Raw genomic sequence first — 57,671 nt, 5'->3', positions numbered from 1 at the left:
AGGGCCGTCGACGCCGACGGCCTCTTTCACGCGCGACGCGGGCGGAGGCCGGTCCGCTGAGCGCGTGACCGGTCTCCGCCACCGCGGCGTCCTGCCCGCGACGTCAGCCGGACAGGCCCAGCCCTGCCGCCAGCGTCGGCCAGGAGGCGGTGAACTCCTTCTGCCAGGACGACCAGGCGTGCGAGCCGCCGCTGTAGTAGTGGACCTGCGCCGGTACGCCCAGCTCGGCGAGGTGGTCGGTGAACCGGTGGGCCTGGTTCCACAGGGTGCCCTCCAGGATCGCGCCCTGCAGATTGCCGAAGTCGCTGCTCGGCACCCCGGAGCCCTGCGAGATGTACAGCCGGGTCCCCGCCAGCCGCGCCGCCTGTGCGTAGGGGTTGTGCTCGTTCCAGATGTTCCGGTTGAGCACGTAACTGCCCCACAGCGTGAGCGGCAGCTCCAACTCCCGGGCGACGATCGCGTTCACCACCGTCGGCATCCCGATCGACGTCGTGTCGAGCACCCCGCTGTACGAGGCGGCGGCCCCGAACGTACCGGGGTGCCGGGCGGCGAACGCCAGCGCTCCGTAGCCGCCGGTCGAGACGCCCGCGACGGCCCGGGTGGAGCCGGCACGGTAGTTCGCCCGCAGGAGCTGCATCACCTCCTCGACCTGGAACGTCTCGTAGTCCCTGGAAGAACCGATGCCGTAGTTCCACCAGCTGGTCGGGATGCCCGTGGACCCCGACGACGGCATCACGGTGATGACGTCCTTGTCGGCGAGGAAACCCTCGACGTCCGTCTCCCGCGTCCAGGACGTGTAGTCGTCGTGCGCTCCCTGGAGCAAGTACAGGACAGGCCAGGTCCGTTCGGGCTGTGCGGCGAAAGCGGCGGGGAGGATGACGCGGACGGGGAGCTGGGCGCCGACCGCCGGTGAGTCGACGGTGAGGTCGACGGTCCGCGCGTCGAGCCACTTCTCCGCGACGATCCTGGCGCCGTCGGCGGCTGTGGCGGTCGCGCTCACGCCGGGCGTGGCGCTCAGGGCGGCGGGCGCGCCGACGAGGCCGCCCGTGGTGAGGAGGGCGGCGGTGGTGAACGCGGCGAGGCCCGCTCGCGAAGTTCTGAAGAGACGGGCCGGGGCGGCGGGACGTGATGACGGTGGTGTCGGTCGGGGCATGGGGCGACTCCTCATCTCGTGATGTCGTGTGTGCTGCGTGGGGTGGCGTCGTACGGCTCCGCCCGAGCGGTGTCGGGGCGGCCGGCTACTCCTGTACACGGGGCGCCCCGTACGCCGTGACGCGTATGGGGCGCCCCGGGGTCATGCGCCGCGCAGGTCCCGCGTGAGCAGCTCCGCGAGCGTGTCGACCACGGGCGGGTCGAGCAGGGCCAGGTGATGACCCGGCAGCGGGGTGACCGTCAGGTCGCCGCAGTGGGCGTTCCAGCCCAGCGACTCGTCGGTGCGCTCGTAGCGGGGATCGCGCACGGTGTGCGGGGCCGGTTCGCTCGCCCGGTACAGGAAGGTCCGGCCGCCGTACGCGCCCGGCACATGGCGTTCACCGCTGCACAGGTCGAGGTACGAGGTGCGCTGGTGTTCCAGGACGGCGGGCGGCAGGTCCACGGTCTGCTCCAGGACCTTGAGGACGAGATCGACCTGTCCGGTGTCGTCAAGGCCGGCGAGTTCCTCGTAGGGGAGCGGCATGGCCGAGCCGTAGGTGCGTTCCACGTGGGCGGCGAAGCCCGCGAACCGGCGTCGGGCCGCCTCGCGCGGGGTGAGGCCGCCGGGCAGGGGCAGCGGCAGCACCGAGTCGATGAGGACGAGCGCGGACACCTGGCCGCGCTCCGACAGCAGCCGGGCCGTCTCCTGGGCGACCACACCGCCGTACGACCAACCGCCCACCAGCCAGGGCCCGTCGGGTTCCACCTCGATGATCCGGCGTGTGAACTCCCGCGCGCGGGCGGTCACGTCGGGGAGTTCCGGCAGCCGGTCGAGACCGTGGACGCGCCGCTGCCCCGCCAGTCGCCGTGCGAGCCGCCCGTACACCTCCGACGATCCGCCCGCCGCGTGCGCGAGGAAGAGCGGTGTGCCGGGCCCCTCGCCGTCGAAGACGCGGAGCCTGCCCGGGACGCCCCTGTCGCCGTCCCGCGGGACCGGCAGGGCGGGCGGGGCAGCGTCGGGCGGCGTGTCCGGAAGGAGCGCGGCGACGCCCCGGAGCGTGCCCTGCCGCAGGAGTACGCCCGCTTCGACCACAGTGGCGAACTCCTGCTCGACGGCGGTCCTGATCCGTACCGCGGTCAGCGAGTCGAGGCCCAGGTCGGTCAGGGCCGTGTCCGGGTCCAGGCGCTCCGGGCTGTAGCCCATCACCCCGGCCACGCAGGCGCGGAGCCGGTCCAGTACGCCGGTACCGGAGGGCTGGACGGCCGCCGCCGTGGTCTCGGCCGGGGCCGGCTCCTCTCCGGCCCAGAAACGCCGGTGACGCCAGCGGGGCGACGGGACGTCGACGACGCGGCCGCCCGGCGGCGGTCCACCGGCTGTCCGCACCCCGTGGACGAGGAGCGACGCCCGGGAGATGTGGAAGGTGAGAGCGTCGTCCGTGTCGCGGCGCAGCGTCTCCAGTACGAGTGCGTCGCCCGCCTCCGCGTGCCGCAGTGTCTCCAGGAGCGGGTGCAACTGGGTTGGATGCGGCGCCACTTCGACGAAAACCCGGTGGCCGTCCTGCGCGGCCGCGGCCACCGCCTGGGCGAACCGCACCGGCCTGCGGAGATTGGCCGCCCAGTAGGCCGTGCCGTGCTCCGCCGGCGCTCGGGGGTCGTCCAGCACCGTCGAGTAGTGCGGGCAGCGGGGCGGAGCGTGCTCCACGGCTCCCACCTCGTCCGCGAACCGGTCGAGCAGCGGATCGACGGCGGGGGAGTGCCCGGCGGCCGTGACCCGCATCGACCGTGCGAAGCCCCCCTCCTCACCGATACGGGCGACGAGCCTGTTCACGTCGTCCGCGCTGCCTGTCACCACGCTCTGGGCGGGGGAGGAGTGCACGGCCACCTGGAGACTGGGGAACTCACGGGCCAGTTCGGCGACGGTGTCGCCCGAGCGGTCCACCACCGCCATCGCGCCGCCCGCGAGCGAAGCCAGCAACCGCGAGCGGACCGCGACGATCCGGGCGCCGGCCGCCGCGTCCAGGGCCCCGGACACGACCGCCGCGGCGATCTCGCCCAGGGAGTGCCCGATCACCGCGGCGGGCTCGAAGCCGTACGAGCGCCACAGCTCGGCGAGCGCCACCTGGAGCCCGTACAGGACGGGCATGACGACCGCGGGGGACGAGAGATCGGCGTCGGGCTCCAGGCCCGCGAGGAGCGAGATCCCTGCCTGGTCCAGCAGGAGCGGCTCCATCCTCTCGACGGCGGCGGCGAACCGCGGTTCGGCGTCGAGGAGCGCGCGGCCCATGCCGGGCCACTGCGAGCCGTAGCCGGAGAACACCCACACCGGGCCGGGCCCGCCGGCGTCCCGGTCGGCGGTGATCAGCCGCGGATGCGGATCCCCGGTGGCGAACCGGGCGAGTGCCGTGGCCAGGTACTTCGGGGAGTCGGCGAGGACCGCGGCCCGGCGCCGGCCGTGGCCGACGCGTCCCGCGAGTGTGCGGGCCACGTCGGCGGGGCGGGCACGGGCGCCCGAGGGACGGGCCAGCCACTGGGCCAACTCACCCGCGTACGAACGCAGCCGGTCGTCGGTGTGCGCGTCCCACAGGATGAGGGACGGCGACCGCCCGGACCGCGCAGGGCGCCGGCTCCGCGCCTTCTTCCGGTGCTCGGTGAGGACGACGTGGGCGTTGGTCCCGCCGAACCCGAACGCCGAGACGCCCGCGGTCGCCGTGCCCGAGTAGCGCGGCCAAGGCTCGGGCTCCGTCACCACGCGCAGGCCGAGCGCCTCCAGGTCGGCGTGCGGACCCGGCGCGGTGAAGTGCAGCTGCGGCGGGATCTCGCCGTGATGCAGCGCGAGTACGGTCTTGATGAACCCGGCGATGCCCGCCGCGGCCTCCAGATGCCCGAGGTTCGTCTTGGCCGAGCCGATGAGCAGCGGCCGGTCGGCGGCGCGCCCCCGGCCCGCACCGAGCGCCGCGCCCAGCGCGCCCGCCTCGATGGGGTCGCCCAGCGCGGTGCCCGTGCCGTGCGCCTCGACATAGTCGACCGTCGTGGGATCGGCGTGCGCCTCGGCCAGTACGGCGCGCTGCGCCTCGGAGTTGGGCGCGGTCAGGCCGTTGGAGCGGCCGTCGGAGTTCACCGCGGATCCTGTGACGACGGCGAGGATCCGGTCGCCGTCCCGCTCGGCGTCCGCGAGCCGCTTCAGGACGACGACGCCGCACCCCTCACCTCGTACGATGCCGTCGGCCGCTCGGTCGAACGCCTTGCACCGGCCGTCCGGGGCGAGCGCCCCGGCCCGTTGGAACCCGTAGGTGATGGACGGGGACAGCAGCAGGTTGACGCCCGCGGCCAGGACGGTGTCGCTCTCGCCCGTGGCGAGGCTGCGCACCCCGTGGTGCACCGCGACCAGCGACGAGGAACAGGCCGTGTCGAGCGCCATGCTGGGCCCGCGCAGATCCAGCATGTACGAGAGGCGGCCCGCCGCGACGCTCAGTGCCGCGCCCGGCGGGGTCCAGGCATCGACGGAACGCGGGTCGGCGGTCGTGAGATGGGCGTACTCGTTGCCGCTGATGCCGACGAAGACGCCGGTGCGGGTCCCGGCGAGCGCGGCGGCGGGGATCGCCGCGTGGTCCAGCGCCTCCCGCGCCACTTCGAGGAGCAGTCGCTGTTGCGGGTCCATCGCGGTGGCCTCGTGGGCGCCGATGCCGAAGAACTCGGCGTCGAACCCGGCCACGTCGTCGAGGAACGCGCCGTGCCGGCTGATGCCTTCGGGCAGGTCGGACTCGGCCGCGAAGCCGGCCCACCGATCCTCGGGCACGGTCCCCACGGCGTCCCGCCCCTCGCCCAGCAGCCGCCAGTAGTCCGCCGCCGATGTGACCCCGCCCGGCAGGCGGCAGCCGATCCCGACGACCGCGACCGGCACGGGCCCGGTGGGCGCTGCCGCCGACGGCGGTGGTGCCGGTGTCTCCTCCTCGCGGAGCACCCGTTCCACGAGGGCGCCGATGGTGGGTGTCTCCCAGAGCAGCGTGGCGGGCAGCCGTCTGTCCACCAGGTCGCCGAGGACGGCGGTGAGCGCGACGGCGTCGCGGGAGGTCAGACCGAGTTCGGCCAGCGGCCGGTCGTCGCGCACGTCGCCCTCGGCCAGGTCGTACCAGGACCGCAACCGCTCGACGACGACCGCCCGCACCTCCTGTGCGCCGGGGCTCACCGGTGGTCCGTCGGTTCGAAGTCACCCTCGATGAAGCGCTGTCGGCTCGCGGCGCGGGAGACCTTGCCGCTGGAGGTGCGCGGAACCGTGCCGGGCGCCACGAGCAGGAGCCGGGACAGGCGCAGACCGTGGCGCGCGGAGACGGCGGCGCGTGCCGCGCGCTCCGTGTCGGCGCGGGCGGCGGGATCGTCGGCGGCGCCCTCGAAGCCGCGGCGGAGCTCCGCGACCACCACGAGGTCGTCCTCGCCCGAGCCGTCCGCGCGCGGTACGCAGAACGCTGCCAGCCGGTCGCGACGCAGTATGCCGACGGCGGACTGCACGGTCTCCTCGACGTCCTGCGGGTAATGGTTGCGGCCGTCCACGATGATCAGGTCCTTGAGTCGGCCGGTGACGATCAGCCTCCCCTCGTGCAGCGCGCCGAGATCGCCGGTGCGCAGCCAGCCGGTCTCCTCGTCCGGGGCCCCGGGGGCGCGCACGTTGAAGACCTCGGCGGACAGGCCCGCCCGCTTCCAGTAGCCGAGGCCGATGTTGGGCCCGCGCACCTGGATCTCGCCGACCTCGCCCGCGGGAAGCGACCGGCCGGTGGCGCGGTCCGCGATGCGCAGCTCCTGGCCGGCGGGCTCGCCACAGGTGCTGAGGCGGACCGCTGTCGGATCGGCGGGGTGGCACGGCGTCACGCGGCCCGCGGTGAGCGCGCCCGCGTCGCAGGACACCGTGAGCGGGGCCGCGGTGTACGCGTCGTTGGTCACGAAGACGGTGGCCTCGGCCAGACCGTAGGACGGGCAGTGCGCCTCCCGCGCGAGCCCGGCTCTCCCGAAGGTCTCGTGGAAACGGTCCACGGTCGCGGGGCGCACCGGCTCACTGCCGTTGATCAGCACCTTGACGCGGTCCAGGCGCAGTTCATCGATCGCGTCGGCATCGTCGTCGGCGGCGGCGCGCGAAGTGCAGTAGTCGTACGCGAAGTTGGGCGCTGCGCTGATCGTCCCGGGGTACGAGCCGAGCAACCGCAGCCAGCGCAGCGGATCCGCCAGGAAGGCGACGGGGTCCATCAGCACGGACGGGAATCCGCCCACGACGGGCGCCGCGACGCTGAGGACGAGCCCCATGTCGTGGAAGAGCGGCAGCCAGCCGACCGTGGTGCTTGCAGTCGTCCGCGCCCCGAACGCGTCGAGGGCCTGCTGCGCGTTGGCGACGACATTCGCGTGGCTGATCATCACCCCGGCCGGGCTGCGGGTGGAGCCCGAGGTGTACTGGAGGTAGGCGATGTCCTGCGGGTCGGGGCGCGGCATGACGGGGGCCGGGACGGGCGGCGTCCCGGCCGGTGCGTCGACGGCGATGACCGGCAGGGCGGGAAGCCCGTGCCCGGCCGTGAACACCTGGACGTCGGGAGCGGTCGCCGTGTCGGTGAGCAGACAGGCGGGCTCGCAGTCGTCGAGCACCCCCGCGAGCCGGCCCTGGTGGCCCGGCAGTTGCGGCCCGAACAGCGGCACGGCGATCACTCCGGCGTACAGGCAGCCGAGGAACGCCGCCGCGTAGTCGAGGCCCTGCGGGAGCAGCAGGGCGGCGCGGTCGCCCGGGCCCGCCGCTTCCGCCAGGCGTGCGGCGACGGCGCGGGCCTGTTGGTCGAGGCCGCGCCAGCCGAGCGTGCGGTGCAGCCCGGGGGAGTCGGCCGCGGGGAAGTCCACGTACGTGAAGGCGCGTTGCTGCGGGCGTTCGGCGGCCCAGTGCCGCAGGTGGTCGGTGAGCAACAGACCTTCGGATGGCTGAGCGGAAGTCATGGGAACTCCAGCTGGTCAGGCGTCGGGAACGGGGGGTGCGCGCCGGGGCGCGGAAAGGGGGACTGCCGACGGGGCATCAGGTTCCGCCGCGATGTGACTCATGAGTAAGACGGGACGCTGACAGTTCGAACCGCGCGAGCTGTCAGTCGAGTGACAAGCGGGGCGCGAGGATTCGGCGCTCAGACAGCAGTGGTGACCGGCCGGCGGCCCCGAGAATCGGATCCCGTCGTACGGACGGCGGGGGAGAGGACCGGGCCGGTGAGTCGCAGAAGGCTGCTCGCACTGCTGGCGCTGCTCGCCCTGGCGGGTTTCATCACGACCCTCGACAACACCGTCATCAACGTCGCCCTGCCGACGGTCCAGCGTGAACTCGGCCTGGACGTGGCCGACTTGGAGTGGGTCGCCAGCAGCTACGTGCTGGCTTTCGGGGCGCTCCTGCTGCCGGGCGGCCGGCTCACCGACCTGGTGGGCCGCCGTCCCGTCCTCGCGGCGGGCCTCGTCGTCTTCGTCGTCGCCTCCGCTGCCGCCGCCCTCGCCGACAGCGGAGGCACGCTCATCGCCGCACGCGCGGTGCAGGGTGTGGGGGCCGCCCTCGTGATCCCCGCCTCCCTCGCCGTCGTCGCCGCCGATCTGCCCGCACGCAGACAGGCGACGGCCGTCGGTCTGTGGACGGCCGCGCTGGCCGTCGCGCTCGCCCTCGGCCCCGTGGTCGGCGGGTTCGTCACCGAACACTGGGGCTGGAGCTGGGTGTTCCTGCTCAACGTCCCCTTCGGTCTGCTCGCCCTGTTGCTGGTACCCGCCGTCCCCGGGGCGCCCGGACACCCACGTCGCCCGTCGGCCTCCCTGCTCGACGTCCCCGGCATCCTGCTGTCGGCACTCGCGCTCTTCCTGCTCACGTACGGACTGGTGCGAGGCGGCGAACACAGTTTCAGCGATGGGCCCGTGGCCCTCTGTCTGGGCCTCGCGGCCGTGGCCGGGGTCGCCTTCCTCGTCGTCGAAACCCGGTCCCGGACGCCGCTGCTGGAACTGAGGCTGCTGCGCGACAGGTCACTGAGCGGCGGCACGGCGGCCCAGGTCCTCTGGGGCATCGGCGTCAACGGCGTCTTCTTCTTCACCGCGCTCTACCTCCAGCGCGTCATCGGCTTCTCGCCCACGAAAGCGGGCCTGGCCTTCCTGCCACTGGCCGGCGCCCTCCTGGCGGTCACACCGTTCGCCGAACGCGCCGGGCGCGCCGTCGGGGTCCACCGCTCGATCGCGGCGGGCCTCGCCCTGGTGGCGGTGGGCCTCGTATACGTGTCGGGGACGGGCCTGCACGCCGGGTACTGGGACATCCAGCCAGGCCTGCTCCTCATCGGCGCCGGCTCCGCGCTCACCACCCCGCTGACGGTGCGTTCCCTCGCCGGCGTGCCCGCCGGGCGCACCGGGATGGCCTCCGGTCTCATCAGCGCGGCCCGCGAGGTGTCCGGGGTGTTCGGCGTCGTCCTCGTCGGCGTGGTCCTCACCCGCACCGAACGCACTGCGCTGCGGGACGGGGTCGCACCGCCCCGCGCCTTCCTGGACGGTTATGACAGCGGGTTGCGCCTGGCCGCCGCATGCGTCCTGGCCGGAGCCGTGGTCACCTGGGCGGCCCTGCGGCGCCCCGGGCGTCACCGGCGGCCGGCACGTCACCGGCGGTCCGCGAACGGCGGGGGAGCGGCGCGCGGGACGGCCGCCGATCGGATCGGGCAGGCTGCGCCGCGCCGCTGAACTCCGTTGCCACGTAATGCACTTGGGACGTACGACCTTCTGCTGACGCTCCCTTGTGTGACACGCACAGTTCCCGGCGGGGCAGGTGTGGTTCCGCTGACTATCCAGCTTCTGTTACCGCTGCGTAACTTCACGGCTACCACAACGGCCCACCGACCTCAGGGAGCACAGGTGCGCAGAGCAGTGAGACTCAGCAGATCAGGAACCGGCCGAGCAAGAGCGCGCAGCGCAGGAGTGATACGCGGCAGGCGGGCGATCGGTCCGCTGCTCGCCGTGGTCCTGGCGGGCGGCGCGCTGGGCATGCCCGCCACGACGGCCGGCGCGGCACCCCGCACCACCGCCGCCTGCGCCGCGAGCGACGCGGACATCTACCGGCCGCCCGCCGCCGCGGCCGGGACCCCGGGCAGCGTCATCGCCTGTCGGGCGACCGACCTGCCGCACGTGCCCGGCTCCATCCCCCTGCACGCGTGGAAGGTGCAGTACAGCTCCAAGGACAACGCGGGCGCCCCGGTCGCCGTGTCCGGCACGATCGCCGTACCCGACGCGGCCTGGAAGGGCGCCGGCAGCAGGCCGGTCGTCGCCTTCAACCCGGGCACGCTCGGGCTCGGGCCGCAGTGCGCCTTCTCCAAGCAACTCTCCGGGGCCTTCCAGGACGAGTACGAGGGCGACAACATCGCCGCGCTCCTCAAGGCCGGTTACGCGGTCGCGGCGACGGACGGCGCCGGCTACCTGGACGGCCAGACCCACCCGTACGTCTCCGGAGCCGACGCGGGACACGCGCTGCTCGACATCGTCCGCGCCGCGCCCGCCGTGCCGGGCACCGGTCTCGCCAAGGCCGCCCCGGTCGGCCTCTGGGGCTACTCCGAAGGCGGTGCGGCCAGCCTCTGGGCCGCACAGCTCGCAAGGTCCTACGCCCCGGAGCTCAACATCGTGGGCGACGCGTCGGGCGGTGTGCCGGGAGACCTGAAGGTGGTCGCCAACGGCCTGAACGGGGGCGCCTTCGCCGGGTTCCTCGCCGACGCGGTGATCGGCCTGGCGGCCTCCCACCCCGCCATGCCCTTCGACGAACTGCTCAACAGCGAGGGCCGGTCCGCCGTCGCCAAGGCCAAGTCGCTCTGCCTGGCCGGCACCGTCGCCGGATTCGTGGGGCAGAAACTGGAGAACTACACCGAGAAAGGGCTGTCGCTCGACCAGATCTACGCGCTCACCGGCACCGACGGCAAGACCTGGGGCCAGGTCATCGACGAGCAGAAACTCGGGACAGGCGTCGGCCGGAAGGGATCGGGCGCCCGCTACGAAGTCGGATTCCCCGTCCTGCAGTACCGCGGCATGCTCGAAGAGGTCATCCCCACCTCGACGGAGGACGCGACCCGCAGGGCGTACTGCAACGCAGGGATCACCACACAATGGAAGCTCTACCCGGGTGACCACCTGCTGACCGACCAGCAGGCCAAGGACGACGTGGTGAAGTGGCTCGGTGACCGCTTCGCCGGACGGCCCGAACTGGGCAGCTGCCTGCTGCCCTGAGAGTCGGTGCCCGGCAGGGAAGAGCCGCCCCGGCCCTTCCCGTTGTCCGCACCGGAGCGCTCGTTGTCACAGAAGTGACAACGAGCGGCTCCCGCTCTGTCCGCCCGCGACGGGGCCTCTCCAGCAATGCGGCGGTATCGTCTCCAGGCCCCTGTCCCCCCGCGCAGAGGGAAGCCCCCATGGTGATCGGATTACAGCCGCCGGCCGGTGACTTATCGGTCAACGGGTCCGCCGAAGCGACCTACGCCGCCTTCAAGGCGTTGCCCTCCGAACTCTCCACTCATCTCCAGCCGTTCGTCTCCGACGTGATCGAGGAGGTGGTGCGGGCCATCCGCACCACGATCGCCGAGTACGCCCGTCCCATGGACGACACGTACATGCATGTCGTGCACCGCGGCGTGAAACAGGCGCTCGTCGGCTTCCTGGACCGGATGGTCAGGCCCGACGCCGACTGGGAGCCCGTCAAGGCGACCTTCCAGAGCATCGGCAGGGGAGAGGCGACCGAAGGACGCAGCCTCGACTCGTTCCAGTCGGCGCTGCGCCTGGGCGCCCGGGTGACCTGGCACCGGGTCAGTGAACTCGTCGAGACGGGACAGCTGCCCAGCAGGGTCCTGGCGACCTTCGGCGAGGCGATGCTGCTGCACCTCGACGAGATGGCCGCGGCGACGACCACCGGGTACACCGAGGCCCGCCTCCACGCGGCGGGCGAACTCCAGCAGCGCAGGGCCCGGTTGATCGACCTGCTCACCGCCAGCCCGCCGGTCGCCGCCGAGGCCATCAGCGACCTCGCCCACACCGCACAGTGGCCCGTGCCGAGGGAACTCGCCATAGCGGTCACCGACCACGGCGGGGAGTCCGGCGCCGGGCGCCCGATCGTGCCGCCGGAATTCCTGGCCCGCTTCGACGTGCAACCGGGCATCGTCGTCATCCCCGACCCCGCGGGGCCCGGACGCGCCCGCGCGGTCGCCGCGGCGCTCCACGGGCTGCGGACGGCTGTCGGACCGACCGTCTCCCTGGACAGCGGCGCGCGGTCCCTGCGCTGGGCGACCGACACGCTGGAGCTGTCGCGGCGCGGCATCGTGCCGGGGACGGGGCTCACCCGTTGCGTGGACCACCTGGCGACCCTGCTCCTCTTCCGGGACGAGGCGTTGGTGGACGCGATCGCGGAGCGGCATCTGCTGCGGCTGGAGGAAGTGCGTTCCCCGCAGCGGGAACGTCTGGCCGAGACCCTGCTCTGCTGGCTGCGCTGCGGCCACAACGCCAGCGAGGTCGCCCACCGCCTGGCCGTCCACCCGCAGACGGTCCGCTACCGCCTGCGTCAGCTCGACGAGGTGTTCGGGGACCGGCTGCACGACCCGGCGACCCAGTTCGAGATGCAACTCGCTCTGCATGCGCGGGAGTTGCGGCGTGCCGCCGTCGCCGGAGCTTGACCCGGCCGAGCGCCGGCACACGAACATCCCGTGCGTCGCCCACCACCGCATCGCCCACCGCTGAGGAGTGGACATGGCAGATTCATCGACGGCGTTGTTGACCGGAGCCTGGGACCTGGTGAGTTTCGAGGTCCGGACAGCTGACGGCCAAGTGGAGCGTCCCTTCGGGGAGTGTCCGACCGGCCTCGGCATCTACACACCGCAGGGCCTCGTCGCCGCCCAGCTCATGGCGGAGCCGGATCTCGCGGCGGCCGATCCCAGAGCGAACGCACAGGCGCCTTTCCCCCGCTTCCTCGCGTACGCGGGCCGCTACCAGATAGATCCGGACTCCCGCACGGTCGAACACCACGTCGAGTGCAGCTTCGACCCCACCTGGGTCGGGCTGGTCCTCCGCCGCAGCTACGACCTGGACGGCGATGTGCTGACCCTCCGCCCGCCCACCCGGGCCGAGGGTCAGCCGGTCCTCGCGTGGCGCAGGCGCGAACCCTTCCTGTAGGCCTGTAGGCGGAGCCCGGAACGACCTCCGGGCCGGACGAGAGATCAGCCGCCGATGCCTGATTCCTGCGCGGCGGTGACGATCGCCGCCGCGTCCTCCGGCAGCAGGAATCCGGCGTTGACGGACGTCTGCGCGGCCGTGCGCACCTTGCCCACGTAGTCGGTGTGGGTCGGGTAGAGCCGGCTGAGCACCGGTTCCGCGGTGGCCGGGAAGAACGGGTCGGACGGGTCGCCGTCGTCGTGCCGGTCCCAGGCGTCGGCGTCGCCGTTCCACGGGTCGCGGGCGCCGTACAGGCCGCAGAAGACGCCACTGTCGGTGGTGTCGCGGGACCCGGTGAGCGTGCGGGTGGGCACCGTGACGTCCGGCAGCCGGACTCCGCCGACGGCCAGGCCGGTGGCCGGGTCACGCAGCACGGTGCTCAGCGTCTGCCCGCTCGGCGGCCGCGCACCACCGCGCGCCCAGCCGGCCAGGTGGCGCAGCGCCGCGTTCATCGCCCAGTGGCCGGGCCCGTCGTTGAAGGGGGCGGAACCCGCGGCGCAGTCGGCCGACGGTGCGGCCGAACCGGCCGACTTCCGCACGGTCGGGTCGCCGAGGTCGTAGGCCCACTGGTCGCCGTGCGCGGTGCCGGCCAGCTCCCAGTGCACGACGCTGTCGGTGTCCGGCTGCCGTGCGGACGCGGCGCCCGGCACGTCGGTCTCGGTCAGTACGACGAGCGTGGGCTGGGCCAGGTCGGTTCTGATCCGGGACGGGTTCGGCATCAGCAGGGTGTCGGCGAGCACGCCGCTGATCGGCGAGGCGATCGCACTGTTGCTGTGCACCATGAAGCCGTCGTAGACCTTGGACACCGGCTGGACGGCGTTGACGTACGTCGTCATGAAGCCCGCCGACTGGGACTCGCCGTCGGCGAGGAGCGTCCGGACCGGGAGCCCGCCGAGCGGATCGGGCCCGTTCGGGGCACGCAGCGCCTGGCCCGCCTGGGAGAAGATGTCGTAGGCGAAGGCGTCACCGGGGTGGACCAGGCTGCCGTACCGGGCCGGGTCCCAGCCCTTCAGGCCCTTGATCTCGCCCAGCCCGCCGTTGACCCCGACGGCCTGCGCCGAGACGCCGACCCAGGCATAGCCCTGGCGCAGCAGCTCGTCCCGCTCGAACCAGTAGTCCGGGGAGAGGTCGAGCTGGCCACTGACGTTGAGCCACTCCACGACCACCGTGCCGTTGAACTTCGCCGGGTCGGCGGGCCGGCGCACCAGCATGCGGCTCTTGTAGGCGGCGGTGCCGGACGCGCGGACGTTCCACCGGCCGTCCGAGGTCCACAGGCCGGACTTGGCGTACGACGTGGCGGTGCCCGAGATGAAGTACTCCTTCTCGGTGTAGCCGAACGAGCCGAGGTCCTCCGCCGCGGCGAGGAACGGGAAACCGTGGCTGCCCGCGGGCGGGACAGTGACCGTGGGACTCGCGGCCACGGCGCCGGCCGCCGCGGCGGGAGCGGTCAGCGGGGTGGCGACCAGAGCGCCACAGAGCAGCGCCCCCAGTGCGGTGGCGGTCATGGACCGCCGTAATAACTGAGCGAGTTTACGCACGAGTTGCCTCCATGAATGCGTGAACCAATGGGCTGAGACCGCAGTTTCGACGGACCGGGACGGTCTGCCATCGGCGAATTCACCGGTGTCCCAGGAGCGGTGACCGGAGACCGGTGACAGCCGCGAGTCGCCGCCATGGCCTTCTCTGCGAAGGCGCGGCTCTGCCCATTCTTCGGTCGGCAACCCGCCGGGTGGGGCAGCGTTTCGGCCGCCCCACCCAGCAGCTTTCACCGCATTTATCGGTGGGGGTGCGTTGTTGCCGACAGTCCCACGGGTCGAGCCGACCGCAGCAGGACGGGACGCAGTCTGCTGTAGCCGCGCACCGACACCGGGCGCAGCACCCTGAGGTCGAACGCTGCCGAGCCCGCCAGCTCACCGGCGAACGCCGTGTCGACCAACACGGTGTCGGGGCGGGCCACCGCGGTGAGCCGCGCCGCGATGTTCACCGCGGCTCCGTATACATCGCCGAAGCGGTTCAGGACCGCGCCGTGGGCCAGCCCCGTCCGCAGTTGCGGCAGGCTCGGTTCGCTCTGCGCGCGGGCGGTCAGTTCCAGTGCGATGGCAGCGGCCGCGGACGCCGACTCGCATACGAAGAGCACCTCGTCGCCGATGGTCTTCACCACCCGGCCCAGGCCCTCGGCGACGACGTCTCCGGTCAGGCTCTCGAACCGGTCGAGTACGCGGACGAGTTCGGCGCTGTCCAGTCCACGAGTCATCCGCGTGTAGCCGACCATGTCGGTGAAGCCGACGGCCAGATGACGGACGTCGGCCCCCTCGCCCGGTGGCCTCGGTGCGCCGCTCACCGTGGCGCCTGCCGCGATATTCCTTCCCGATCCCGATCCCGATCCCGATCCCGATGCCGATGCCGATGCCGATGCCGCGTCCGCATCCGGCCCCGATGTCTCATCCACCCCCGATCCCGGCCCTTGCTCCGGTCCGATGAGCGCGGTCTCCTCCGTCTCGGCGAGCATCCGCCCGGCATGCGCCGCGAGATGCCGGCGCCACACATGCCGCTGCAGCTGCTCCAACTCCGGTAGCAGGACCGCGGCATGGCCCATCAACGCCGCTCCGTCCCCAGGGGCTCCCGGGTCACGGTTCAGCCAGGCCCAGAGAGTGTGCATCTGCCATTCGGCGAGCCGGGACAGATGATGGCCCAAGGCGCGCGCCATCATCGTCTCGCTCTCCTCGGTGATGAGCCCGGCCTCGATGAGCCGTTCCCCCGCCCGCAGCGCTTCGACATCGGCGTCGGTGAACACCCGCGCGTCGTCGTCGACCACCGGAAACCCGAGCGCACGCCAGATCTGCGCCGAGCGCTCGGATTTCACCCCTGACCGCTCAGCGATGTCCCGTCTCGTCCAGGCGCGGCCGCCCCCGAGCAGCATCTCCTCGACGGCCCCGCGCAGTTCGTCGATGCCGGACGGGGCCGTTGTGTCCCGTGTCGGCTCCGCTGCGCTCATGTGGTGTGCACGATCAGCACGTCGAGCCCTGCCTTCCTGGCGATGTCGGCCGGCACCGAGCCGAGGATGCGTCCTGCGAGCGAGCGCAGTCCGCGGTTTCCGACGACGACCAGGTCGGCCGAACACTCCTGGGCGATCCGCACCAGCGCCGCGACCGGCTCGTCCTGCACCGCGACCGACCGAACGTCCACCGCGCCCTCCGCCAGGGCTCTGTCTCTTGCGGTACGCAGAGTGTCCTCGGCGGGCGCCGAGCCCACCACCTGATAAGCCTCGGGACCCAATTGGTCCTGAGCAACGGCGAGTTCGGGCCCCCGCATCGGAAGGTACGCGCAGGCGATCACGAGTTCGGCCTCGCAGGCGGCGGCGAGGCGGGCCGCACTGGTGACCGCGGCGAACGACGACTCGGAGCCGTCCGTACCGACCAGGACAGTCTGATAGCTGGCCAAGGCAATCCCCTTACCAAATAGTAAACTTACTAAGAAGTAAGGTAAAGGTGACCGGATCGCCGGGCAAGGTGTGAGACGTAGGGCGTGAGACGCAAGGCGTGAGTGAACTGCGTTCTGGTGTACCGCGGCCCCCACATTCAGGCCGATTGCCGAACGCGGGGTAATCGGCCAGGTGGCGTCCGACGGATCCCGGCTGTGGCCCGGTTCCGGAGCCCGCGCAGTCGACTTACGCTACTTCCTGCCACTGGTTCAATACTCAAAGTTACTGAAACGCGTGTGTCGCATGTGTGTTTTTGAGGCGGACTCAGCAGACTCGCGACTGCCGAATCCGGCACTTCGACCGAAGCGGAAGGATGCACACCATGCCGATCACCGCGCGCCTGGCCACAGCGATCACCCTCACGGCTACCGCCCTGTTGGGACCGCTGAGCGGTACTGCGCTCCCGTCCACCACCGCCCCGTCCACCACCGCCCCGGCCGCCACCACCCCGTCCACGACCTCCCTGTACGCCCCGTCCGCGCTCGTCCTGACGGTGGCGCACGGCGACTCCGCGGCGAGCGCGGCCCCCGATCGCGCGGTCACTCTGTCCTGCGCTCCCAAGCCTTCGGGGACCCACCCGTCCACCGCGCTCGCCTGTTCTCAAATCGCCGGTGTCGACGGCGACTTCGGCAAGTTGTCGATCGAGGAGGGTGCCGTCTGTACGCGCAAGTACGACCCCGTCACCGTCACCGCGCAGGGCGTCTGGCGAGGCACCCGCGTCGCGTACGAGCGCACCTTCGCCAATGAGTGCGTGAAGAGAACCGAGTCGATGGCCGTCTTCGCGTTCTGACCGAGCCGGATCCAGGGTCGGCGCCGCAGCCACGCGCTACCGCGCCGATCCGCCCGGCCCCGGCAGGCGATCCCTGCCGGGGCCGGGCGCGTAAGTGAGTCGCCGCCGCGCCCGACTGCTGCGCGGCGAATGTGGGGGGACGGGTACCAGCGGCGTCGCGACATTGCCCTGAGGGCACCCCTGGTTCAGCCCTGACGCGCCCCGGAGGGAACCCTGACAACTGCACCGGACGGCATACACCACGCCTAGCGTGGCCTCGACGCCCCGGCCGGGTCTGCACGTTCTCGACACGTCTCTCACGCCCTTTTCGTCAAGGAGGACGCTTGATGCTGTTCAGAGGCAGGCCCCCGGTTCGGAGTGCCACCGTGTGGAGTACGGCCGTGGTCGCGGCGGCCGCCATCGCCACCGTCGCCGGTCTCGCCGTCGCGCCCGATGCGGGGGCGGCCACGGGAAACGTCAGCGCGGTGCGGTGGGCTCCGTGCGACGCGCCGGACGAGCCCGGGGCGGAGTGCGCGACTCTCGAAGTGCCGGTCGACTGGGCACACCCGGACGGGCCGACGTTCGGTCTGGCCGTAGCGCGCCGCAAGGCCACCGACCCCGACGCACGTGTCGGGTCGATGGTGTTCGGCCCCGGTGGGCCCGGCGACTCCGGCGTTGATCGGGTGGTGGGCGGCATCAGCCGGTTCAGTCCCGAGGTCCGCCGCAGGTTCGACATCGTCAGTTTCGACCCGCGTGGTGTGGGCGAGAGCAATCCGGTGACGTGTTCCGGCGACCTGCTCGCCCAACGGCCATCAGCGGAGCTGGCGAACCAAGCGGAATTCGACGCAACTCTCCGCTACAACAGCCGACTTCGCGCCGACTGCCGGGCGCGCACCGGTCCCGTGTCCGATCACCTCGACAGCGCTCAGACGGTCCAGGATCTGGAGGCACTGAGGGCCGCCCTCGGTGAGGGTCAACTGACCTTCCACGGCAGTTCATACGGCACGCTGCTCGGCGCACAGTACGCCGAGACCTATCCGCGCCGGGTCCGCGCGATGGTGCTGGAGAGCGTGATCGATCACAGCGTCTCCAGCACGCGTGCCTTTCTTCAATCCGGGGCGGCCGCGGCGCAGGACTCGTTCGACGAGTTCGTCACGTGGTGTGCCGGCCACTCGAGTTGTGCGCTGCACGGTCGCGACATCCGTACGATCTGGCAGGGGCTGCTGGACCGTGCGCACCGCGGCGAGCTGGAAAATCCCGCCAAGCCGGGAGCCGCACTCTCGCAGGCCGACCTGGTCAACAAGGTTGCCTTGAGACCGTTCTACGGCGCCGACTACGCAAGCCTGGCGACGGCCATCGCCGGGTTGCAGGCGAGCAGCCCGCTCCCCGCCTCTCCCACCTCGGCGTCACCGCTTCCGCCGGCGACCCCCGTCTTCTGCGCGGACTGGCACCTGCCGGTGCGCGACTACCGGGAGTACACCGCACTCGTCGGCGTGATGAACAGGACCGCACCCGACCTGCCACGCCTCCTCCCGATCCAGATGGTGGCGTCCTGCCTGGGCGCCCCGACCACCAACCCCCAGCACCGTCTGACGGCCCGCGGCACCCCGCCGATCCTGCTGTCCAACGCCCTCCACGACCCTGCCACCGGCTACCCGTGGGCGGCCTCCGTGGCTCGGCAACTGGGCCGCAGCGGTGTGCTCCTCACCTACGAGGGACAGGGGCACGGCAGCGTCACCAGCGGCCCCTGCATGGAGCAAGCCGTCAACGACTACCTCATCGACCTGACGGTGCCACCACGCGGCACCCGTTGCCCGGCCACGTCGTCCTGAGGATGCCGACTCCCGGCAGCAGCCCCGCGTGGTGCTGCCGGGAGTCGGCAGCACGCGTGCCGCGTCAGTTCGGCGTGGCCTTGTGCGCGGATCGGACTTTCGCGGATGTGTCACTGACCGCTCAGCGCGTCTTCCGCGCCTTGGCAGAACGGGAACCTTCACCGCGGCTGCCGCGTCGCTGGGCTGCACCCAGTCGGCGGTGTCCCGGCAGGTCGTCGCGATCGAGCGGGCCGCAGGCACGGAGCTGCTGGAGCGGCGATGCGACGGAGCACGGCGCACCGCCGCCGGCCGCGTCGTCATGCGCCGTGCGACGACCGTGTCCGACGAGATCGACGCCACCGCGCGGGAACTGTCCGGTCTGCCGGAGCAGACCGGGACGGTTCGGGTGGGCTGGTTCCCCAACGCCGGCACTGTCCTGCTGCCCCGGGCCCTGGCGGCACTGCGGCGCACGGGCCCCAGCCTTCAGGTGGTCGGCCGGGAGGGCGGCCCCCCGGCACTGGTGCGCGCCCTGCGCGCCGGCAGCCTCGACCTGGCCCTGCTCGCGTCGGCGCCGCCGTTCCGGCCGCCGGACACCGAGGCGCCCCCGCTCGCGCTGCAGATCCTCACCGAGCGCGCACTCTGCCTGGCGGTGCCCGCCACCCGTCCACTCGCCCGCGGCGACTCCGTGGACGGGGCCGACCTGCGCGGGCAGCGCTGGATCTTCCTCGGGTGAGGACCGCCTGACGGGCGTCCGGCCCGGGCTGGACGAGCGGCCCGAGATCGTTCACACCGCCCGGGACCGGCTAGCCGAGCTCTCACCCGTCGCCGCCGGCTGCGGGCTGACCACCGTTCCCGCGGCCCTCACCGCCGCCGCGCGCCCGGGCGTGCGCATTCTCCCGGTCCGTGGCGGCCCCCAGGAGCAGCGGCGCCTGCTCCTGGCCCGGCTTCCCCGCCCGCCCACCGAGCCGGTCACCCGGGTGGCGGCCGCCCTCAGCGCAGCCGTCCTCGATTCCGACACACCCACCCCTGATCCCACTCCGCCATCCTCGTGACGACAGGCTTCCGTCGTGTCGGCGGCCGGGACGCATACCACGAGTGTGGCCGTGACTGCGATGAAGAGAGCAGTGGCGGCAGGTACACACCTGCGGTTGTCCATTGCCTGCAGACGATCTTGACACGCCCGGGACACGACCCGCGAACCGTGGGTCCAGGCGAGCAGGCTCCCAGCTCCGTACGATCCCCGCCGGCCGCCCGACACTCCGTTCCTCGCACCCTGCATCCACCAGCCCCCGACAGGAGCCGAGCCGGTTACGGTACGCGGATGTTGCATCTGCGTTTGATCGTCCCGGCCGAGAAGACGGACGCCGTGGTGTGCCTGATTGAGAGCACAGTCGGCACCACGCACCTGGCGGTGCTGCCGGGCGCGGCCCGTGACCCGGTCGGTGACGTCGTGATGTGCGATGTCGCCCGGGAGGCCGGCGACGAACTCATCGACAAACTAAGGACGTTGGAGATCGACCAGACGGGTTCGATCGCCGTCGAGAACATCGACCTGTCGCTGTCGCTGCGCGCCGAAAAGGCGGAGGAGGCGGCGCCGGGCGAGGGTGCGGACGCTGTGCTGTGGGAACACCTGAGGGACTTCACGCACGAGGAGTCGACGCTCACTGTCACCTATGTGGCGTTCCTCGTCATCGCCACGATGATCGCGGCGTGCGGCGTCGTGCTGGACAACGCCGTTCTGATCGTGGGCGCGATGGCGGTCGGCCCGGAGTTCGGTCCGCTCGCGGGGGTCTGTACGGCTCTGGTGCAGCGGGCCCCGCGGCTTGCGCTGCGCTCACTGATCGCGCTGCTCGTCGGGTTCGCGGCTGCGATGGTGGTGTCGGTGGGCTTCAGCTGTTTCATGGACGCGGTGGGGCTGTTCAGCGAAGGCCAGCTGGAGGGGGAGCGCCCCAACACCGGGTTCGTCTATGCGCCCGACTGGTTCTCCTTCGTGGTCGCCGTGCTCGCGGGCGCGGCCGGCACGCTCTCCCTCACGTCGGCGAAGTCGGGCGCGCTGGTGGGGGTGGCGATCTCGGTGACCACGGTACCGGCGGCGGCGAACGCCGCGGTGGCCCTCAGCTACGGCGACATGACCCAGACCTGGGGCTCCACTCAGCAGCTTCTGCTGAACCTGCTGGGCATCGTCCTGGCCGGTACGTGCACGCTCCTCGCCCAGAAGTTCTTCTGGTCCAAGCAGCGTGAACGAACTGGTAGGAGGTCCCAAGTGCGGTGACCCGCTGGTGACTTCATAACGTCAGCCGGGCGAAGGGCGGGGCGCTACAGCCCCTCGCCGTCGGCCGCGATGCTGCTCATGAGGCGGTTCGGATGCGAACGCATCACGGCGACCAGGTCGAAGGAGCGCCCAGCGGCCAGCCACTGCAGCCGTAGTCCCGCGTCGAGCGCGGCGCACTCCCGGGCGATGTTTTCGTGGTCGAGCCCCGCCTTGAGTTCACCCGACTTCGCGCCGGCGCCGAGCCGGTCCGCGAGTTCGCGTACGCCTTTCTCCTGCCATTGCGAGAAGAAGTCGTGCGCGGGGTGGTCGGGAGCGGTGGCCTCGGCGCCCACCATGACAGCGAGTTCCAGGATCCCCGGCATGTTCAGCGACTCGGCGGTGTCATCCAGGTGGCATCGGAAGGCGTCCCGTACCGAGTCGGAAACGCGGACCCATTGCTCGTCGAGCTGCTCGTGCCAGTACTGCACCACCGCCGGCCCCGACCGCCTGGGCCAGATCCTCACCCTGCTCGACACCGTGCCCACCATCGTCGCCCTCCACCTCGAACGGCCCGCCGTCATCTCCGAGACCGCCGATCGCTGCGCAGCCCTGCTCGCCGCCTACGGCGCCGGCGATCGGGCACTGCTCGACGTCCTGTTCGGCCGGTCCGCACCCGAGGGCACGCTGCCCTTCCAAAGAACGCCGAGCAGACCCTGACCGACCGGGAGTACTACCCCCAGGCAATCGAACAGGCTGTACGCCACGCCTGGCAGACCACCGGCGACATATTGGTTCGCCTCCAGGACCTCCAGGACCTACGAGGCTCCGCCCTGGCCGGCACTGCCGATCGGGCCGACGCTGACCGGGGAGCCGGCACCATCGGTGACGGGCAGCGTGGAGCCGCCCGGCCACTCCAGGGAGAACGACTTTGTCTCGCCGGGCGGGGTCACGACCAGACCCGTGACACGGACACCGGAACCGCCCGAGTCGTTCATCGGGTAGCTGATGTTGAAGAACACCGACTTCCCGTCCTTCAGGATCATCCGCTCGGCCGGCTGACCGGCGCGCTTGGCGGACAGCGGGCCCTCACTGGTCGTCAGGTCGACGCCCGCGAACCCGGACAGCGCGCAGTCCCGGCCACCGCCGTTCTTCATCTCCACCGCGACAGAGCCTTCGGCGTCACCGTCGATGGTGCTGTCCGACGCCGAGATGTCCAGATCGTCGGTACGGCACTTGCCGACCTCGCCGCCCTGCTCCGAGCCGCTCCCGGCCGCCGTACCCTGCCCGCCCGAACTCTTCCCCGCCGAGTCCTTCCCACCACCCTGCTCCGAACCATCTGAGCCCGAACCACCCGAGTTCGAACCGCCGTTGTCGGAGGCGCCGCCCGACGAAGACGCGCTGGACGCGGCCGAGGGTTCGCCCTGCCCCGTGACGTCATCGCCGTTGCAGGCCGTGAGCGAGAAGCCGGCGGCCACGGTCAGGGCCGCGGCGGCAAGGCGCAGGGTGCGGCGACGGTTTCCACGGACGGTGGTGTTGGAGCGCATGTCGGGTCCCCCGGTAGGTAGTGGATGTCGTTCCCTCCTCGGGAACGACACCGACTCTGGTCGAGGCCGCTAATGCCCAATTGCCGTCCGGCTAACGTCCGCCTAACGGAGGTCAGCCGCACCCGCGCAAGTCGCGTAGGCATACCACTTGCAGTTGAGACACCTACCGCTGCGATCCGATCGGGGACGCGAACCGGGACTGCGTATGTGTACCCCGCGCCTGGAACTCCGACTGCTCAGAACCTGAATTCAAACCCAGGTTTGCAGGCCGCAGAGGCAGTGGCTGTACTTGGAAGTGGCGGCGACCGGGCCAAAGTCGGCGGCCCGAACTTGACTCCTGCCCCTCTGTTCGCACGCGGCGGCAGTGGCAGGGCCGGTGACCTTGGGACCTGAGGTTCAGATACAGGTTCTCAGCGAGGACGGAGGACATCCGCGAGCCGGGCCGCATGCCCTACGCCGTGATGAGGTTGTCGGTCTGCAGACCCTCGCGGCGAACGACTTCGCAGTTCTCCGCCAGGTGAACACTGCTTCCTCGCTCGGTAGCCGCTTTCCGGCAGGGGATCGGGTACCGAGCCGCTGATAGAGGGCGTTACTGGTGGGGTTGTCCGGGTCCGTGAACAGGACCACGTCTGTCGCGCCGGCGGCCAGCGCAGCACGGCCCGCTTCGACCGTCATGGCGCCCGCGTATCCGCGGCCCCGCAGCTGAGCGGGGGTGTAGACCGGGTCTACAACGTGAAGTGTCGGTCGCCGAAACGTGAGTCGGCCCAGGGACCGGAGTCGATCAGGTCGATCGAGAGCTGCTCGCCCACATCGACGCAGAACTCACGGCGCCGGCCCACGAGTTGCTCGTGATGTGACCCGCCCGCGCTGCGGCCCCGGCCTTCCGGGCGGGGCTGCGGTGGGATGAGCGTGCCGAGACGGTAAAGATGAGTCCGCCAGACCGGTACTGCCACCGCGCCCGTGTGCCGCTGCCATGTGCGCGTGCAAGGAAGTCGTCGACGTCGTCGGTGAACTGCCAGTCATCCAGGAGCATGGTTCATGATCCCGGATGCGTTCGGGTTGCTGAAGGCGCACCCACTGGAGTTACTGGTGATCTCGCTGTCATGTCGCCCGACGGTCGACGATATTCCCAGCTCACAGGCTCCGTCGCCGCGAGACTTAGGCCGTTTCTGATGGCTCTTGGTCGGGTGTAGGACTGATCGTCGGCGCAACGCGAGTCACCTCGTGATGAGCCGACTGCCCCTCCGAGCACGCCAGTGACAGGCATCTGACGGTTCCAAGAGCCGTCAGAAACGCCCTAGTGGTCTCTGCGCAAGAAGCGGGGGTGATCCGGGCCTGCCGGCTCGATGCGGCGGGGCTGGACGCGCTCATAGGCCATGGTGGTCCGCCGTGCATAGTTCCGCAGTTCCCGCAGCAGGACCGGGTCCAGCGCATCAAGTTCCAGGAAATCGCCTCTACGGCGTATGAAGTGCAGCTACTGGCTACCTTGCTTGGGATTGTGCTTAGTGTCGCTGGCTATGGATACACGAACGAAGGGTCCGTTGCTCGGTGCGGGGCTGGTGCTGGGCGCGGCTGTGCTGTGGGGCACGGTCGGACCCGCTCAGGTGCTGGCGTCCAGCCCCATGATGCCGACGGCCCTGGGAGGCTGGCGGCTGGTCGTGGGCGGGCTGATCCTGGGGATGTTCACCGTCCGCCGGAGCACCGTGCGGGCCCTGACCACGGGCACGGTGGTGCGCCCTCTGCTGGTCTGCGCAGTGTCCACGGGCGTCTTCCAGGCAGCCCTCCTGTCCTCGGTGGCGCGGACCGGAGCGGCCCTGGCCACGGTGGTCGCCCTGGGCGTGGCCCCGGCGGCGATCGGCCTGTGTGCCCGGTGGGTCACCGGCGAACGGATGACAGCCGTTTGGTTGGCCGGCACCGCCGCGGCCGTCGCCGGCTGCGCCCTGTTGCTGGCGCCGGGGAGTGAGGGTGTGGACGCGTGGGGCCTGCTCCTGGCTGTGGCCGCAGGGATTTGCTACGGCCTGTACACCGTTTTTGCCAAGAAGCTGGCTGCGGTCGCTCCCGCTGCCCAGCTGCCCGGGCTCGCCGCGCTCTCCTTGCTCGCAGGAGCCCTGCCCCTGGCACCCTGGATGGTCAACAGCGACGTTCCCGTGCGGCAGGGCGCCACCTTCCCCCTGATTGTCTGGCTGGGCGTGGCGACCACCGCCCTCGCTTACTGGTTGTTCACCACAGGCCTCACCAAGGTGCGCGCGGTCACGGCCGGAACCCTCAGCCTCGCCGAGCCCCTGGCCGCTGCACTGATCGGCGTGCTCCTGCTCCACGAGCACCTCTCGCCGGTGGCATGGGCCGGCGGCGCACTGATGCTGACCGGAATGGTCACCATGTGCCTGCCGCCGCGGTTCTTCCCCCGCTCCGCACGGGTCCCGGGGATTCCCCGCGGCAGGCGCATCACCGCCGCCGAGACCATCGAACCTCTCGCATCCAACGAACGAAGTTCAGAACCGGCACCGACGGCATGATGTGGCGCGAATCGTCACCGTGCGTGCGGCCGAGGGCAACTACGTTGCTGCGTAAGATCAGTTGGTTGCGGCGGATGATCCGTTTCCCTGCGTCGGTTCCCTGGTCTGTGAGGCGCGCGTTGAGGTAGGTCTTCACGGTCTGCGAGAGCCCGGCGCGCGGCCGGACAACTCGGCGCCTCTCGCCCTCGCCCCTGAACGGCTGCCAGGGCCGCGCGAGGCCCCATCACGGGATCAGATGGTGAGGACGAGCTTGCCCTGGAGGTGGCCGGCGTCCAGCAGCCGATGCGCGTCGGCGACGCGCTCGAACGGGAATGTCTCCTGTACGTGGACCCGGAGCCTGCCCTGTTCGACGAGTGCGACGAGACCTCGCAGGGCGACCGGATCGGGGTCGACCGCGATGCCGCTGAAGCGCATGCCGGCCGCCTCGTACTTGGCGACGAGTTCCGGATCGTCCTCGGCGACCGCCGTCACCAGGTGACCGCCCGGGCGGAGCACTGCGAGCGACCGCTCGACGGTGTCGCCGCCGATCGTGTCGAGCACGAGGTCGATGTCGCGGACCGCCTCGGTGAAGTCGACCGCCGTGTAGTCGATCACCTCATCGGCGCCGAACCCCTCGACGAACTTCCGCTTGCTCCCGCCGGCGGTGGCGATCACGTGCGCGCCGAGCGCTTTCGCGATCTGGATCGCGACGTGGCCGACCCCGCCACCACCACCGTGGATCAGAACGCGATCGCCCTCGCTCACACCGCCGAGGTCGACGAGGCCCTGCCACGCCGTCAGACCGACGACCGGCAGCGCCGACGCCTCGACGTGCGAGAGCGACGCCGGCTTGCGCACCAGATGCAAGGCCGGCGCCGACACGACCTCGGCGTACGCGTTCGCCGCCCGCGGGAACAGCGGCATTCCGAACACCTCGTCGCCGGGCCTGAACCGCCACGTTCCCGGCGCCTCTTCGACCACGCCGCTGATGTCCCAGCCGAGGACGAACGGCGGCCGGCCGATCAACGGGAACTCGCCGGCGCGCAGCCGTGCCTCCAGCGGGTTCAGCCCGATCGCCTTGACGCGGACGAGGACCTCGGTCGGGAGGGGCTGGGGCTCGGGTGCGTCCACGATGGTGAGGACCTCGGGACCGCCGAGCGTCCGCTGGGTGATGATTCGCATGACTCTCCTGGCGTTGGAAGGGGGGGGAGAGAACCCAGGCTAGGTTTCCGATAGGAACCGGCAGGTACCTTAGGGGCCATGAGCGGTTTCGGTCCCGGTGATCCCTTTCTCGCCGACTGTCCGGCGCGTCTGGCGGTCGAGCTGATCGCCGACAAGTGGACGGCGGTCGTGCTCTACGGCCTCAGCAAGGGCCCGGTGCGCCACGGCGAGCTGATCGAGCTGATCGGCGGCATCTCACGCAAGATGCTCACCCAGACGCTCCGACGGCTCGAGGCCCACGGACTCATCCGCCGCCACGCCTACGCCGAGGTGCCGCCCCGCGTCGAGTACGAGCTCACTCCGCTCGGGGCGACGCTGATCGATCCGATCCACATGCTGACCGAGTGGGCGAGGGCGAACGGCGAGGCGGTGCTCGACGCGCTCGACGGCGGGCCCGAGCCGGTCGCCCAGAGCGACTGAGCTCGTTCTGTGTTTCTGATGCGGGCCCACGCCGATCATTCGTAGCGGCTGTGTCAGTGTCACCGTCCGCGGAAGCCGTTTCGCGACGACTCCAGTTTCGTCGAGAAGTGATGTCAGTGGGCGCGCGGCCGACAATGCCGTAGCTCGGGGACCGGCCTGCCGGTCACCAGTTCGTCTGCGATGAGCCGTCCGACGGTGGGCGCCAGGGCGATCGCTGAGTGCATGACGGCGACGTAGACGGATCGATCGTTTGTCACGTATCCGATGACGGGTCCGTGCGCGGGCATCGGGCGTCTGCCGGTGCGGTAGCCCAGCAAGCGGCACTGGTCGCTTCTTTGGAAGGCCGCCTTCAGGTGTTGGAGCGCATCTTGCACAGCCTGCTCACACGCTGCTGCTGTGTCTGCAACATGCGGCACGACCAGCAAGAGGTGGCCATCCCGAACTTCTCGGACCTCGAAATCGGGGCTGGCCACGATCGTCTTCACCAGACCAGGCGGCGCTGTGACCTGCGCGAGGGTGGCCGGGGAGGCGGCAATGGGCAGGTCGGCCGACAGCGGTTCGCAGAGCTTGGGGACGTTGGTTCCAGCAGTGAGCACGACGGTGGCGGCGGTGTGGAGCCCGGTCGGCGACAGCACTCCCTCGACGCGTCCGTTGGTCACCTTCAAGGAGGTAACGGCGGTGTTGTGGAGCACAGTTGCTCCATGGGCGCAGGCGGCTGCCACGAGTGCGCGGGCCAAGGCCGTTGGGTCGACGCCCGCGTCGCTCGGAGTGTGGACGGCCTGGTCGGGTGGGTACCGGAGGTTGGGCTCCAGGGCTGCGATGTCACTTCGTCCCATGCGGAACTGCCCTGCTCCCAGCCCGGAATCCTCAACGGGTGTGCCGGCCCAGGACAGCGAACCGCTCCGGCGGACCGTGACGTCGGGCAGTTCGGTCTCCAGACGCTGGTAGTCCGCCGGGACGTACTCGCGAAGGTCCTGCGCCCCACCGGGCCAGTGCCCTCCCGAGCCGCTGATCCAGGCGAAGGAGCCCCCGGTGACCCCGGTGGCCGGTGCGGGTCCTTGCTCCAGCAGCGTGACCGGGACACCCCGACGGGCCAGGTGGTAGGCCACTGAGGAGCCGACGATTCCCGCACCGACAACAACAACGGCTGACATGAGGTCCTCTTCGATGGGCCAACGACCGTTCAGGCCGCGGCTGCAGCCGTAGAAACACAGTCGGGTCGCGGCCGGGACGGCGCAACAGGATTTGCAGCGACTCATCTTGTTCGGACCCTCACGCGCACCTGAGCACCGGTGACGAAGCCAGCCGGGGACACACGGGACCGAATGGCGGTCGGTCGCCCAAGCACGGCGGCGAGTTCGTCTTCGGTCAGTCGGACTCCGCCACCATCCAGGGCGAGCCCGACGTCCGGACAGTCACGGAGACGGAGACGGAGACGTACGAGGGAGTGGCACGCTGGTCCTTGGCCTGTCCGCTGATCGCTCGGTCCGGGCGCACCGTTGACCATCCACGAGTCCATCCCAGGCGTGGCGGACGCCATCGACCACCACGGCGGCGAACCGGGCCTGAAATTCCTCAACTGCCAGGACCATCCGTCGCCTTGCCATGGGCGCCGAAGTTCCACCGCGTTGCGGTCGCCAGTAGGGCCCGGTGTCGTGGGAGACCGGCCGCCCGCCTCGACGGACTCGGTTCTTGAGGTTGGCGGCCTGGTCGGCCCCATCGGCGAGTGCTACACGCGCCACGCAGACGCTCTAGGGCCAATGCCGTTGCCTTAGCCGCGATCTTGGTGCGTGCACCCCCGAGCGCAGGCGCGGCGCGCATCCTGGTGACATTCTCAAGAACCGCAGGAGTCCACCGTGTCACGGCGGTTCATGAGCCTGGGGCGACGAAGGGCAAGATCGCCCGTAACGCAACGGCATTGACCCTAGGGCGCGTATCGAATCATGATCAATGCGGATGCTTCCCTAATTGAACGTCCTTCTGGTAGATCGTCTGGCACGGGCGGTGCCAGCGCTTACACCGGCCGGAATACGCACTCACAGTCGCCGGTTGCAGCGGAACGTGCACCCTCCTCAGGAGCCGTATGACGGCATACACCCACTGCTTGCCAGACGCTTCAGCCCCTACCAGTTCAATCCGTCGGCGGTGGTCGACGACCTTGCCCTCGGGCTGCTGCTGGAAGCCGCGCGGTGGGCTCCGTCGGCAGGCAACTCCCAGCCGTGGGGCTTCTTCATCGGCAGGCCCGGTGAGCCGGAGCATGACCGGGTGCTCCCCTACCTTGCGCCGAGCTCGGCCCGCTGGGCGACGGATGCGAGCCTGCTCGTCGTCACGCTGACGCGCCGATACGTCGATGACACACAGCTGCTCTACTCCGAGTTCGCGGACTACGACCTCGGCCAGGCCATCGCCCACATGACTGTTCAGGCCCAGGCCATGGGACTCGCCGCGCACCAATTCCGGGCCTTCGACCTGGAAGGGCTCACCAAGGAGTTGGACCCGAACCCAGGCTGGGCGATCGTCTCCATGGTTGCGGTGGGCACAGCGGCTGACAGACCTTCAGAGGTCCGCGACCGGCGCAGCGTCGCGCACTTGCGCTCCGCTCCCTGGTCACCAGCGCAATAGGCGACGGGTCGGGACCGGGTCTCGATGTCAGTGGGCTGGGTTAGATTCGCTGGCCATGGACTCGGAATCTCTGCTGCAGCATCTGAGTAACGAACTCGACGCGTTCCGCGCATGCCTCGATGGTGATCTGTCGGTACCCGTCGAACACTGCGGCGAGTGGACGCTCCGCGACCTGGCCGAGCACCTGGGCAGCTCAAATCTGTGGGCGGCGGCCGCAGTCACCGAGCAGCACGGCGAGCACGAGGCCACCTCGGCTCCGCGTGATCCCGATGCGTTTCTGCGGTGGTTCGAGGAGAGTTCAGGGACTCTGCTCAAGGCCCTCGACACCGACCCGAGAGCGAGGGCCTGGACTTTCCATCCACCGCACACGGTGGGCTTCTGGCAGCGACGCCGTGCCCTGGAGGCCCTCATTCACCGCTGGGATGCCGAGAACGCACAGGGCAGTAGGCGACCGCTCGACCCGGTCCTGGCCGGCGAAGGCGTGGCCGAGGTCTTCGACACGATGGCACCAAGGCAGATAGCCCGGGGACGAGCTCAGCACCCGCAGCACGCCCTGCGGTTGCATGCGACGGACACCGAAACCTCCTGGGTGTACGGCCCTGGCACTGCCGCGGCCACGCTCACAGCCACGGCGGAACAGCTGGTACTGCTCCTGTGGGGTCGGATGCGCAGCACGGATGCTGCCTTTCGCTGGACCGGCGACCAGGAGGCGGGGCTGCGCATCCTGGCCGGCACCTTGACGCCCTGACACTGTTCAGGAGCGTAGCCACAGGCGGATTGTGGCGATCCAAGACCTGTATCGGGTCGTCATCATGCGGTCCGGGTGAGGTCCTTGATCCAGATCATGGAGGCGCGGAGGTGGAGCCCGGCCAGGTAGTTCTCGGGGGTCTTGTCGAATCGGGTGGCGATGCCCCGCCACGCCTTGAGTTGGGTGATCAGACGCTCGACGGTGTTGCGTTCTTTGTACAGCTCGGCGTCGTGGTGATGGGACGGCCGCCCCGGCGGCCCTTCTTCCTCCGATGGGCAGCCTGGTCCTTCTTCTCCGGGATGACCGCCTTGATCCCGCGGTTGCGAAGGTAGGAGCGGTTGGTGCGGGACGAGTAGGCTTTGTCGCCCGTCACCGTGTCCGGGCGCGTACGCGGACGTCCGGCTGGGGCGCGGACCCGTACCTTGTCCAGCACGGGGATGAACTCCGGGGTGTCCGCTGCCTGCCCGGCGGTCAGTAGGATCGCGAGCGGTCGGCAACAGCGGTCGGCTGCGAGGTGGACCTTGCTGGTCTGGCCGCCCCTCGAGCGCCCCAGAAGGGCTGCCTTCAGCCGGACTTGGTGCCGGCGCCGAATGCGTCTTCGCTCTTCACGGCGAGGGGCGGCGTCCTGTCCGCCTTGTCCGTCCGGGCCACCCCCTTTTGCGGGGCTTTCTCCTCGGCGGCGGCCACCTCCAGGGCGGTGAGGACCACGTCGTCCATGTGCATCCCGGCCGCGTCGTGGTGGGCGCGGGCGGTGGTGGAATCCACGCTGACCAGCGACAAGTCCACCCTTCCGCGCTTGGCGGCTTCGGCGATCAGACCCTCCAGCAGGGCTTCGAAGACACCGGCGTCGCGCCACTGCCTGAAGCGGTTATGCACGGTCGACCACACGCCGAACTCGGCCGGCATCTCCCGCCATTGCGCTCCTGAGCGGAACTTCCAGATCACACCCTCGAACTGCTGCCGCAGCCTGGCGGGAAACGGGCCGTACTCACCAACCGGCAGATGCGGCTCGACGTACTCCCACTCCTCGTCGCTCAGTCGCGCACGTGTCATGCGTTCCGGACTATCGGGTCCGCCTCCGCCGCAGAGGCGAAACCCACAGATTGATCACGACCCGATACAGGCCCTAGCGGCGCGGCCGAGTGACTCAGCAACCCGACCACACGTCTTGATTCGAGAGAACACTCTCTAGACGACTGTGGCCGTCATCGGCCATGCCTCGCGGTCCAACAGATCGAGGACGAGTGCGGCGATGTTCCACGCGTCGTCCTCACCGCGGTGATGGCGTCCCTCGAGCGGTAGTCCGGCTATCTGCAGGGCGTGATCCATACCGGGCTTCTTGCGCAGCCCGTACGCCGCGGCGAATGCGGCCTTGGCGTTGGTGTGGGTGCGCTCCGTTGGACAGCCGAAGGGGTAGGCCACCCCGTCGGCTCGACTCTGCCGAGCGAATTGCCGACGGTCGTACTCGCCCCAGCTCGCCCAGGGGCGCTCCCCGGCCTCATGCTCCTCGACGAGAATCTGGCATGCCTCGGCGAAGGTGACGCCGCGTTCCACCTCGGCTTGCGTCAGCCCGGTCAGTTCGGTGCAGAAGTCGCTCACCGCCGACCGGGTAGGTCGGACCAGGACGCGGTGCCGGGATACACGGCGCCGTGCCGACACGTCCACGACGGTGAGACCGATCTCGATGATCTCGTTCACAGAGTCGGGCGGCGGCTGTCCAGCCCAGCAAGTGGCCTCCACGTCGATGACGTTCAGCAGGGCAGATTCATGGCGCATGGGCCGAGGGTAGGGACGCGCGGCGGGTTCCGGCACCCCATTTTCTACGAGGTCAGCAGGAACTCTCAGGCGACTTGGGCTACGTTCTCAAGCGCACCCAGCCCTGAACCCTGTTCCATGAAGGGGGATGAGGATGCTCCGGACTTCGTCCGCGCGCTCCTGCCTGGGGAGAAGGAACCGTAGGTGGAGACGGGGTGAACCGCGTTCGTCGCGACCCGACCGTTAAGATCTCACATCAGTGCGAGGTTCAAGAGTTCGTGCGGGCGCAGTGCGTGCACACACGGGGAGGCGTCGGCGCCGATCAACTCCCGTGCGGTGCAACTCACTTGAGAACGGCATCGCATCGCATTCCCCAATGAAGGGGCATCGAAGAACAAGGCGCCATGCAGGAACGTACGGAAACCGATGAAGGCTCCTTGTCGAAGGTGCCAGTGGATCTGGGTGTCCGCATTGAGTCGAATGAAATGGCTCCGACGGGTGCCATCGGAGGGGGAGTGATGACGGACCACAACTCCGGTTCGCCGGTGCGGGCCGCAGATCGGGTGGTGACAGCGTGACGCGCGATTCCTCCTCCTGGGCGTTCGTGCACCGCTGGGCCGTGCATGGCCTGGTGGGCGCACTCCTTGGCGGGACTGCCGGGTTTCTCATGGGAGGCGGGGACGGCTTGCTCGTCGGTGCTGTCATGGGCGCCATGGCCAGTTGCGTCACCATCACCAGCGGCCGCCGTCCGCACGATCCCCCGGAGTCGTGAACCTGCCTGCTGCGCGTCGCCTCGGAGGAGGACCCGTAGGCCACGGCCCCGGACGGGCAGCAGGCGTACACCGTCGGGCTGCCTGTCCCCAGCCGTGACGGCTCGTCGGCGCACGGGGTTCGTTTCTCGCGGTCGACGAGGCCGGTGGCACTGCTTCCAGCGGTGCTGCGGATGGTTGCCGCTACACGTCCGTACTGACGGGCCGCACGGATTCGGACACATCTGACCGCCCGGGTTTCGGCGCAACCTCCGAGCGAACGTGGCGTCGGCGCGGGACACCAGGCCGTCGACGACGCACCTGACATGGCCTGACGCGGTGTCGAACAGCCCCGGCCGGCCCTCCGGGAGGGCTTGTTCCGCCCACCGGACCCATTCCGGCCAATCCCCCTGCCGCGTGTGGTGTTCATGTCAGCCCCTCGGCAGGATGCGACGCGTTCGCACCTCTGCGCATACGTGGCGAGAAGGGGGATCCATGACGTTGAGGACGGTCTTGGGGCGATCGGAAAGATCGCGAGTGCACAGGGAGCGAGGCGCGCGCCGGTCGCGGAATTGGGCCGGTTCCCTGGCGGTGGCCGCCATGGTGATCACCTCGGCACCCGCCGCCTTCGCGCAGGACGCGCCGGACAGCGACACGCGAGCGCCCACCACCACGTCGGCGTCACAGGCCGCGGACGTCGACCGCTCCGTGGTGCTCATACCGGTCAAGGATCTTGCCGCCGCACAGGAGGAGAGCCGTAGAACCCACTCCCTCACCACCAGTGCCGACCTCGGTAAACCCGTCCAGCTGTCGCCCACGTCAGCGCTTTCGACGCTCGACCTCGCCACCGCCGAGCGGCAGAACCGGCAGACCGCCGTCGAGCAAGGGCAGACCAGTGACGGCGGGCAGACCGCAGAGGCCCTGGCGGCCCCGGCTCCGATCGGTGATCAGCCGGATCCCACACTCCTGGACGAATGCCTCTCCAAGGACGACGCCGACACCGATTTCGGACGGGTGCACAACCGCTTCACCTACTGCAACGAGCGGCAGGGCGAGGTCGTCTTCTACTGGGTCGTCAACGGGCGGCGGATCTGGCGCGGCACCAACACCTTCACGTACCAGATCTTCGCGCAGGGCGACAACACCAGCCGACGCATCCGGGTGTTCTCGCGAGTCGTCGAGGACTCGGTGCGCTACAACTGGCTGCTGAACTGGGACCAGTGGTTCACCGGCCGCGATGTGCGGTTGAACCTCATGGCCAACTGCCCGGACGACTTCACGCTCTGCCATGCGGCACCGAGCGCTGTCAGCCTGCCGTTCGTCGTCTGGGACAACAACGACGACTGGTACAACTGGGATGTGTACGGCCATGATTCGGCGGGCGTCGGACGGGATCTGATCACGCTCAGCAGGTTCCGGATGGAGTACTGGGGCGAGGGTGCCGGCGCCACGGTGCAACGCGGGTGGAGCCCCTCGCGGTGGATGCGCTGCGATTCCGGTTCGTACTTCTCCCAGGGCACCACCGTCTATCCGGAGGCCTGTGTCTTCAACGAGGTGACGCCCCGGCTGAACTACGCGCTGGCCTCCGACTACCGGTCCGTGGCGCAACACATCTACGACGCCCAGTACTTCCCCGACACCACCTATCCACTGCTGGTGCCGCCCGGCGTGCCGCAGCCCCGGGGCAAGGTCATTCCGGGCAGGTACGACCCCGGCAACGCCGCCGCACCGGGTCTGCACCGCATCACCGAGACACTGCACCCGGGGGAGTACAAGGCGAACGGCGATCACAAGGACGGCGCCTGCTACAAGACCGGCCCCGAAGCAGCGCTGTACACCGACACCGGGTTGCCGACCCGGCCCAACACCCCGGCAGAGCAGTGCGACGAGTACCCGTTCGCCTCGACACTGGAGGGTGCGGCCCACCCCGACTGGGACTTCTCGGTCAAGGCCGTGCCGCAGCGGGACAACAGCATCGCCGGTGGTCTGCTGGGCTCCTACTACAACGACGACCGCATTCTGGCCTGGGACCCGGCCCTGCCTGACACTCTCGCCAACGACCGCTTCTACGTCCACATCGAGTAGCGGCGCCGACCGAGCCGACCCGGCGGGGACCCGACAGCCCGGGGCCCCGCCGGGTGTCGGCAGGAAGGGATCGCCTCATGGTCACCCCGCCCTTCGATCTCACGCTGGCACTCGGCTCCGTCTGGTGCGTGACCGTGACCGGTCTGCCGGTGCCGGAAGCGCTGCGGAGAGTGGGCGTGCCGGACTGCGCCGAACTTCCGGACGGGGCCGAGATGGCATCACACCGGCTCGCCGACGCCTCGGCAATGCGGGAGCGAGCCGTACTGGTGCTGGCCAGGCGCGTGGAGCCGGGCCGGACGCTGCTGCTGGAGTTGGAGAGCGCCCTGGGCTGGCGCGGCGGGGATCCCGAGGTGCTGGCAGACCTTGCGGCAACAGCCACCGGCACGGCCTGCGCCGTCACCAAGGACCCCAACCGGACCACCGTCCTGTTCGCGGAGAACGACGGGCCGGCCGCGAGCCTCGACGCTGTCACCGGGCTGCTGCACGGCAGCCTCGGCAATCACTTGTCGGCGGCACTATACGCCGCAGGCCTGACCGACCTGTCCGGCGCCCCACAGGGCTGGACCCCTTCCCAGCGCGCTGCCCACGCCCTCCGGGTCACCACCGGCGTACGGCTCGACCCGGACAGGTGGGGCGGCTCGTGGAGCGGCGGTCTGTCGACAGGGTTGGCCGGCCGGTCGCGACCCGAGAGGTAACGCCGGCACGAACCACTCCGACATCTGCTCCGACCAAGTCGTCGACCGCATGAAGGACCTCTACGACACCAGCCGCATCCGGCCGCTCGCCAACACACAGGAGATCGAGCCCGACTTGTTCGACCGGAGCCACATACTGCCCGACCCCGAGGAACGCGTCGATCTCGGCCTGCGTCCTCTCCGCCCTCGAAGACGGAGCGCCGATGCTCACGTCTCGGGGTCCGGCCAGGTTGCCAAGAGCGCCCGCCGGTCTGGAAAGCGGGGGCCGGAGACCGTCTCGTGGATGGGTTCACCGTTGAGCCAGCAGACTTGTTCCGGGGCGCCGTCGCCGGTGTCGAACAGGCAGCACACTCCGCCGCTGTCGGCGGTGAGATCGGTGAACGCCTTCCTGATGCTGACCGACTGCGCGAACAGGCGGCTCATCCTCGACGTCGCTGCCCAGCACTCCACCGACGTGTAGCCAGGGTGCAGGAAGGACTCGAACCGGATCGTCGCGTAGACGTACCCGATCTGGACGCGCCCGCCCTCCTCGGGCTCAGGGCCGCACGTCCGCGCGTACTCGCGCAGTGCATCATCGAGGCCGAACATGAGGGACGTGTCGAGTTCGAGCGTGCTGTCCGCGGCGCAGTCCACCGGCTCGCTCTCGAAATGGGACGTGAACGGGAGGACGAGCCGGTCACCGCCGGGCAGAGTGATCTCAAGCGGCGGCACGGCACGGGTCGGTGGCGCCATTTCGGCCAGCTTGGCCAACGCCCTGGCTACATGCCGAGGACGCAGGTAGATGTCGTAGCCGTAAGTCAGACCCATGGTCCCCCTGTCCCGCATCGCACCGCACCCTCTCATGGCCCGACCTTGGGGTGCCTGCCGGTTTTTTGGGGGCGTACCGCCCGGACGGTAGTCGTCGCCGACCGGTTCACCGCCGCGCTCATCGTGGCGAAGGACGCCGCCGTGCGGTCCCTGCCCGTCGCGCCCGACGTACTCACGAGGCCCTGCATCCGGCAGGACGAGGGTAAGTACCCTTCAACAAAGGGGAGTTCGACCACGTCCGTGCGTCGCTGACGTCCTGTCGTGCCCCCACTTCGGACCGGCGGCGTCGCCAACGCCGAATTGGCGGTCGGTCAAGCGGCGACTGTTGCTGGACCACCGGGCGTCCTCGCGATCGGCGCCCAGGTCGAAGTGGTGGCACGGGACGATGCAGGACACCGGCCGCGCCTCCCCGGCGAGGACCCCGCCGCACGTTCGACGTCCTTCCTCTACGGTGGCACAGCCAGCGGCGACACCCTGCTTGGCCAGGCTGCCTGGCCGTCGATCCTCGATCGGCTCCGTTCGTAGTCATCTCCCAATGAGCTCGATCGGGCTCCGTAATGGCAGGTCAACCAACCCCCGCAGCTGACGGCCCGGTAAATAGGGTGCGGCCGGCTGAACTGGGTTGATAGGTAAGCGATGTGACAGAGAGTCTTGAGTATTCCGCCCTGCTGCAACTGATCGACGAGCGGTCGGCCGCGTTCCGGAGTGCGGTTGCCGCCGCGCCCAGCCTTGACGCGCCGGTGCCGTCCTGCCCCGAGTGGACGTTGTTCGATCTGGTGCAGCACCTGGGTACGGGCCAGCGCTGGTGGTTCTGGCGTCGGATGACGTGCTGGTGAGCGTCCTTGTGCTGGCATCCGAGGGCGCGAGAGTCCGGCAGCAGATGGCAGTCACCCCGGTGGATCCCTGCCGCCTGACCGCGGCGTAGCCCGACCCTGCTGAGGAGCAGCACGATGAGCCGGTCCCGGGCGTTGCGGCGGGACATGAACATCGAGACGATCTCGTCGTCGGTGGCCCGGTCGACTTCACTTTCCGGCTCGTGCAGTCGGTGGCGTGCCCCCGACTCGACAGGACAGCCGGCTGTCCTCCCCGTGAGCCTCTTCCGGCAGGCTGGTGCTTTCGGCCAGCTCGTAGATCTGTCCCAGCACCCATCGCGGTGCCTCGCCGACGGAGACCGCACACGACAGCAGCCCACGAACCGCCGTAAGCACCGTGTTGATGCTTCGCTCGTGCCGGACGATCTCGGAGCCAGGCCCTCGGACCAGGTTCGGCTTCTCGTCGACTGAAGCGGTCGGGGTCCACTTCAGCCAGGGCATGAACAGCCCCAAGTCCCGTGCCGCCAACCGCCATTCGCGGCCGGTCAGCTCACACCGGAGCAAGTACAGAGCGGCGCCGCCGGCGTACGCCTTGGTCGTGGACTCTGCTTTGTCCTTGCCGAAGCAGACGTACCGAAGCCACTGATCAGCGATGGGGATCAGGCGGAACTCGTCGTCGACGACGCTTCAGTAGCGGTCGCCTGACGGCAGCACCACCGGGAAGGCCTTTGGAACGCCCTGGACAACGGCTTTCATACGGTGGTCGAGGGCGTCATGTACGCGGACCGGTACGGGCCGATGCTCGAGGACCTGGTCCGCGAGCACCAGGTGTCCCCGGCTGCTACCACCTGGATGTGTCCCTGACGCAGACCTTCGCCCGGCACACGACCAAGCACGATCCTGCCTACCGCTCCGAGGTCACCGAACAGCACCTCGCAGGCTGGTATCGGGAGCGCGATCTGCTTCCCCGTTCAGCCGAGACGGTCATCGACGCGAGCACGCGGTCTGGAGGAGACCGTGGCGCGCATCATGTGCGAGACCGGCCTGGACCAGGTTCAGCCGATCGACCGCTGACCTGCCGGTCGAAGCCACCCGGGCTCCTCATGCCCGTGGTGCGGCAATGGGGCATGAGAAGCCCGGTGCCCGGCGCATCGCCGTCGGCTGCGCCCACTCCTGCGCGTATGAAGTCCCCGACATGGCCGCCCGGCGCGCCTGGAGGTGCTGACCCTCGCCGGAGCCCGCGACCTGCTGCGCTTGCTGCAACTCATCGCAATGGAACGGCTGGACGAACTGTCGGACGAAGGGGAGTGGTTCGCGAGCAGGATTGCCGCACGTACCCCCTCTGAGAACTGAGTGCGCCACCCAGCCCTCTGATCACGGTGTTCGGATCGGAGGGACCGGACCACGCGTGACTGAGGTTCGCCAGCGACGCTGCGCACTCGGCGGGAGTTGTACGGGCAGGTTCACCGTGAGCTGGGGCGTCGAGGGTCAGGCGCCGTCAGCGAGGGTGATGGCGGCGGCCGGGCAGACGGCGGCGGCTTCACGGACGGCGGTGTGTTCCGTGTCCGGAGGGGTCTGTTCCAGCAGGATCACGATGCCGTCGTCGTCGCGCTGGTCGAACACCTCGGGGGCGATCAGCACGCACTGGCCTGCGCCGCAGCACTTGTCTTCGTCGACGGTGATGTTCATGCGAGTTCTCCCTTCGTGGGGGCGGGGGATGGCTGAACGGGCCGCAGGGCAGCCGTGGCGGGGAGACGAGGCGGAGTCACCACCGCACGGGAACGGTCCGCAGACCGCCGACCAGGAGCCCTTCCACGCGGCTCAGATCGTCCACGGGCACGGCCAGTTCGAGGGTGGGCAGCTTGCGCAGCAGGACTTCCAGCACCACCTGGAGCTCGGTGCGGGCCAATGCCTGGCCGAGACAGGAGTGGGGTCCGGCGCCGAAGATGAGATGGGGGTTGGGGCTGCGGCCCAGGTCCATTTCCTCGGCGTTGTCGAAGACGTCCTCGTCGCGGTTGGCGGCGGGCATGCTGCAGATCACGGTGGTGCCGCCCGGCACGGTCCGCCCGCCGATCTCCGCGTCTTCGGTGAGATAGCGGCGCAGGCCGAATCCGAGGTTGGTGTCAAAGCGGAGCGCCTCTTCCACCGCGGTGCGCACCAGAGTGGGGTCGGCGAGCAGTCGGTCCCACCGGCCGCGATCGGCCAGCAGCATGGCGATCATCTTGCCGATCATGTTCGCGGTGGTCTCGTGCCCGGCGACCAGGAGGCCCATGGCGGTCGCCAACAGCTCCTTGTCGGAGAGCCCCTGGCCGGCCTCGGAATCCCGGATGAGCGTGCTGATGAGGTCGTCGGTGGGCATCGCGCGCTTGGCGTCGATGTGCCCGGACATGTACTGGACGAACTCGGTCTGGGCCCGCTCGGTCTCCTCCTGCGTGAAGCGGGTGATGCTCAGCATCGCGTCGGACCAGTGGGAGAAGCGGTCACGGTCCTGCGCGGGTACGCCGAGCATGTCGCAGATGACGTAGACGGGCAGGAGGAAGCCGACGTGTGCCTTGAGGTCGGCGGGCGCGCCGACGGCGACCATGTCGTCGACGAGCCGTTCGGCGGTTGCCGTCATGCCGGGTCGCAGAGCCGTCATGCGTTTGGCGGTGAACCACTTGCTGACCTGTCGGCGCCACTGCTGGTGCGGCTCTCCCTTAGAGGGAAGGGAGAGTGCGTCCGAGCTGCTGGAGGCGACGGATCCGCCCGTACCGTCGGGTGCGAGGCGGGCCGCGCCGTCCTGGGCGGTCGGGCGGGCGAAGCGCGGATCGGACAGCAGCGCCTTGACGTCCTCGTGGCGGGTGAGCAGGGTCGCTTCGTCGCCGCTGGGCAGTTCGACCGATGCCACCGGGCACTGGCTGCGCAGCCGCTGCCAGTCGGCGGGCGCGTCCAGCGCACCCTGCTGAGGAAGCGGATAGGGCACGGTCTCGTGGCTCTTGCTCATTAAGGGATCTCCCTCGGAAATGTGGGGCTTTCGTCCGGTGAGTGCCGGCGCGGAGCGGTACGGGGCCGGGGTCGTGCTCGGTTCTCCCTTCGTTCGGTGACCGGGCCTTGTCACCCGGTGGGGCTCGTGGGGGTCATGCGGGGCGGGCGGCGTCAGCCCCGGGTGGAGGACCGGAGAGGTGGCGCCGGCGCAGCAGGCGGGCCTGCTTGGGCATGTTCCAGCCGAGAACGGCGGTGACCCGGCCGCCTCGGCCGTACAGTGCGGCGAATCGGCGTTCATCCAGGCTCCCTTCGACGACCTTCACGTCGTCGAAGGGAGAAGGCAGGCCATGGACCTGGAGCTTCGCCTCGTACTGGCCGGTCCAGTAGTAGGGGACCGGTGTGTAGGGGCGGGCGGCTCCCATGATGTTCGCGGCAACCGTCTGGGCCTGCTCGGTGGCGTTGGTGCGGTTCTCCAGGCGCAGCCGTCGGCCGAGTCGCTCGTCGTGCCACGACGCCACGTCTCCTACGGCCCAGGTCCCGGGGGCCGCACGGCAGTGTGCGTCGCATTCGACGCCGTCGCCGAGCGGCAGGCCGCTGCCGGTGAGCCAGTCGGTCGCCGGGCGCGCGCCGATGGCGACCGCGACCACGTCGGCGGGCAGCACCTCGCCGGTGGCCAGCCGGACGCCTGTCACCCGGCCGTCCTCACCGGTGAGGCGGTCGACCGCGGCACCGAGCCGCATCCGCACCCTCTGTTCCGTGTGCAGCCGAGAGAGGAGGCCGCCGATCAGATCACCGACCTGCGGGCCCATCAGGGTCGTGGCCGGCGCGACGACGGTGACGTCCAGTCCCAGAGCGTGTGCGCCGGCCGCGATCTCCGTGCCGAGCATCCCGGCGCCGACGACCACCAGCCGTTCGCCGCCGAGCAGATCACCGCGCAGCCGCAGCGCGTCCTCCATGGACCGCAGAACGTGCGCTCCGGCCAGGGAGCCCTGGCCGGGCAGGGCCCTCGGGTACAGGCCGGTGGCGATCACCACGTGGTCGGCGCGCAACCGGCGGCCAGTGCGCGTCGTGACGGTACGCGCCGCCGCGTCGAAGGAGTCGGCGCCGTCGCCGGAGACGAACTTTACTTCCAGGGCCGCGAGTTGCTCGCCGGTGCGCAGAGGTGTCCGGGCGGGTTCCCAGTCACCCTTCAGGACCTGCTTGGACAACGGCGGCCGGTCGTAGGGAGGGTGATGCCGTTCCGCGTCCAGCAGCGTCAGAGCGCCCTGGTATTCCTTGCGCCGCAAGGCTTCCGCCGTCGCGAGGCCGGCGGCGGAAGCCCCGACGATCAGTACGCTCCGGGCCGTCGCATGGTTCTCCTCCGGCATACCTGTGAGCCCTTTCTCCTCGGGGTTTTCATCCGTCGTGCGGGGGCCTTCGGGCGGCGGTCACCGCCGGGGGCGTGCGGTGCCGTAGGGCGAGAGCGGGCCGGCTTCCGGCAGGGGGGACGCGTCGGACCTGCCGGGCTGCGGTGCGTCCGGGGCCGGGAGGGGCGCCGCGACGCGGGGAATGGCCAGGGTGAGGAGGGCTGCGGCGAGGGCGGCGGCCCCGCCGACGACGGCGGCGACCCGGAAGCCGTTCTCGGTCGGGATCGTGAAGCCCCCGACGTCATGGCTCATCTGGGCCAGGAGGACTCCGATCACCGCACTGGAGACGGAGAGACCGATGGAGCGCATCAGCGCGTTGAAGCCGTTGGCTGACGCGGTCTTGGAAGCGGGGACCGACGCCATGATGATTGCGGGCATCGCTCCGTAGGCGAAGGCCACACCGACGCTGACGACGCAGCTGAAGACGACGATCCCGGCCACCGAGCCCATCAGAGGCAGGGCGAGGCCGTAACCGGTCGCGATGATCAGGGATCCGGTCAGCAGTGACGTACGGGGGCCGAAGCGAGCGGACAGCTTCGCACCGAGCGGGGAGAGGGCCATCATCACCAGCCCGGTGGGGACCATCCACAGCCCCGCGGCGAGCATCGACTGGCCCAGCCCGTAGCCGAGTTCCTTCGGCAGTTGGAGCAGTTGGGGTGCGATGAGGCTCTGGGCGAACATGGCGAAGCCGATCACGATCGAGGCCAGGTTCGTCAGCAGCACCCGGCGCCGTGCGGTGGCCCGCAGGTCGACCAGGGGATCGCCAGTGCGCAGCTCGAACCGGCCCCAGGCCAGTAGGACGATCACGGCGGCGGCGAAGAGGCCGAGGGTGGTGGCGCTCGTCCAGCCCCACTCGGCTCCCTTGGAGACGGCCAGCAGCAGCGATACGAGTCCGATGGTGAGGCCGATCGTGCCGGGCACGTCGAAGCGGCCCCGTGCCGTGCCCGTGGGCGCCCACGGGACGAAGCGCATCACGGCGACACCGACCAGCAGGCTGATGGCGGCCGAGCCCCAGAACAGCGCGTGCCAGTCGGCGTTCTGGGCGACGCCGGCCGCGAGAGGCAGGCCGAAGGCTCCGCCGATGCCCAGGGACGAACTCATCAGGGCCACCGATGAGCCCATGCGCTCCGGTGGTACGACGTCCCGCATGGTGCTGATGCCGAGCGGGACGATGCCCATGCCGATGCCCTGGACAGCGCGCCCGATGACCATCGGGACCAGTGAGTCCGACATGGCGCTCACGAGGGAGCCCGCGACGAGCAGGCCGACGCAGATCAGCAGCATCCGCCGCTTGCCGTAGAGGTCGCCGAGACGTCCGAACACCGGAGTGGCGACCGCGCCGGTGAGCAGAGGCGCGGTGACGACCCATGAAGCGTTCGCGGTGGAGGTGTGCAGCAGCTCCGGCAGCTGGGCGACGAGGGGGATGACCAGCGTCCCCATCAGAGAGGCAACGATGCCTGCCGCGGACAGCGAACCGACGATCGCCCCCGTGCGCGCCGGAGAGGCAGAAGCGTTCATGTACTGCACCGTACACACGAAAAGCATCATGCACAAAAATTGCATCATGCTCTGCGTGGGCATCATGCACATTGGTGGCATAGTGTGAGGATGTGCAGATGACAGAGCCGGAGGTGCCCCAGATGGATGCCCAAAAGGCGGGGGAGCAGATCGAGCGGGAACTCCTGATCCTCACGCGGCATCAGGAAATGGCCTCGCCCCGCCGACTGCCCGGCAACGAGGCCCTGGAGCGCAGCGCATACGTGCTCCTGAGCCGGATCGAGGCGCAGGGCCCCATGTCGGTCGCCGATCTCGTCGACGCCTTCGGGCTCGCCGCCTCGACCTTCAACCGTCAGACGGCCGCCCTCCTCAGGGACGGGCTCGTCGAACGGACCCTCGACCCCAACGGTGGGGTGGCCAGGAAGTTCCGCATCACCCAGAAGGGAACGGACGCACTCGCCGCCGACCGGGGGAAAGTGGTCGACGGACTCGCCGAGGTCGTCACCGACTGGACCCCCGAGCGCCTCGACCGCTTCATCGAGGACCTCCAGCAGTTCAACAAGGACATCGAACGGCTCACCGGCCGCCCCTGGCCCCGCTGACGACAGGTTCGCCCCGTCACGGGTCGGCCCTCGCGGAAACGCGGTCAGAATCTGCTACTTGGCCTTCGCGTGCGACAGATGGCCCGGGAGCCCAGGGCGGCGGTTCAGTCGGCCCGGCTGTTCGCCTGCCTGGGCAGGCAGAACATCAGGGCCCACATGACGGCGAGGGTGCCGCCGACCCACCAGAGGACATCGGTGAACGCGTCGCGGTTGACCGCGCCGTCGGGTGAGCCGCCGGTGGCGGAGAAGAACACGAGGGCGGTCAACGCGGTACCGAGGGCGATGCCCAAGTGCATTGCGGTGTTGAACAGCCCCGAGGCGGAGCCGGCGTTCTCGTGCGGCACGTCGGCGAGCGACATGTCGGCCAGCGGGCCGCCGACCATGCCGAGGCCGAAGCCGAGCAGCACGACCGGGACGGTCATCGCGGGGAGGGTCAAGTCGGGCTGTCGGCCGCTGACTTGGAGGCCGTACGCAACCATCGAGGCGAGGGCGATCAGAGCTCCGGCCTGGGGCAGACGGCGCCCGAAGCGCCCGGCGGTCTTCATCGCGGTCGTCGCACCGGCCAGCTCACCGAAAGCGAGCAGCACGAAGGCCGCGGCCGCCATCAGCGGACTCATTCCCAGGCCTCGCTGGAGGTACAGCGTCCAGGTCATGAAGAACAGGCCGCACAGCAGGCCGAGCATCAGCTGCGCGGACAGGCCCCCGGAGAACCGCTTTCCCCGGAAGAGGGCCAGTGCCATGAGCGGGCCGTTGTCCTGCCTGCGCTGCTGCTGGCGCACGAAGACGCAGAGTACGAGGAGACCGGCCGCGAGCATGGCGAAGCACCACAGGGGCCAGTGGTGTGTGTGGCCCTCGGTGAGCGGAAAGACGATCAGGATCAGGGCCAGTGCGGACAGCAGCATGCCGGTGAGGTCGAGCCGACCGGCCTTCTGTGCGGTCGACTCGGGGATGAACTTGCGTCCGATGACGATCACGGCGAGGCCGACGGGCACGTTGATCAGGAAAATCGGCCGCCAGGACAGTCCGAACAGGTCCACCTGCGTGAGCGTGCCGCCCAGCACCGGACCCAGGACGCCGGCGAGCGACAGGACAGCCCCGTACAGGCCGAAGGCTCTGCTGCGGTTCTCGCCGTCAAGAGTGACGTGGAGGGTGGCCAGGACCTGCGGGATCATCACGGCGACTCCGGCGCCTTGGAGAACGCGGGCGGCGATCAGCACACCGGGGCCGTCGGCGATGCCGCACAGCAGCGATGCCACGGTGAACACGACGGTACCGATGAGGAGGATCCTGCGTCGGCCGTGGATGTCGCCGAGCCGCCCGCCGGTGATCAGCCCGACAGCGACAGCCAGCGAGTAACCGGCGGTCAGCCACTGCACCGCGGCCGGCCCGGCGCCGAGCGACTCCTGGAGGACCGGCAGGGCGGTGAGGACGACCGACTGGTCGAGGATGTCCATGAGTTCGGCGACCAGGAGCACCACGAGGGCGATCCTGGCGGCCCGGGTCATCTTCGACGACCGGCCGGGTACGTCGTGAGCCGGGGGCTCGGCGGTGGGCTGCGGCTCCTTGCCGAGCGCGGGAGAAGACACTGGGGAACTCCTGATTCAAGGAATCGGGGAGCCCTGCCGTCAGCCGCGCAGAGGCCGGGAAGCACCAAACCCAGGGGCAGTCGGCAGAGCTGCACCCGGGAAACGACGGCGGGGACGGCGCAACTCAGGCCGGCGAAAGTCCGCCCCCGGACACGTTCGAAGCTTCAGAACGTGGGGGAATACGGACCGTTACAGGGCCTGGGGGATAAAAACACCTCAAGAACGCCACAGAAGGAACAAGGAGCCTGACGCTGCCGCCGATGTCCACGGCGGAGCAACTGGTCCACGGTACGACACCCTCAGTCTTCTCCGCACATCAGATATCGAGCGCGGTCACAGGAGCGCGCTGAGGGAGAGGGCGCCGGCGGTGACAACAGCGGAGTGTTGTCACCGATGCCATAAGGGCCCACCCTTGGTTCTGCTGCGCATAGTCGTCAGGGACCTCACTCAAAACATTTCAGCAGCACTTCAGCAGCACTTCAGCGCGCGAGGGGGAGATCAGATGGTCTACGCAGGACCGATGGCGCGAGCCGTCGTAGAGCCGGCCATGCGGGAACTGATGCGTCAGTGCACCGACGGCCAAGAACTCTCCACGACGGTTACCTTGGGCGGAGATGGCTTCAACATGTGTGCCCACATTCGCGTACGTCCAGTAGCACCCGGACAGGTCAAGGTCGCCCTCGCCTGTTGGACCGCGAACACGGATACGGCTCGGTATTTCGGTGACAACCCTCCGAGCGAGGACGAAACACGCCTGCCCCCAGAGGGCACGGCCACGCCGGACGAGTCACTCACCAGCCGTGTGATCGGCCACTTGGCCACCTATACGAACGCCCTCGACGCCCCGCGACCAGAACGTGACGGCTACTTCGCTGTCATTGTCCCCTTCGACACCCCATAGCAACCGATCGGAGGTGGCGGTGCTCGGTGAAGTCCGGGCACCGGTGCCATGCGGCCTGCCGGTTCGGTGACACCGAATCCCGAAACCGCCGTCGGCAATGATCGCCGTCGTCATCGTCACCGGCGGCGGCTTCCTGCTGGGCGGCGAACCATGACCGTGACGCTGTGGCCCGCAGCGTGGGGAGCGAGCCGGCAGGCGGGGCCGGGTCAGGCTGACGGAGCTGCTGCCAGCAGGTCTGCAGGGACGCCGCCCTTGTCGGGGGCGTAGTAGTTCTTGATCTCGGCCTCCCAGACGTCCACCCGGATCCGGTCGTCGGCATCGGGCCTGAAAGCGCCAAAGAGGGCTTCGATGTTGGGCAGTTCGAAGCCGACGCCTCTCATCATGCCGATGAACACCGGTCGTGTGACGGTGCCGCTGCCGTCCACGTCACCGAAGCGTGCGAAGCCGGCCGCGAACTCGTCGACGGCCCCGCTGAAGCGCTCCGGCGACAGCACACATGCCTGGAACTCCTCGTATGTGATCCGGCCGTCGCGGTTGGTATCGAGTTCCCTGGCCAGGGTCTCCCAGTAGCGCCGGAAGCTGGCGCGCATGGCCTGGCCGCGTGCCTCGTCGGCGTCGGGCACAGCCGCGGCGACCCGGTCGCCCATCAGGTCGAAGTCGTCGGATTCCAGGACTCCGTTGCCGTCGGCGTCGAACAGGGTGAAAACGAGTTTCACACGTGTGACTGCTTCGGTGCGCATGTGCTTTTGCCTTTCGTCGGGGCCAGAGACGGCCGTGTGTGTCGGCCGCGCCGTACGGTGTGGGACGGCCCGGCGGCGTGCCGGTGAGCCGCCGCCTGGTGCGGCGAACACCGTGCGGGACGGGGGCGAGTCTGCGGCGAACCGGCCGCGTGGCCGTCCCGCGCCGTCACTATGTACGCTCCGGGGCACGGTGTCCCGCGGGAAACCGGCTGGTCAACAGAATGAGTGAAGATGCCCTTGCTCCGGCATGAACCAACCTCTTCGCCGCCCAGGTGACATCGCCTCCCACCACTCCGCGATGGCGGTCGCGGCCCTGCCCCTGCCGTGGACCGCACAACCGGAGATCCCCTGCACGTGCCCGACCCAGCCGTCGCCCTGTGCCTCCCCACCCACCGCCCCGCGGAGCAGACGGGAACGGTGGGATCCGGCGTGCACGGCGCACTTCATCCCCAGGTAACACTCCGCTCGGTTTCTGTGCGCCCTACCGATGGTCACGGACTGCCGTTGATGATGAGCGGACCGCAAGGAATCCCAGCGACTCCGCACTCCTGCCTGCTCTTTGGAGGGGCAGGCATGCGGGAAGGAGCCCCCGTTGTTACTTCTGATCTCCCCGGACGGCGTCGAGGAGGCCCTCGACTGCGCGAAGGCGGCGGAGCATCTTGACATCGTGGACGTCAAGAAGCCCGATGAGGGCTCGCTCGGAGCGAACTTCCCGTGGGTCATCAAGGAGATCCGCTCCGCGGTCCCGGCCGGCAAACCGCTCTCCGCCACCGTGGGAGATGTGCCGTACAAACCCGGCACAGTGGCCCAGGCGGCACTCGGTGCGGTGGTCTCCGGAGCCACCTACATCAAGGTCGGCCTCTACGGATGTACGACTCCCGAGCAGGCCATCGATGTGATGCGAGGGGTCGTCCGGGCGGTGAAGGACTACAGGCCGGACGCCTTCGTCGTGGCCTCGGGTTACGCCGACGCCCACCGGATCGGCAGCGTCAACCCGCTCGCACTGCCCGACATCGCTCTGCGCTCCGGCTCCGACGCGGCCATGCTCGATACCGCGGTCAAGGACGGGACACGCCTGTTCGACCACGTTCCGCCAGAGGTCTGCGCGGAGTTCGTGCGACGTGCCCACGAAGCCGATGTCCTCGCCGCCCTTGCAGGCAGCGTGAAAGCGGCAGACCTCGGTGTGCTGAACCGTATCGGCACGGACATCGTGGGCGTCCGTGGGGCGGTTTGCGAGGGCGGCGACCGCAACGCCGGAAGGATTCAGCCGCAGTTGATCGCTGCCTTCCGGGCCGAGATGGACCGGCATGCCCGAGAACACACGGCCGCCGTTTCCGCCGCGAGTTGACCGCTGACATGGCCACGCACCAGCCCGTACAGAGGGCCGCTATTCCAGGTGAGCGCTTCGCCGCCCGCGAACCGGCCACGGGCGAGACCTCCACCAAGGCCCCCGGCCGGCAGCCGGACGCGCCGGACGCCGATGTCGTCCGGACCCGCGGGTCGTGGCACAACTGGCAGGTCGTGGCGTGACGAGAAGGTTCGGCGCGGCGGTCCTGCGTTCGTACGAGAGTGAGTTCACCGTCGAGGAGGTACTCCTGCACACGGCACCGGCCGACGGTGAGATCCTGGTCGAGATCGCAGGCTGCGGCATGTGCCGGACCGATCTCGCGGTCCGGCGTTCGGCAGGCCGCTCCCCGCTGCCTGCGGTGCTCGGCCACGAAGGTGCCGGGGTCGTGGTGGAGACGGGCGGGCCGCACACCGGCCTGAACAATGGTGACCACGTCGTCCTGAGCTTCGACTCCTGCGGCCGCTGCCGCAACTGTATGGACGCTGCCTCCGCGTACTGCGATTCCTTCGCCTCGCTCAACCTCTTCGGAGGGCGCAAGGAGAACGCCGCCAGGTTCACCGACGCGGCGGGCGGTGCCCTGGCGCCCCGGTGGTTCGGCCAGTCCTCGTTCGCCGAGTACGCGATGGTCCCGGCCCGCAACGCCGTACGGGTCGACCCCGCACTGCCCATCGAACTGCTCGGACCGCTCGGCTGCGGGTTTCTCACCGGCGCCGGAGCAGTCTTCAACTCCTTCGGCGCCGGGCCCGGAGACACCATCGCGGTATTCGGCGCAGGGGCGGTGGGGCTGGCCGCCGTCATGGCTGCCACCGCCTCCGGAGCGGTGACGGTGGCCATCGACCGGCACCCTGAACGGCTGGCCCTCGCCGAACGGTTCGGCGCGACTCCGCTGCACGCAGCATCACCCGACCTGCCCGGCCGCATCCGGCAGCTGACCGACGGCGGCGCGCACTACGCCCTGGACACCACGGCCTCCGCCCAGCTGATCAACGACGCCCTCCGGGCACTGCGCCCGACCGGCCACCTCGGCCTGGTGGCACGGCTTCACACCACGTTGCCACTTGTACCCGGGGCGCTGGACCGCGGCAGGAAGATCTCGCACATCTGCGAGGGGGACGCGGTACCCGGACTGCTGGTTCCGCGGTTGACCGGTCTGTGGCAAGCCGGGCGTTTTCCGTTCGACGAGCTGATCCGTACGTATCCGCTCGCCGACATCAACGAAGCCGAACGCGACTGCGAAGCGGGCAGCGTCGTCAAACCCGTCGTGATTCCGTAGGCGAGGAGCCGCTGAACGAACCCCCAACGCCCTGTGAGCCGGCCGCTGCGCTGTGGCGAGCCCATGCGAAGTGCTGGGCCCATACGCCGGGTCGGCTCAGCGGAGGAACCGGATGGCCGGAGGTCTGTGCGCCGGCGGATACCGATCCTGGGAGCTCAGAGCCCACACCGCGTTCGTCGCCGGTCCGCCCTCGATCCGTCATACGTATTTTTCGCTGTCCGTGGTCCCCACTCGCCAACGGAGGAAACGTGGTCAGTACAACCCATCGTGACGCTGGGGTGGAGGGCGTGGAAGGAGGTGTGGGGGTGACCGCCCTCATGGTCGCCGCCGCCCGGGCGATTGAGACCTACCGCCACGACACTCTGGTACGGGACATCTATGCGGAGCATTTTGTGCTCGCCGCACCGGCGTCCGCCGGCTGGCCGGTCCGCTTGCAACAGGTACCGGACCGGGACGCGAACCCCCTGTGGGGACGATTCGCGCGCTACTTCGGTTTGCGGACGAGGGTCCTCGACGACTTTCTGCTCCGGTCGGTGCACACGGGCAACGCACGGCAAGTGGTGCTGCTCGGCGCCGGGTTGGACTCTCGTGCTTTCCGGCTCGACTGGCCCTCCGGATGTGTGATCTTCGAGATCGACAGGGAGGGAGTGCTGGCGTTCAAGAACAAGGTGCTCGACGGACTGTCGGCGACCCCAAGGGCGGCACGTGTGCCCGTCCCGGTCGATCTCCGCGCCGACTGGGTCGCAGCACTCGCCGACGCCGGTTTCGACACGGCCGCACCGAGCGTCTGGCTGGCCGAGGGGCTGCTGTTCTACCTGCCGGCCATCGCCGAGGAATTCCTCATCGACACGGTGGACCGGTTGAGCACTGAGGGGAGCGCTCTGGCATTCGAGGTCAAGCTCGACAAGGACTTGATGGAGTATCGCGACAGTCCGCTCTACACCTCGACGACACAGCAGATCGGCATCGACCTACTCAGCCTGTTCGACAGGGAGCCGCGACCCGACTCCGCAGGCGCCCTGGAAAGCAAAGGCTGGGCCACCTCGGTCCACACCCCCTTCGACTTCACCCGCCGGCACGGGCGCGGCCCGCTGCCCGAGGACAATGACGCCCTGGCAGGCAATCGGTGGGTCTTCGCAAACAGGCCTTGACCTCGACGTTCGACCTTTTCCCTCTCGATCGGCGCCGCCCTGGAGACCGGCCCGCACCTCGTGAGGGCCCCAGGAGCCGGGGAAATCCTCCCGGACTGAGGCGACGGATGTGCCCTCGCTCAGCCCGCCGCCGTCTCGATGAGCCCGGTCTGGAAGCCGTCGGGCAACGCCTTGAGCTGGATTGGGCGGTGACCGAGTGCCGGCACCCAGCCGCGTTCACCGATTAGCGGCCAATACTGCGGCGAGGCCCTCTTGCAGGTCCCTGACGAAATACTCGGGAACCTCCAGCGACGGGAAATGTCCCCCGCTTTCGGGCGAACTCCATCGGACGATCTGCCGGTACCGCTCCTGCGCCCAGGGGCGCGGACACTTCTCGACGTCGCGGGGATACATGGTGAGTGCCGACGGGACGTCGACCCGAAGTTCGGGATCGAGTGCGTTGTGGCTTTCGTAGTAAATCCGGGCCGCCGAAGCGCCGGTCCGCGTCAGCCAATACAGGGTGACGTCGTCGAGAATGCGGTCTCTGGGAATAGTCTCGAACGGGCTGTCCACGGTGTCTGACCACTCGGCGAACTTGTCAAGGATCCAGGCAAGCAGCCCGATCGGTGAGTCGACGAGCGAGTAGCCGATGGTCTGCGGTCGGGTCGCCTGCTGCTTCGCGTACGCCGAGCGGTGGCGCCAGAAGTCACGGGTTTCCTCGGTCCACTTGCGCTCGACCGCCGTCAGTCCGTCCGTGGTCAACCCGGGCGGCCCCTCCGCGAACGTGGTGTGGATGCCGAGAACGTGCGCCGGGAACCTGCCGCCGAGAACCGTGGTGATATTCCCTCCCCAGTCGCCGCCGTGGGCCACGAACTTGCTGTAGCCGAGCCTTCCCATCAGTTCCACCCATGCGGCCGCGATCTTTTCGGTTCCCCACCCAGTGGTGGCCGGCTTGTCGCTGTAACCGAAGCCGGGTAGTGACGGGACCACGACGTGGAACGCCGGCGTGTCTGCGTCTTTCGGATCCGCCAGCTCGTCCACTACATCGATGAACCGAGCAATGCTGTCTGGCCAGCCGTGCGTCAAGAGCAGAGGAGTGGCATCCGCGCGCGCGGATCGGCGGTGCAGGAAGTGAATTCCCAGATCGTCAATGGTCGTACGGAACTGGCCGATCCGGTTGAGGCGTTCTTCGAACGATCGCCAGTTGTAGCCGGTGCGCCAGTAGTTCACGACATCGACGAGGTCGGCGAGAGGAACACCCTGTTCCCATCGACGAGGGCCGGGCGCGGCGCCAGAGACCGTCTCGGCCTCCGGCAGTCGCGCCGCGGCCAGTCGCGCGTGCAGATCGTCGAGGTCGGCGTCAGTTGCGCGGGCTTCAAATGCTTGCACGTCACTGGTTGGACGGGGCATGGGGCCTCCTGGCCATCGTGGAACCGGCTACGACCTTTCGAGAACCGTCTAAGACGGTTCTAGCAGTTCTCCGAGCCATGCGGCAACCAGCTAAGGTGGTTCCATGCGTGCTGTGTTCCCTGACTTCCGCCTCGGTAATGTGCTGGCGACCAGCTTCACGGGGACTCTGTCGGAGCGTCATGGCGACGCTGTGGAGCGGATTCCCACGCCGCACCGACTCGTCGACTGGCTGTCGGTGAGCGGCCTCGCCGTGGACACCTGCACCCCTGCCCAGCTCGACCTCGCCCGGGAGTTGAGGGAGTCGATTCACGCCGCCGCGACAGCGGCCGCGATCCAGGACGCTCTCCCCGCGTCTGCTGTCCAAGTCATCAATGACTGCAGCGCTCAGGGTCGGGCCGCGGCGATCCTGACGCCCGAGGGCCAGCGGCGATGGCGGCTCAGCTCGGCTTCCTGTGTGGAAGATGCCCTCAGCGTGATCGCCGCCGACGCGATCAGCGTCATCGCAGGCGAGCGAGACGGGAAATTGGCCTTGTGCGCCTCACCGACCTGCCAAGCCGCCTTCTTCGACACGAGCCAGAGTCGTACCCGCAAATGGTGTGACATGAACACGTGCGGGAATCGTCAGAAGAAAGCGCGCTTCAACGCCAACCAGCGCAAGAACCCCAGATCAGCAAAGTAATCCCTACCTCGTACATCCGCCATGCGCGCGGCACGCTCACGAAGGTTGGAGGGACAGGGGGCGGTCCTGCCCTGACTCGATCTGCTCGGAATCGAGCCTCCATCAGACCTGGAGCGCCGCCCTGGTTCCACTCGTCGATGAGGCTTCGTCAACTGCGTGCCATGGCGCCGGTGGTCCTGGCGGGCGCCTGGTCGGTGCACCGCGACTCTCACCGTGTCGCGCCCGCGGAACGCTCTGGCGCTCATCCCGCCTGAGCCTCGCCCGACGTAATGGTGGAAGTGCCTTGGACACTGACGTCATGTCGGTGACATGACCCCCGCATCCGCGGTCACGCCGTCGGACGATCGCTGCCCGGTCTGCCACGAGCCGACTTCCGCGCAAACGCAGTTGTGGACGCTGAGCTCCCAACACCGCTCATCTGAAGGCGAGGTCGAATACCGCGCCGGTGGCTGCGGCTGCCTCGTCATCCTGATCGACGGCGAGATGATCAGAGCCTCTTCGACGACCGTCGGTAGTCCGTCGCTGGAGATCCGCCCGCAGCGCAGGGCATACGGGTCAGCCTGCGGCAGCGCCCTGAGCGACGGCCCCGGCTCGGGTGAGGGTGAAGCGGTAGGAGCCGGTGCCGGTCTGGATCAGGTTGCCGCCGAGGACGAGGCGGTCGACGAGGGCCGCGCAGCTTCCTGCAGCCCAGCTCATCCATGCGCAAAAGATCGACGCGGCCGCGGCGGGCGATCGTCTTGGTCCGAGTCTTATGGCGCGATGAGCTGGGTGCAGCACCCTCGGGAGTCGTCAACGAGCTTCGGTAGCGAGCGCCCGCAGCATTTGTTGCTGGTGTCGGTGGCCGATCGTCTCGTAGCCGATCACGGTGACGAAGGGGGCGAGCATGACGACGAGCAGGCAGACCGCGATCGCGACGCCGGTCGCGGCCAGGAGAACGGCCACGAGTAGTACGGCGAGCGTGAGGGAGATCAGGAGCAGGTGGAATGGGTCTGCCGCGGACAGCAGCAGGGTGTGCAGCAAATAGACCATCAACAGGTAGAGCCCGACCGGAACGGCCAGGGACAGGACCACGGCGACGTCGCTGAGCTTGGAGTGGTGTTCCAGCTGCAGTCCGGCCACGTGCAGTCCCGCCCCGGCACCGGCGATCCCGATGAACAGGGGGATGTGCCCGTAGCCGAAGAGGTAACCGCGGCTGCGCCGGTGTACGAGGACGTCACCGAAGGGGGTGGAGAAGTAGACCCACCACATGCCGAAGGTCAGTCCGACGCCGGCGATGACGACGGCGATCGCGTTGCCGCTCCAGTGCGTGCCGTCCACCCCGCCGAGGAGACCGCCGGAGGAGGCGACGGTACCGACGACGCCCTCGCCGAGCACGATGATGGCGAACAGGCCGTAGCGCTCGGCGACGTGGTGAGGGTGCCAGGGTGTGCCGCCCGCGGGGCCTTGGGTGAGCACCGGCAGTGCCAGTTCCAGCGCCCCGAGCACGACGAACGCGGTGAACACGGCGGCCAGCGGCAGGTGGGTGAAGGCGACCACGATCCAGCCGAGTTGGACGATCACGGTCCAGCGGATGTTGGCCATGCCGACGTCGTGGTAGGCGGGGGAGTCACGGGCGGCGCGCCACCACTGGAGCACCATGGCAATGCGCATCACGACGTACCCGAGCACCATGACGCGCAGTTCGAGGTGTTCGCCCTCCTCGACGGAGTGGAACATCGCGGGCAGCCCGAGGGAGAACACGACGACGCCGATCATCTGCACCATCGTCAGCGCCCGGTAGAGCCAGTCGTCGGTGCCGAACGCGGAGGCGAACCAGCTGAAGCTGATCCAGGCGACGCTGACCGCGAACATCGCGAGGACGAACGCGGTGACCGCCTGACCCGCGTGCCCTTCGGCGACCATCTCAGCGAAGTGGGACGCGGCCGTGCCGACGGCTACCACGAAGGTGAGGTCGAACAGGAGCTCCAGCGGCGAGGAGACCCGCCCGTGTTCCTCCGGGTCACGCCCTGTCATCGGGATCAGGCGACGTGAGAGAGCAGCTTTATGGGGATTGTCGGCAGCGCTGGTGTGCGGGGAATCGTCCATGTGCACCATCATTTCTGACGCGGTCTGTTACAGGATCGCGCCGCACGGTACCGGTGTTTGCGGGGCCGTCTTCGCCACGCCTTGCCAGGCGCAGACATGTGCTCGCCATGATTCCGTCGCTGACGATCGCGGCATCCACTGAGCCCTGCAGCGGCTGGTCATCTGCCACATTGCCGCCGTACGGGTGGCGAATGGGCCGGACTTCGCCGCCGCGGACGAGTACGGCCCGGGGCAGGGAAGCAGTGTGAGCGCACCGATGTCGCCGACCCTCCAACAGCGCTCAGAACTGGCTGCCAGGACGCCGCGGCCAGGGCTTCGTTCGCGTTGATGCCGAGGCTGTCCAGCCTTCGGGTCCATACGCCTAGGACCCGTCCCTCCGGAAGGACGAGGCCGTCGGGAAGGCGATGTCGGAGCAGCCGCGGCGCCGGGTGACGTCGTCGACGTAGGCGCGGAAGATCTTTGTCATCCGCGGGGACACCAGGCGGTTGTATCCGTGGGCGAGGGTCATGGTGTGGACCTGGGGGTGGCCGTCGCAGATGGAGGAGGCCCACCAGACGGGTTCCTCGGTGCTGCGCCCGGCCTTGCCCGGTTCGGCGGGCTCCGGCTTCTCGTCGGAGGAGGTACTGGTGAGCAGGACCTTCGTCGCGTCCGCGCCGGAGTACGTGTGCAGCGAGACGAACCACTGGCCCGGGCGCTCCGGTCGGATGAGGGATCTGTGCTCGGCCGTGCCCCGAAGGTAAAGCCCTGTCGCCCGGTTCTCATTGACGATCAGTCCGCACTGCTCGTCCCAGAGCTTGGCGTCCGTACGGCTTTCGAGGACCTGGTCCGGGTAGGTCCTCTGTCGCGCGTAGCCCGCCTTGGAGTACCAGGCGCAGGTGCCCTCGGCGCGGGCTGCTGGTATCGGGCCCTCGGACAGCGCTGGGACGTCGTCCGGGGCGTCGGGCAGCCGCTCGGCGCAGCCCAGCCGTTCGGCGAGGTTGTTGGCGGTGCGCACGGCTGTGTCCGCGAGGATGTTGCGGTCCGAACCGCCCAGCTGGCCGCCCTCCAGGAACGACCGCTTCGGGTCCAGTAGTTCGGCACGGGCCCACAGAGCGTTGATGGGCCGGGAGCCCACCTTCCCCTCGGCGCACGGCAGGTGCACCACGACCCCGGCGTCGCCGACGACACCCGCGATACCGCCGCCCAGCGGCTGGGCCGGGTAGGCGGTCCCGCCGTAGGGGTTGAGGAGCTGCTCCAACGGGTCGTCGGCGACCACCTGTTGCGAGCCCGGCATGACGCCCACCGCCCCGGTGAAGAACAGGCGCCCCTCCGAGTCCCTGCCGTGCTGCTCTCCTGCCTCGGTGCTGAACAGCTCACACTCCTGACCGGAGAGCAGGTCGTCGAGCTCGATGGGGTCGTAGGAGACCCGGTGCGTGACCTTGCCGCCCGCCGGGGACAGCGCGAGTACCCGGCCCGCCGGCACGAGCCCCGCACACGCTTCGTCGATCTGATGCCGACCGCTCAGCACCAGCCAGGTCTCCCTGCCACCCCAGCCGATGCCGCCTATGGCGACCAGGCAGAACAGCACATTGGCGACCTTCTGTACCCACTCCGGTGCGCGCACCGTTCCCCCGTCCCCCATGACTCCGATCGCCCCCGAAGCTATCAACCGCCACTGACAGAGCGGCCGTACAGCCACAGGATCCTCACCCGTACCTGAGCGTCGGTGACGAAAAGCCCGCTGCCACGATGGTCCGCGGCTGAACGCAGGATTCGTGTTGTAGCTGCCGCCGCGAGGGCAGAGGGTTGCAATGAGCCGGGTTCACAGTGAGCTGTTCTGGCGTACGCACTCGATGAGGTAGTCGCCCGTATCCGGTTCGATGACGACACCGTGAGCTTCGCTGTGGAAGCCGGGGAAGGCGCGGTCGAAGGCTTCCAGGGCGCCCAGGTAGCGCAGCACCGGGCCGTCGTGGGTGCCGAGTGCTTCTCCGGGCATCAGTACGGGAATGCCTGGCGGGGTGACGGTGACCATGGCGGCGGCCACGCGTCACGCGGCTTCGGCGAGGGGCAGACGTTCTGTGCCGCCCCGGATCAACAACTGGTAGCAACGCTGGGGCGGGGCGACGGGTTGGGGCAGGTCCTGGAAGGCGGTGTCCAGGGCCTCGATCAGGTCCGTGCGGGTGAGGTGTTCGTGCATCTCCTGGCACAGACCGCGCAGGGTGCTGCGGCCGTAGCGCCAAGGATGGCGCTCGACCAGTTCCGGCAGGACCCGGTCCGGCGGGGTGTCGGCATCGGCATCGTGGAGGGCCTTGAAGTCCATCAGGGTGCCCCATTTGCCCTAGGTGATGCGCATGGAGAACAGGACCAGTGTGGTGTACGTGTCGGTCTTCTCCACCACGATGCCGCGTCCCGTGAGGTAGGCGGTCAGGATGCGGGCGGGGATGCCCCACGGCGGGCTCCGGCCCGCGGCTGTGACGCCGGGGCAGGTCAGTGTCACCTTGATGGGGTCCAGCATGCACTGGCCCCGGCTCAGTCCGGGGAAGCCGTGCCATTCGGCATCGGGCTCCAGCTCCCAGCATCGAGGATCGGTCGCCAGCAGAGCCGGGGAAGCGTCGGCGAGCGCCGTCTCCACCCCGCTGTCCGGTTCGGTGACGGTCGCGGGCTGCCAGACGCCGAAGAACCACGGCGGCCGGTCACCGGCCGCCGCGATCCGGCGCCCGGTACGGACGATGGCCTGCCGGAACCGGATCGCTTCGGTGACCGCCTCGTCGACCAGCCACTCTCCCTGTGATCCGTCCATCATCGCCCCGGCGACGTCGAGCGAGGCGATCGCCGGATACTGCGCCGAGGTGGTGCCGTGCACGCGACGCCGCTCTACCTCATCGAGGCCGACAACTGTCCTGAGGGCGCCGGAGGGTCGCGCTGTTTCGCCGCGTTCTCTACCTTCGCCGCCGTGCTCACCTCGTGGAGGAATGCCGGCCCCCTGATCGCGCCCGCAGATTACCGGTCCGACGTCCTTGTTGAGCGGCATCCGATCCGGCCTTGGAGATCGGGCGTTGCTGAAGAGGACCGTCAGCCGCCAGCGGGGAGGTCGCGTTGAGTCCGCATGCACATGGCTGTCACATCCGCTAAGTTGAACACGTTCAAGAAACCGTGTCGACGGAAGCCGTGGGGGCCGTGGCGATGAGACGGAGCGTCAAGACAGGGATGGCCGGCGGGGCGTTCGCCGGCATGGTGGGTGTCGCAGAGGTGCGCGCCTACTACCTGTACGAAGGCTTGACCGGCGGCAACACAGAGCAGGCCGCGCACGCGTCACCCGTCGGGACCGGACGGCACAACGCCGCGGAAGTCCACGCCACCGCACGCGACTTCCTGGCCGCGTGGGCAAAGAACGACCAGCCCGCCGCCGGTGAACTGACCAACCGACCCGACGCCGCCACCACTGCGTTGCACTCCGCGGACAGGGATCACCC

The 57,671-nt window shown here is 69.6% G+C and carries 45 protein-coding genes and 6 pseudogenes (2 of these 51 only partly in view); 24 read left to right on the top strand and 27 right to left on the bottom strand.

Translation table 11 applies throughout. The features are described 5' to 3' along the window. Positions 1–60: the final stretch of an acyl-CoA desaturase gene (locus AB0J02_RS33315; RefSeq protein ID WP_363197542.1), read on the top strand. Its footprint begins 924 nt before the window's first position; the window shows 60 of its 984 coding nt (coding positions 925–984); its start codon lies off the left edge, out of view; its stop codon occupies positions 58–60. Between the two features lie 43 nt (positions 61–103). On the opposite strand, the gene AB0J02_RS33310 is transcribed toward AB0J02_RS33315, so the two are convergent. From AB0J02_RS33310 to AB0J02_RS33300, 3 genes are all read right to left on the bottom strand, one after another. Continuing rightward, on the bottom strand, positions 104–1,153 hold the full coding sequence (locus AB0J02_RS33310; protein ID WP_363197541.1) for an alpha/beta hydrolase family protein: 1,050 nt from the start codon (positions 1,151–1,153) through the stop codon (positions 104–106). A gap of 141 nt (positions 1,154–1,294) precedes the next feature. Beyond that, complete coding sequence (locus tag AB0J02_RS33305) at positions 1,295–5,317, bottom strand: beta-ketoacyl synthase N-terminal-like domain-containing protein (RefSeq protein ID WP_363197540.1); 4,023 nt, start codon at positions 5,315–5,317, stop codon at positions 1,295–1,297. Next, positions 5,314–7,095: a fatty acyl-AMP ligase gene (locus tag AB0J02_RS33300; RefSeq protein WP_363197539.1), complete on the bottom strand. Its 1,782-nt coding sequence runs from the start codon at positions 7,093–7,095 to the stop codon at positions 5,314–5,316. The genes AB0J02_RS33305 and AB0J02_RS33300 overlap by 4 nt, the downstream gene beginning before the upstream one ends. Positions 7,096–7,353: 258 nt before the next feature. Between AB0J02_RS33300 and AB0J02_RS33295 the strand changes: the two genes are divergently transcribed. The 4 genes from AB0J02_RS33295 (at position 7,354) to AB0J02_RS33280 (ending at position 12,294) form a co-directional block, all read left to right on the top strand. Then, positions 7,354–8,841, top strand: coding sequence for an MFS transporter (locus AB0J02_RS33295; protein ID WP_363197538.1), 1,488 nt, complete (start codon positions 7,354–7,356; stop codon positions 8,839–8,841). A gap of 234 nt (positions 8,842–9,075) precedes the next feature. Continuing rightward, entirely contained in the window at positions 9,076–10,368 is a 1,293-nt protein-coding gene (locus AB0J02_RS33290; RefSeq protein ID WP_363197537.1) for a lipase family protein, read from the top strand. Between the two features lie 179 nt (positions 10,369–10,547). Further along, a complete protein-coding gene (locus tag AB0J02_RS33285) occupies positions 10,548–11,798 on the top strand; it encodes a helix-turn-helix domain-containing protein (RefSeq protein ID WP_363197536.1) in 1,251 nt (416 codons plus the stop codon). Between the two features lie 73 nt (positions 11,799–11,871). Continuing rightward, the gene (locus AB0J02_RS33280; protein ID WP_363197535.1) at positions 11,872–12,294 is read left to right on the top strand and encodes a lipocalin-like domain-containing protein; all 423 of its coding nucleotides are present in this window, start codon (positions 11,872–11,874) and stop codon (positions 12,292–12,294) included. A 44-nt stretch (positions 12,295–12,338) separates the two neighbouring features. On the opposite strand, the gene AB0J02_RS33275 is transcribed toward AB0J02_RS33280, so the two are convergent. The 3 genes from AB0J02_RS33275 to AB0J02_RS33265 form a co-directional block, all read right to left on the bottom strand. Beyond that, positions 12,339–13,838, bottom strand: coding sequence for an alpha/beta hydrolase domain-containing protein (locus AB0J02_RS33275; RefSeq protein WP_363197534.1), 1,500 nt, complete (start codon positions 13,836–13,838; stop codon positions 12,339–12,341). Positions 13,839–14,107: 269 nt separating this feature from the next. Next, positions 14,108–15,253 carry an adenylate cyclase regulatory domain-containing protein gene (locus AB0J02_RS33270; protein ID WP_363197560.1) on the bottom strand — a complete coding sequence of 382 codons (1,146 nt, stop codon included), beginning with the start codon at positions 15,251–15,253 and terminating at the stop codon, positions 14,108–14,110. Between the two features lie 71 nt (positions 15,254–15,324). Continuing rightward, positions 15,325–15,774 carry a universal stress protein gene (locus tag AB0J02_RS33265; protein WP_363197533.1) on the bottom strand — a complete coding sequence of 150 codons (450 nt, stop codon included), beginning with the start codon at positions 15,772–15,774 and terminating at the stop codon, positions 15,325–15,327. Positions 15,775–16,136: 362 nt separating this feature from the next. On the opposite strand from AB0J02_RS33265, the gene AB0J02_RS33260 reads away from it, so the two are divergent. The 4 genes and pseudogenes from AB0J02_RS33260 to AB0J02_RS33245 all read left to right on the top strand — a co-directional run bounded on the left by AB0J02_RS33260 (position 16,137) and on the right by AB0J02_RS33245 (position 20,666). Beyond that, positions 16,137–16,604 carry a subtilase-type protease inhibitor gene (locus tag AB0J02_RS33260; RefSeq protein WP_363197532.1) on the top strand — a complete coding sequence of 156 codons (468 nt, stop codon included), beginning with the start codon at positions 16,137–16,139 and terminating at the stop codon, positions 16,602–16,604. A gap of 326 nt (positions 16,605–16,930) precedes the next feature. Then, complete coding sequence (locus AB0J02_RS33255) at positions 16,931–18,415, top strand: alpha/beta hydrolase (protein WP_363197531.1); 1,485 nt, start codon at positions 16,931–16,933, stop codon at positions 18,413–18,415. A gap of 107 nt (positions 18,416–18,522) precedes the next feature. Continuing rightward, positions 18,523–19,446: pseudogene (locus tag AB0J02_RS33250) on the top strand (LysR family transcriptional regulator). A 269-nt stretch (positions 19,447–19,715) separates the two neighbouring features. Continuing rightward, on the top strand, positions 19,716–20,666 hold the full coding sequence (locus AB0J02_RS33245) for a DUF389 domain-containing protein (protein ID WP_363197530.1): 951 nt from the start codon (positions 19,716–19,718) through the stop codon (positions 20,664–20,666). 44 nt (positions 20,667–20,710) lie between these two features. On the opposite strand, the gene AB0J02_RS33240 is transcribed toward AB0J02_RS33245, so the two are convergent. Then, the gene (locus AB0J02_RS33240; protein ID WP_363197529.1) at positions 20,711–21,181 is read right to left on the bottom strand and encodes a hypothetical protein; all 471 of its coding nucleotides are present in this window, start codon (positions 21,179–21,181) and stop codon (positions 20,711–20,713) included. 1 nt (position 21,182) lies between these two features. On the opposite strand from AB0J02_RS33240, the gene AB0J02_RS33235 reads away from it, so the two are divergent. Then, complete coding sequence (locus tag AB0J02_RS33235; RefSeq protein ID WP_363197528.1) at positions 21,183–21,362, top strand: glycoside hydrolase family 3 C-terminal domain-containing protein; 180 nt, start codon at positions 21,183–21,185, stop codon at positions 21,360–21,362. Between the two features lie 98 nt (positions 21,363–21,460). Here AB0J02_RS33235 and AB0J02_RS33230 read toward each other — a convergent pair whose 3' ends face one another. Then, a complete protein-coding gene (locus AB0J02_RS33230; RefSeq protein ID WP_363197527.1) occupies positions 21,461–22,189 on the bottom strand; it encodes a DUF4232 domain-containing protein in 729 nt (242 codons plus the stop codon). 396 nt (positions 22,190–22,585) lie between these two features. Then, positions 22,586–23,163 (bottom strand): annotated as a pseudogene (locus AB0J02_RS33225) (hypothetical protein); the annotation flags it as partial. A 543-nt stretch (positions 23,164–23,706) separates the two neighbouring features. Between AB0J02_RS33225 and AB0J02_RS33220 the strand changes: the two are divergent. Next, positions 23,707–24,705 carry an EamA family transporter gene (locus tag AB0J02_RS33220; RefSeq protein WP_363197526.1) on the top strand — a complete coding sequence of 333 codons (999 nt, stop codon included), beginning with the start codon at positions 23,707–23,709 and terminating at the stop codon, positions 24,703–24,705. Between the two features lie 231 nt (positions 24,706–24,936). On the opposite strand, the gene AB0J02_RS33215 is transcribed toward AB0J02_RS33220, so the two are convergent. After that, entirely contained in the window at positions 24,937–25,866 is a 930-nt protein-coding gene (locus AB0J02_RS33215) for an NADP-dependent oxidoreductase (RefSeq protein WP_363197525.1), read from the bottom strand. Between the two features lie 78 nt (positions 25,867–25,944). On the opposite strand from AB0J02_RS33215, the gene AB0J02_RS33210 reads away from it, so the two are divergent. Next, positions 25,945–26,325 (top strand): helix-turn-helix domain-containing protein, encoded by a 381-nt coding sequence (locus AB0J02_RS33210; RefSeq protein ID WP_363197524.1) that lies wholly within the window; start codon positions 25,945–25,947, stop codon positions 26,323–26,325. 113 nt (positions 26,326–26,438) lie between these two features. Here the strand turns inward: AB0J02_RS33210 and AB0J02_RS33205 are convergent, their stop codons facing one another. Further along, entirely contained in the window at positions 26,439–27,479 is a 1,041-nt protein-coding gene (locus AB0J02_RS33205) for an FAD-dependent oxidoreductase (protein WP_363197523.1), read from the bottom strand. Positions 27,480–27,693: 214 nt separating this feature from the next. Continuing rightward, complete coding sequence (locus AB0J02_RS33200; protein WP_363197522.1) at positions 27,694–27,822, bottom strand: hypothetical protein; 129 nt, start codon at positions 27,820–27,822, stop codon at positions 27,694–27,696. Positions 27,823–28,386: 564 nt separating this feature from the next. Here AB0J02_RS33200 and AB0J02_RS33195 point away from each other — a divergent pair. Both AB0J02_RS33195 and AB0J02_RS33190 read left to right on the top strand, forming a co-directional pair. Continuing rightward, the gene (locus AB0J02_RS33195; RefSeq protein WP_363197559.1) at positions 28,387–28,947 is read left to right on the top strand and encodes a nitroreductase family protein; all 561 of its coding nucleotides are present in this window, start codon (positions 28,387–28,389) and stop codon (positions 28,945–28,947) included. 55 nt (positions 28,948–29,002) lie between these two features. Beyond that, positions 29,003–29,695: a maleylpyruvate isomerase family mycothiol-dependent enzyme gene (locus AB0J02_RS33190; protein ID WP_363197521.1), complete on the top strand. Its 693-nt coding sequence runs from the start codon at positions 29,003–29,005 to the stop codon at positions 29,693–29,695. A gap of 62 nt (positions 29,696–29,757) precedes the next feature. Here AB0J02_RS33190 and AB0J02_RS33185 read toward each other — a convergent pair. Together AB0J02_RS33185 and AB0J02_RS33180 are read right to left on the bottom strand one after the other, a co-directional pair. Beyond that, positions 29,758–30,748: pseudogene (locus AB0J02_RS33185) on the bottom strand (IS5 family transposase). A 135-nt stretch (positions 30,749–30,883) separates the two neighbouring features. After that, positions 30,884–31,471 (bottom strand): 3'-5' exonuclease, encoded by a 588-nt coding sequence (locus AB0J02_RS33180; protein WP_363197520.1) that lies wholly within the window; start codon positions 31,469–31,471, stop codon positions 30,884–30,886. A gap of 1,328 nt (positions 31,472–32,799) precedes the next feature. Between AB0J02_RS33180 and AB0J02_RS33175 the strand changes: the two genes are divergently transcribed. Together AB0J02_RS33175 and AB0J02_RS33170 are read left to right on the top strand one after the other, a co-directional pair. Beyond that, complete coding sequence (locus AB0J02_RS33175) at positions 32,800–34,284, top strand: NucA/NucB deoxyribonuclease domain-containing protein (RefSeq protein WP_363197519.1); 1,485 nt, start codon at positions 32,800–32,802, stop codon at positions 34,282–34,284. Positions 34,285–34,361: 77 nt separating this feature from the next. Next, entirely contained in the window at positions 34,362–34,979 is a 618-nt protein-coding gene (locus tag AB0J02_RS33170) for a hypothetical protein (RefSeq protein ID WP_363197518.1), read from the top strand. A 207-nt stretch (positions 34,980–35,186) separates the two neighbouring features. On the opposite strand, the gene AB0J02_RS33165 is transcribed toward AB0J02_RS33170, so the two are convergent. Beyond that, positions 35,187–35,786: a hypothetical protein gene (locus AB0J02_RS33165; RefSeq protein WP_363197517.1), complete on the bottom strand. Its 600-nt coding sequence runs from the start codon at positions 35,784–35,786 to the stop codon at positions 35,187–35,189. 638 nt (positions 35,787–36,424) lie between these two features. Here AB0J02_RS33165 and AB0J02_RS33160 point away from each other — a divergent pair. Next, positions 36,425–36,595: pseudogene (locus AB0J02_RS33160) on the top strand (maleylpyruvate isomerase N-terminal domain-containing protein); the annotation flags it as partial. 1,491 nt (positions 36,596–38,086) lie between these two features. Here the strand turns inward: AB0J02_RS33160 and AB0J02_RS33155 are convergent. The 4 genes from AB0J02_RS33155 to AB0J02_RS33140 form a co-directional block, all read right to left on the bottom strand. Then, positions 38,087–38,287 (bottom strand): ferredoxin, encoded by a 201-nt coding sequence (locus AB0J02_RS33155; RefSeq protein ID WP_363197516.1) that lies wholly within the window; start codon positions 38,285–38,287, stop codon positions 38,087–38,089. A gap of 76 nt (positions 38,288–38,363) precedes the next feature. Then, positions 38,364–39,581, bottom strand: a complete 1,218-nt coding sequence (locus tag AB0J02_RS33150) for a cytochrome P450 (protein WP_363197515.1) — start codon at positions 39,579–39,581, stop codon at positions 38,364–38,366. Between the two features lie 133 nt (positions 39,582–39,714). Further along, entirely contained in the window at positions 39,715–40,929 is a 1,215-nt protein-coding gene (locus tag AB0J02_RS33145; RefSeq protein WP_363197514.1) for an FAD-dependent oxidoreductase, read from the bottom strand. Positions 40,930–40,989: 60 nt separating this feature from the next. Further along, positions 40,990–42,486, bottom strand: coding sequence for an MFS transporter (locus AB0J02_RS33140; RefSeq protein ID WP_363197513.1), 1,497 nt, complete (start codon positions 42,484–42,486; stop codon positions 40,990–40,992). A gap of 122 nt (positions 42,487–42,608) precedes the next feature. Here AB0J02_RS33140 and AB0J02_RS33135 point away from each other — a divergent pair, with 122 nt between their 5' ends. Then, complete coding sequence (locus AB0J02_RS33135) at positions 42,609–43,067, top strand: MarR family transcriptional regulator (protein WP_363197558.1); 459 nt, start codon at positions 42,609–42,611, stop codon at positions 43,065–43,067. 104 nt (positions 43,068–43,171) lie between these two features. Here AB0J02_RS33135 and AB0J02_RS33130 read toward each other — a convergent pair whose 3' ends face one another. Next, positions 43,172–44,653: an MFS transporter gene (locus AB0J02_RS33130; RefSeq protein WP_363197512.1), complete on the bottom strand. Its 1,482-nt coding sequence runs from the start codon at positions 44,651–44,653 to the stop codon at positions 43,172–43,174. A gap of 1,107 nt (positions 44,654–45,760) precedes the next feature. Beyond that, a complete protein-coding gene (locus AB0J02_RS33125; protein WP_363197511.1) occupies positions 45,761–46,294 on the bottom strand; it encodes an EF-hand domain-containing protein in 534 nt (177 codons plus the stop codon). A gap of 592 nt (positions 46,295–46,886) precedes the next feature. Between AB0J02_RS33125 and AB0J02_RS33120 the strand changes: the two genes are divergently transcribed. The 4 genes from AB0J02_RS33120 to AB0J02_RS33105 all read left to right on the top strand — a co-directional run bounded on the left by AB0J02_RS33120 (position 46,887) and on the right by AB0J02_RS33105 (position 50,066). Then, positions 46,887–47,642 (top strand): (5-formylfuran-3-yl)methyl phosphate synthase, encoded by a 756-nt coding sequence (locus tag AB0J02_RS33120; protein WP_363197510.1) that lies wholly within the window; start codon positions 46,887–46,889, stop codon positions 47,640–47,642. A gap of 8 nt (positions 47,643–47,650) precedes the next feature. After that, on the top strand, positions 47,651–47,824 hold the full coding sequence (locus AB0J02_RS33115; protein WP_363197509.1) for a hypothetical protein: 174 nt from the start codon (positions 47,651–47,653) through the stop codon (positions 47,822–47,824). Next, a complete protein-coding gene (locus tag AB0J02_RS33110; RefSeq protein ID WP_363197508.1) occupies positions 47,821–48,915 on the top strand; it encodes an NAD(P)-dependent alcohol dehydrogenase in 1,095 nt (364 codons plus the stop codon). The genes AB0J02_RS33115 and AB0J02_RS33110 overlap by 4 nt, the downstream gene beginning before the upstream one ends. Before the next feature lie 248 nt (positions 48,916–49,163). Next, a complete protein-coding gene (locus AB0J02_RS33105; protein ID WP_363197507.1) occupies positions 49,164–50,066 on the top strand; it encodes a class I SAM-dependent methyltransferase in 903 nt (300 codons plus the stop codon). Between the two features lie 216 nt (positions 50,067–50,282). Here AB0J02_RS33105 and AB0J02_RS33100 read toward each other — a convergent pair whose 3' ends face one another. Continuing rightward, entirely contained in the window at positions 50,283–51,455 is a 1,173-nt protein-coding gene (locus AB0J02_RS33100; protein WP_363197506.1) for an epoxide hydrolase family protein, read from the bottom strand. Positions 51,456–51,558: 103 nt separating this feature from the next. Here AB0J02_RS33100 and AB0J02_RS33095 point away from each other — a divergent pair, with 103 nt between their 5' ends. Beyond that, positions 51,559–52,134: a CGNR zinc finger domain-containing protein gene (locus AB0J02_RS33095; RefSeq protein ID WP_363197505.1), complete on the top strand. Its 576-nt coding sequence runs from the start codon at positions 51,559–51,561 to the stop codon at positions 52,132–52,134. 555 nt (positions 52,135–52,689) lie between these two features. On the opposite strand, the pseudogene AB0J02_RS33090 reads toward AB0J02_RS33095, so the two are convergent. From AB0J02_RS33090 to AB0J02_RS33070, 5 genes and pseudogenes are all read right to left on the bottom strand, one after another. Further along, positions 52,690–52,876: pseudogene (locus tag AB0J02_RS33090) on the bottom strand (hypothetical protein); the annotation flags it as partial. 47 nt (positions 52,877–52,923) lie between these two features. Further along, complete coding sequence (locus AB0J02_RS33085) at positions 52,924–54,147, bottom strand: low temperature requirement protein A (RefSeq protein ID WP_363197504.1); 1,224 nt, start codon at positions 54,145–54,147, stop codon at positions 52,924–52,926. A gap of 433 nt (positions 54,148–54,580) precedes the next feature. Further along, on the bottom strand, positions 54,581–55,840 hold the full coding sequence (locus AB0J02_RS33080; protein ID WP_363197503.1) for a hypothetical protein: 1,260 nt from the start codon (positions 55,838–55,840) through the stop codon (positions 54,581–54,583). A gap of 180 nt (positions 55,841–56,020) precedes the next feature. Then, positions 56,021–56,518 (bottom strand): annotated as a pseudogene (locus tag AB0J02_RS33075) (hypothetical protein). An 18-nt stretch (positions 56,519–56,536) separates the two neighbouring features. Beyond that, a complete protein-coding gene (locus AB0J02_RS33070) occupies positions 56,537–57,061 on the bottom strand; it encodes a hypothetical protein (RefSeq protein ID WP_363197502.1) in 525 nt (174 codons plus the stop codon). A 290-nt stretch (positions 57,062–57,351) separates the two neighbouring features. Here AB0J02_RS33070 and AB0J02_RS33065 point away from each other — a divergent pair, with 290 nt between their 5' ends. Next, a protein-coding gene (locus AB0J02_RS33065; protein ID WP_363197501.1) for a DoxX-like family protein crosses the window boundary here: on the top strand, positions 57,352–57,671 show its beginning. 559 nt of this gene lie beyond the right edge of the window; only the first 320 of its 879 coding nucleotides appear in the window; it begins with the start codon at positions 57,352–57,354; its stop codon lies off the right edge, out of view.

The sequence above is a fragment of the Streptomyces sp. NPDC050264 genome, from assembly GCF_040655895.1.
Lineage (GTDB): Bacteria > Actinomycetota > Actinomycetes > Streptomycetales > Streptomycetaceae > Streptomyces.
The sequence above is the reverse complement of the archived record's forward strand: the minus strand, read 5'-3'. Positions and strand labels throughout refer to the sequence as shown.

What these genes read in the sequence shown, in the direction of transcription:
- AB0J02_RS33210 (WP_363197524.1), top strand. Translation starts at nt 25,945, where the DNA reads ATGAGCGGTTTCGGTCCCGGTGATCCCTTTCTCGCCGACTGTCCGGCG.
- AB0J02_RS33220 (WP_363197526.1), top strand. Translation starts at nt 23,707, where the DNA reads ATGGATACACGAACGAAGGGTCCGTTGCTCGGTGCGGGGCTGGTGCTG.
- AB0J02_RS33100 (WP_363197506.1), bottom strand. Translation starts at nt 51,455, where the DNA reads ATGCCCCGTCCAACCAGTGACGTGCAAGCATTTGAAGCCCGCGCAACT.
- AB0J02_RS33275 (WP_363197534.1), bottom strand. Translation starts at nt 13,838, where the DNA reads ATGACCGCCACCGCACTGGGGGCGCTGCTCTGTGGCGCTCTGGTCGCC.
- AB0J02_RS33135 (WP_363197558.1), top strand. Translation starts at nt 42,609, where the DNA reads ATGGATGCCCAAAAGGCGGGGGAGCAGATCGAGCGGGAACTCCTGATC.
- AB0J02_RS33085 (WP_363197504.1), bottom strand. Translation starts at nt 54,147, where the DNA reads ATGACAGGGCGTGACCCGGAGGAACACGGGCGGGTCTCCTCGCCGCTG.
- AB0J02_RS33095 (WP_363197505.1), top strand. Translation starts at nt 51,559, where the DNA reads ATGCGTGCTGTGTTCCCTGACTTCCGCCTCGGTAATGTGCTGGCGACC.
- AB0J02_RS33175 (WP_363197519.1), top strand. Translation starts at nt 32,800, where the DNA reads ATGGTGATCACCTCGGCACCCGCCGCCTTCGCGCAGGACGCGCCGGAC.
- AB0J02_RS33125 (WP_363197511.1), bottom strand. Translation starts at nt 46,294, where the DNA reads ATGCGCACCGAAGCAGTCACACGTGTGAAACTCGTTTTCACCCTGTTC.
- AB0J02_RS33300 (WP_363197539.1), bottom strand. Translation starts at nt 7,095, where the DNA reads ATGACTTCCGCTCAGCCATCCGAAGGTCTGTTGCTCACCGACCACCTG.
- AB0J02_RS33205 (WP_363197523.1), bottom strand. Translation starts at nt 27,479, where the DNA reads ATGTCAGCCGTTGTTGTTGTCGGTGCGGGAATCGTCGGCTCCTCAGTG.
- AB0J02_RS33115 (WP_363197509.1), top strand. Translation starts at nt 47,651, where the DNA reads ATGGCCACGCACCAGCCCGTACAGAGGGCCGCTATTCCAGGTGAGCGC.
- AB0J02_RS33270 (WP_363197560.1), bottom strand. Translation starts at nt 15,253, where the DNA reads ATGCTGCTCGGGGGCGGCCGCGCCTGGACGAGACGGGACATCGCTGAG.
- AB0J02_RS33165 (WP_363197517.1), bottom strand. Translation starts at nt 35,786, where the DNA reads ATGGGTCTGACTTACGGCTACGACATCTACCTGCGTCCTCGGCATGTA.
- AB0J02_RS33190 (WP_363197521.1), top strand. Translation starts at nt 29,003, where the DNA reads ATGGACTCGGAATCTCTGCTGCAGCATCTGAGTAACGAACTCGACGCG.
- AB0J02_RS33215 (WP_363197525.1), bottom strand. Translation starts at nt 25,866, where the DNA reads ATGCGAATCATCACCCAGCGGACGCTCGGCGGTCCCGAGGTCCTCACC.
- AB0J02_RS33140 (WP_363197513.1), bottom strand. Translation starts at nt 42,486, where the DNA reads ATGAACGCTTCTGCCTCTCCGGCGCGCACGGGGGCGATCGTCGGTTCG.
- AB0J02_RS33310 (WP_363197541.1), bottom strand. Translation starts at nt 1,153, where the DNA reads ATGCCCCGACCGACACCACCGTCATCACGTCCCGCCGCCCCGGCCCGT.
- AB0J02_RS33080 (WP_363197503.1), bottom strand. Translation starts at nt 55,840, where the DNA reads ATGGGGGACGGGGGAACGGTGCGCGCACCGGAGTGGGTACAGAAGGTC.
- AB0J02_RS33245 (WP_363197530.1), top strand. Translation starts at nt 19,716, where the DNA reads ATGTTGCATCTGCGTTTGATCGTCCCGGCCGAGAAGACGGACGCCGTG.
- AB0J02_RS33170 (WP_363197518.1), top strand. Translation starts at nt 34,362, where the DNA reads ATGGTCACCCCGCCCTTCGATCTCACGCTGGCACTCGGCTCCGTCTGG.
- AB0J02_RS33280 (WP_363197535.1), top strand. Translation starts at nt 11,872, where the DNA reads ATGGCAGATTCATCGACGGCGTTGTTGACCGGAGCCTGGGACCTGGTG.
- AB0J02_RS33260 (WP_363197532.1), top strand. Translation starts at nt 16,137, where the DNA reads ATGCCGATCACCGCGCGCCTGGCCACAGCGATCACCCTCACGGCTACC.
- AB0J02_RS33230 (WP_363197527.1), bottom strand. Translation starts at nt 22,189, where the DNA reads ATGCGCTCCAACACCACCGTCCGTGGAAACCGTCGCCGCACCCTGCGC.
- AB0J02_RS33285 (WP_363197536.1), top strand. Translation starts at nt 10,548, where the DNA reads ATGGTGATCGGATTACAGCCGCCGGCCGGTGACTTATCGGTCAACGGG.
- AB0J02_RS33180 (WP_363197520.1), bottom strand. Translation starts at nt 31,471, where the DNA reads ATGCGCCATGAATCTGCCCTGCTGAACGTCATCGACGTGGAGGCCACT.
- AB0J02_RS33255 (WP_363197531.1), top strand. Translation starts at nt 16,931, where the DNA reads ATGCTGTTCAGAGGCAGGCCCCCGGTTCGGAGTGCCACCGTGTGGAGT.
- AB0J02_RS33145 (WP_363197514.1), bottom strand. Translation starts at nt 40,929, where the DNA reads ATGCCGGAGGAGAACCATGCGACGGCCCGGAGCGTACTGATCGTCGGG.
- AB0J02_RS33155 (WP_363197516.1), bottom strand. Translation starts at nt 38,287, where the DNA reads ATGAACATCACCGTCGACGAAGACAAGTGCTGCGGCGCAGGCCAGTGC.
- AB0J02_RS33150 (WP_363197515.1), bottom strand. Translation starts at nt 39,581, where the DNA reads ATGAGCAAGAGCCACGAGACCGTGCCCTATCCGCTTCCTCAGCAGGGT.